57 protein-coding genes and 2 pseudogenes are annotated in these 50,257 nt (G+C 70.7%); 44 read left to right on the plus strand and 15 right to left on the minus strand.

Annotation, left to right across the window (positions count from 1 at the left end):
- The first annotated feature begins 269 nt into the window (after positions 1–269).
- Together ACFWR9_RS31970 and ACFWR9_RS31975 are read left to right on the plus strand one after the other, a co-directional pair.
- The gene (locus ACFWR9_RS31970) at positions 270–1,103 is read left to right on the plus strand and encodes a helix-turn-helix domain-containing protein (protein WP_383848131.1); all 834 of its coding nucleotides are present in this window, start codon (positions 270–272) and stop codon (positions 1,101–1,103) included.
- The gene (locus ACFWR9_RS31975; RefSeq protein ID WP_383848133.1) at positions 1,100–1,297 is read left to right on the plus strand and encodes a DUF397 domain-containing protein; all 198 of its coding nucleotides are present in this window, start codon (positions 1,100–1,102) and stop codon (positions 1,295–1,297) included. The genes ACFWR9_RS31970 and ACFWR9_RS31975 overlap by 4 nt, the downstream gene beginning before the upstream one ends.
- Before the next feature lie 85 nt (positions 1,298–1,382).
- Here the strand turns inward: ACFWR9_RS31975 and ACFWR9_RS31980 are convergent, their stop codons facing one another.
- From ACFWR9_RS31980 to ACFWR9_RS31990, 3 genes are all read right to left on the minus strand, one after another.
- On the minus strand, positions 1,383–1,667 hold the full coding sequence (locus tag ACFWR9_RS31980; RefSeq protein WP_383848135.1) for an MGMT family protein: 285 nt from the start codon (positions 1,665–1,667) through the stop codon (positions 1,383–1,385).
- Between the two features lie 10 nt (positions 1,668–1,677).
- The gene (locus ACFWR9_RS31985) at positions 1,678–2,205 is read right to left on the minus strand and encodes a DUF488 family protein (protein WP_383848137.1); all 528 of its coding nucleotides are present in this window, start codon (positions 2,203–2,205) and stop codon (positions 1,678–1,680) included.
- A 107-nt stretch (positions 2,206–2,312) separates the two neighbouring features.
- Positions 2,313–2,522, minus strand: coding sequence for a DUF2945 domain-containing protein (locus tag ACFWR9_RS31990; protein ID WP_383848139.1), 210 nt, complete (start codon positions 2,520–2,522; stop codon positions 2,313–2,315).
- Positions 2,523–2,834: 312 nt separating this feature from the next.
- Here ACFWR9_RS31990 and ACFWR9_RS31995 point away from each other — a divergent pair, with 312 nt between their 5' ends.
- From ACFWR9_RS31995 to ACFWR9_RS32065, 15 genes and pseudogenes are all read left to right on the plus strand, one after another.
- Positions 2,835–3,095, plus strand: a complete 261-nt coding sequence (locus ACFWR9_RS31995) for a hypothetical protein (RefSeq protein WP_383848141.1) — start codon at positions 2,835–2,837, stop codon at positions 3,093–3,095.
- Positions 3,096–3,218: 123 nt separating this feature from the next.
- A pseudogene (locus tag ACFWR9_RS32000) lies at positions 3,219–3,377 on the plus strand (DUF397 domain-containing protein); the annotation flags it as partial.
- 57 nt (positions 3,378–3,434) lie between these two features.
- The gene (locus ACFWR9_RS32005; protein ID WP_383848144.1) at positions 3,435–4,007 is read left to right on the plus strand and encodes an RDD family protein; all 573 of its coding nucleotides are present in this window, start codon (positions 3,435–3,437) and stop codon (positions 4,005–4,007) included.
- Between the two features lie 108 nt (positions 4,008–4,115).
- On the plus strand, positions 4,116–4,448 hold the full coding sequence (locus ACFWR9_RS32010; protein ID WP_376359871.1) for a hypothetical protein: 333 nt from the start codon (positions 4,116–4,118) through the stop codon (positions 4,446–4,448).
- Positions 4,449–4,505: 57 nt separating this feature from the next.
- A complete protein-coding gene (locus ACFWR9_RS32015; protein WP_383848147.1) occupies positions 4,506–4,817 on the plus strand; it encodes a pore-forming ESAT-6 family protein in 312 nt (103 codons plus the stop codon).
- Between the two features lie 77 nt (positions 4,818–4,894).
- Positions 4,895–5,287: a DUF6507 family protein gene (locus tag ACFWR9_RS32020; RefSeq protein WP_383848150.1), complete on the plus strand. Its 393-nt coding sequence runs from the start codon at positions 4,895–4,897 to the stop codon at positions 5,285–5,287.
- Positions 5,284–7,428 (plus strand): hypothetical protein, encoded by a 2,145-nt coding sequence (locus tag ACFWR9_RS32025; RefSeq protein WP_383848152.1) that lies wholly within the window; start codon positions 5,284–5,286, stop codon positions 7,426–7,428. Before ACFWR9_RS32020 ends, ACFWR9_RS32025 begins: the two co-directional genes overlap by 4 nt.
- Positions 7,409–8,053 carry a pentapeptide repeat-containing protein gene (locus ACFWR9_RS32030; RefSeq protein ID WP_383848155.1) on the plus strand — a complete coding sequence of 215 codons (645 nt, stop codon included), beginning with the start codon at positions 7,409–7,411 and terminating at the stop codon, positions 8,051–8,053. The genes ACFWR9_RS32025 and ACFWR9_RS32030 overlap by 20 nt, the downstream gene beginning before the upstream one ends.
- Before the next feature lie 34 nt (positions 8,054–8,087).
- Positions 8,088–8,375, plus strand: coding sequence for a hypothetical protein (locus tag ACFWR9_RS32035; RefSeq protein ID WP_383848157.1), 288 nt, complete (start codon positions 8,088–8,090; stop codon positions 8,373–8,375).
- A gap of 16 nt (positions 8,376–8,391) precedes the next feature.
- Positions 8,392–9,753 (plus strand): type VII secretion integral membrane protein EccD, encoded by a 1,362-nt coding sequence (eccD, locus tag ACFWR9_RS32040; protein ID WP_383848160.1) that lies wholly within the window; start codon positions 8,392–8,394, stop codon positions 9,751–9,753.
- 25 nt (positions 9,754–9,778) lie between these two features.
- A complete protein-coding gene (locus ACFWR9_RS32045) occupies positions 9,779–10,852 on the plus strand; it encodes a hypothetical protein (RefSeq protein ID WP_383848162.1) in 1,074 nt (357 codons plus the stop codon).
- Positions 10,849–14,850 carry a type VII secretion protein EccCb gene (gene eccCb, locus ACFWR9_RS32050; protein ID WP_383848165.1) on the plus strand — a complete coding sequence of 1,334 codons (4,002 nt, stop codon included), beginning with the start codon at positions 10,849–10,851 and terminating at the stop codon, positions 14,848–14,850. The genes ACFWR9_RS32045 and eccCb overlap by 4 nt, the downstream gene beginning before the upstream one ends.
- Positions 14,847–16,223 carry a DUF6177 family protein gene (locus ACFWR9_RS32055; RefSeq protein ID WP_383848168.1) on the plus strand — a complete coding sequence of 459 codons (1,377 nt, stop codon included), beginning with the start codon at positions 14,847–14,849 and terminating at the stop codon, positions 16,221–16,223. Before eccCb ends, ACFWR9_RS32055 begins: the two co-directional genes overlap by 4 nt.
- A gap of 65 nt (positions 16,224–16,288) precedes the next feature.
- Positions 16,289–16,576 carry a hypothetical protein gene (locus ACFWR9_RS32060; protein ID WP_383848171.1) on the plus strand — a complete coding sequence of 96 codons (288 nt, stop codon included), beginning with the start codon at positions 16,289–16,291 and terminating at the stop codon, positions 16,574–16,576.
- Positions 16,573–16,971: a hypothetical protein gene (locus tag ACFWR9_RS32065; RefSeq protein WP_383848172.1), complete on the plus strand. Its 399-nt coding sequence runs from the start codon at positions 16,573–16,575 to the stop codon at positions 16,969–16,971. Before ACFWR9_RS32060 ends, ACFWR9_RS32065 begins: the two co-directional genes overlap by 4 nt.
- Here ACFWR9_RS32065 and ACFWR9_RS32070 read toward each other — a convergent pair.
- The 5 genes from ACFWR9_RS32070 to ACFWR9_RS32090 all read right to left on the minus strand — a co-directional run bounded on the left by ACFWR9_RS32070 (position 16,962) and on the right by ACFWR9_RS32090 (position 22,239).
- Positions 16,962–18,410: a sensor histidine kinase gene (locus tag ACFWR9_RS32070; protein WP_383848175.1), complete on the minus strand. Its 1,449-nt coding sequence runs from the start codon at positions 18,408–18,410 to the stop codon at positions 16,962–16,964. The genes ACFWR9_RS32065 and ACFWR9_RS32070 overlap by 10 nt on opposite strands.
- The gene (locus ACFWR9_RS32075) at positions 18,407–19,147 is read right to left on the minus strand and encodes a response regulator transcription factor (RefSeq protein WP_383848178.1); all 741 of its coding nucleotides are present in this window, start codon (positions 19,145–19,147) and stop codon (positions 18,407–18,409) included. The genes ACFWR9_RS32070 and ACFWR9_RS32075 overlap by 4 nt, the downstream gene beginning before the upstream one ends.
- A gap of 41 nt (positions 19,148–19,188) precedes the next feature.
- Positions 19,189–20,268 (minus strand): S1C family serine protease, encoded by a 1,080-nt coding sequence (locus ACFWR9_RS32080; protein ID WP_383848181.1) that lies wholly within the window; start codon positions 20,266–20,268, stop codon positions 19,189–19,191.
- 105 nt (positions 20,269–20,373) lie between these two features.
- Complete coding sequence (locus ACFWR9_RS32085; protein WP_383848183.1) at positions 20,374–21,396, minus strand: LacI family DNA-binding transcriptional regulator; 1,023 nt, start codon at positions 21,394–21,396, stop codon at positions 20,374–20,376.
- A 42-nt stretch (positions 21,397–21,438) separates the two neighbouring features.
- On the minus strand, positions 21,439–22,239 hold the full coding sequence (locus ACFWR9_RS32090) for a response regulator transcription factor (RefSeq protein WP_383848186.1): 801 nt from the start codon (positions 22,237–22,239) through the stop codon (positions 21,439–21,441).
- A gap of 235 nt (positions 22,240–22,474) precedes the next feature.
- Here ACFWR9_RS32090 and ACFWR9_RS32095 point away from each other — a divergent pair, with 235 nt between their 5' ends.
- The 11 genes from ACFWR9_RS32095 (at position 22,475) to ACFWR9_RS32145 (ending at position 30,748) form a co-directional block, all read left to right on the plus strand.
- Positions 22,475–23,335 carry an alpha/beta hydrolase gene (locus ACFWR9_RS32095; protein ID WP_383848189.1) on the plus strand — a complete coding sequence of 287 codons (861 nt, stop codon included), beginning with the start codon at positions 22,475–22,477 and terminating at the stop codon, positions 23,333–23,335.
- 36 nt (positions 23,336–23,371) lie between these two features.
- Positions 23,372–23,626 (plus strand): MoaD/ThiS family protein, encoded by a 255-nt coding sequence (locus tag ACFWR9_RS32100; RefSeq protein ID WP_087808578.1) that lies wholly within the window; start codon positions 23,372–23,374, stop codon positions 23,624–23,626.
- A 3-nt stretch (positions 23,627–23,629) separates the two neighbouring features.
- Positions 23,630–24,859, plus strand: a complete 1,230-nt coding sequence (locus ACFWR9_RS32105) for a hypothetical protein (RefSeq protein ID WP_383848193.1) — start codon at positions 23,630–23,632, stop codon at positions 24,857–24,859.
- Positions 24,860–24,997: 138 nt separating this feature from the next.
- Positions 24,998–25,735 (plus strand): DUF2993 domain-containing protein, encoded by a 738-nt coding sequence (locus ACFWR9_RS32110; protein ID WP_383848194.1) that lies wholly within the window; start codon positions 24,998–25,000, stop codon positions 25,733–25,735.
- A 394-nt stretch (positions 25,736–26,129) separates the two neighbouring features.
- Positions 26,130–26,975 carry a sulfurtransferase gene (locus tag ACFWR9_RS32115; protein WP_383848197.1) on the plus strand — a complete coding sequence of 282 codons (846 nt, stop codon included), beginning with the start codon at positions 26,130–26,132 and terminating at the stop codon, positions 26,973–26,975.
- Between the two features lie 29 nt (positions 26,976–27,004).
- Complete coding sequence (locus ACFWR9_RS32120; RefSeq protein WP_031047895.1) at positions 27,005–27,292, plus strand: DUF1416 domain-containing protein; 288 nt, start codon at positions 27,005–27,007, stop codon at positions 27,290–27,292.
- A 103-nt stretch (positions 27,293–27,395) separates the two neighbouring features.
- Positions 27,396–27,656 (plus strand): DUF3099 domain-containing protein, encoded by a 261-nt coding sequence (locus ACFWR9_RS32125; RefSeq protein WP_161328495.1) that lies wholly within the window; start codon positions 27,396–27,398, stop codon positions 27,654–27,656.
- Between the two features lie 46 nt (positions 27,657–27,702).
- Positions 27,703–28,089 (plus strand): VOC family protein, encoded by a 387-nt coding sequence (locus ACFWR9_RS32130; protein WP_383848201.1) that lies wholly within the window; start codon positions 27,703–27,705, stop codon positions 28,087–28,089.
- A gap of 306 nt (positions 28,090–28,395) precedes the next feature.
- Complete coding sequence (locus ACFWR9_RS32135; RefSeq protein ID WP_383848204.1) at positions 28,396–29,061, plus strand: hypothetical protein; 666 nt, start codon at positions 28,396–28,398, stop codon at positions 29,059–29,061.
- The gene (locus ACFWR9_RS32140) at positions 29,058–29,876 is read left to right on the plus strand and encodes a hypothetical protein (protein ID WP_383848206.1); all 819 of its coding nucleotides are present in this window, start codon (positions 29,058–29,060) and stop codon (positions 29,874–29,876) included. The genes ACFWR9_RS32135 and ACFWR9_RS32140 overlap by 4 nt, the downstream gene beginning before the upstream one ends.
- A complete protein-coding gene (locus tag ACFWR9_RS32145; RefSeq protein ID WP_383848209.1) occupies positions 29,873–30,748 on the plus strand; it encodes a hypothetical protein in 876 nt (291 codons plus the stop codon). The genes ACFWR9_RS32140 and ACFWR9_RS32145 overlap by 4 nt, the downstream gene beginning before the upstream one ends.
- A gap of 37 nt (positions 30,749–30,785) precedes the next feature.
- Here ACFWR9_RS32145 and ACFWR9_RS32150 read toward each other — a convergent pair whose 3' ends face one another.
- The 3 genes from ACFWR9_RS32150 to ACFWR9_RS32160 are packed head-to-tail and all read right to left on the minus strand — an operon-like array spanning position 30,786 to position 31,820.
- On the minus strand, positions 30,786–31,148 hold the full coding sequence (locus ACFWR9_RS32150; protein WP_234961504.1) for a DsrE family protein: 363 nt from the start codon (positions 31,146–31,148) through the stop codon (positions 30,786–30,788).
- A gap of 28 nt (positions 31,149–31,176) precedes the next feature.
- Entirely contained in the window at positions 31,177–31,431 is a 255-nt protein-coding gene (locus tag ACFWR9_RS32155; RefSeq protein ID WP_383848212.1) for a hypothetical protein, read from the minus strand.
- Positions 31,428–31,820: a hypothetical protein gene (locus ACFWR9_RS32160; RefSeq protein WP_383848215.1), complete on the minus strand. Its 393-nt coding sequence runs from the start codon at positions 31,818–31,820 to the stop codon at positions 31,428–31,430. Before ACFWR9_RS32160 ends, ACFWR9_RS32155 begins: the two co-directional genes overlap by 4 nt.
- Before the next feature lie 171 nt (positions 31,821–31,991).
- Between ACFWR9_RS32160 and ACFWR9_RS32165 the strand changes: the two are divergent.
- The 3 genes and pseudogenes from ACFWR9_RS32165 (at position 31,992) to ACFWR9_RS32175 (ending at position 33,775) form a co-directional block, all read left to right on the plus strand.
- Positions 31,992–32,833, plus strand: a pseudogene (locus ACFWR9_RS32165) (helix-turn-helix domain-containing protein).
- Positions 32,815–33,030, plus strand: a complete 216-nt coding sequence (locus ACFWR9_RS32170) for a DUF397 domain-containing protein (protein WP_383848217.1) — start codon at positions 32,815–32,817, stop codon at positions 33,028–33,030. Before ACFWR9_RS32165 ends, ACFWR9_RS32170 begins: the two are co-directional and overlap by 19 nt.
- Before the next feature lie 169 nt (positions 33,031–33,199).
- Positions 33,200–33,775: an FABP family protein gene (locus tag ACFWR9_RS32175; protein ID WP_383848220.1), complete on the plus strand. Its 576-nt coding sequence runs from the start codon at positions 33,200–33,202 to the stop codon at positions 33,773–33,775.
- Positions 33,776–33,829: 54 nt separating this feature from the next.
- Here ACFWR9_RS32175 and ACFWR9_RS32180 read toward each other — a convergent pair whose 3' ends face one another.
- A complete protein-coding gene (locus ACFWR9_RS32180) occupies positions 33,830–34,198 on the minus strand; it encodes a DUF6247 family protein (protein ID WP_383848223.1) in 369 nt (122 codons plus the stop codon).
- Between the two features lie 120 nt (positions 34,199–34,318).
- On the opposite strand from ACFWR9_RS32180, the gene ACFWR9_RS32185 reads away from it, so the two are divergent.
- Together ACFWR9_RS32185 and ACFWR9_RS32190 are read left to right on the plus strand one after the other, a co-directional pair.
- On the plus strand, positions 34,319–34,756 hold the full coding sequence (locus tag ACFWR9_RS32185; protein WP_383848225.1) for a Fur family transcriptional regulator: 438 nt from the start codon (positions 34,319–34,321) through the stop codon (positions 34,754–34,756).
- 9 nt (positions 34,757–34,765) lie between these two features.
- Positions 34,766–35,731: a YgfZ/GcvT domain-containing protein gene (locus tag ACFWR9_RS32190; RefSeq protein WP_383848228.1), complete on the plus strand. Its 966-nt coding sequence runs from the start codon at positions 34,766–34,768 to the stop codon at positions 35,729–35,731.
- Between the two features lie 16 nt (positions 35,732–35,747).
- Here the strand turns inward: ACFWR9_RS32190 and dtd are convergent, their stop codons facing one another.
- On the minus strand, positions 35,748–36,173 hold the full coding sequence (gene dtd, locus ACFWR9_RS32195; protein WP_161328490.1) for a D-aminoacyl-tRNA deacylase: 426 nt from the start codon (positions 36,171–36,173) through the stop codon (positions 35,748–35,750).
- A 168-nt stretch (positions 36,174–36,341) separates the two neighbouring features.
- Here dtd and ACFWR9_RS32200 point away from each other — a divergent pair, with 168 nt between their 5' ends.
- From ACFWR9_RS32200 to ACFWR9_RS32210, 3 genes are all read left to right on the plus strand, one after another.
- A complete protein-coding gene (locus tag ACFWR9_RS32200; protein ID WP_383848230.1) occupies positions 36,342–36,962 on the plus strand; it encodes an aerial mycelium formation protein in 621 nt (206 codons plus the stop codon).
- Between the two features lie 88 nt (positions 36,963–37,050).
- Positions 37,051–38,070: an asparaginase gene (locus ACFWR9_RS32205; RefSeq protein WP_383848233.1), complete on the plus strand. Its 1,020-nt coding sequence runs from the start codon at positions 37,051–37,053 to the stop codon at positions 38,068–38,070.
- 61 nt (positions 38,071–38,131) lie between these two features.
- Entirely contained in the window at positions 38,132–39,388 is a 1,257-nt protein-coding gene (locus tag ACFWR9_RS32210; protein ID WP_383848236.1) for a GNAT family N-acetyltransferase, read from the plus strand.
- A 194-nt stretch (positions 39,389–39,582) separates the two neighbouring features.
- Here ACFWR9_RS32210 and ACFWR9_RS32215 read toward each other — a convergent pair whose 3' ends face one another.
- Positions 39,583–39,768: a hypothetical protein gene (locus ACFWR9_RS32215; protein ID WP_003974784.1), complete on the minus strand. Its 186-nt coding sequence runs from the start codon at positions 39,766–39,768 to the stop codon at positions 39,583–39,585.
- 154 nt (positions 39,769–39,922) lie between these two features.
- Between ACFWR9_RS32215 and ACFWR9_RS32220 the strand changes: the two genes are divergently transcribed.
- The gene (locus ACFWR9_RS32220; RefSeq protein ID WP_383848239.1) at positions 39,923–40,834 is read left to right on the plus strand and encodes a winged helix-turn-helix domain-containing protein; all 912 of its coding nucleotides are present in this window, start codon (positions 39,923–39,925) and stop codon (positions 40,832–40,834) included.
- An 11-nt stretch (positions 40,835–40,845) separates the two neighbouring features.
- Here the strand turns inward: ACFWR9_RS32220 and ACFWR9_RS32225 are convergent, their stop codons facing one another.
- Positions 40,846–41,034 carry a hypothetical protein gene (locus tag ACFWR9_RS32225; RefSeq protein ID WP_376359767.1) on the minus strand — a complete coding sequence of 63 codons (189 nt, stop codon included), beginning with the start codon at positions 41,032–41,034 and terminating at the stop codon, positions 40,846–40,848.
- 162 nt (positions 41,035–41,196) lie between these two features.
- Between ACFWR9_RS32225 and ACFWR9_RS32230 the strand changes: the two genes are divergently transcribed.
- From ACFWR9_RS32230 to ACFWR9_RS32260, 7 genes are all read left to right on the plus strand, one after another.
- Positions 41,197–42,072, plus strand: a complete 876-nt coding sequence (locus tag ACFWR9_RS32230; protein ID WP_383848243.1) for a winged helix-turn-helix domain-containing protein — start codon at positions 41,197–41,199, stop codon at positions 42,070–42,072.
- Between the two features lie 38 nt (positions 42,073–42,110).
- Positions 42,111–42,860 carry an HAD family hydrolase gene (locus ACFWR9_RS32235; RefSeq protein WP_383848245.1) on the plus strand — a complete coding sequence of 250 codons (750 nt, stop codon included), beginning with the start codon at positions 42,111–42,113 and terminating at the stop codon, positions 42,858–42,860.
- Positions 42,861–43,097: 237 nt separating this feature from the next.
- Positions 43,098–44,009, plus strand: a complete 912-nt coding sequence (locus ACFWR9_RS32240) for a GntR family transcriptional regulator (RefSeq protein ID WP_383848248.1) — start codon at positions 43,098–43,100, stop codon at positions 44,007–44,009.
- Between the two features lie 295 nt (positions 44,010–44,304).
- Entirely contained in the window at positions 44,305–46,407 is a 2,103-nt protein-coding gene (locus ACFWR9_RS32245) for a phosphotransferase family protein (protein ID WP_383848258.1), read from the plus strand.
- A 68-nt stretch (positions 46,408–46,475) separates the two neighbouring features.
- Entirely contained in the window at positions 46,476–47,333 is an 858-nt protein-coding gene (locus tag ACFWR9_RS32250) for a hypothetical protein (RefSeq protein WP_383848251.1), read from the plus strand.
- A gap of 35 nt (positions 47,334–47,368) precedes the next feature.
- Entirely contained in the window at positions 47,369–47,983 is a 615-nt protein-coding gene (locus ACFWR9_RS32255; RefSeq protein ID WP_383848254.1) for a TetR/AcrR family transcriptional regulator, read from the plus strand.
- 40 nt (positions 47,984–48,023) lie between these two features.
- Positions 48,024–50,123 carry a HelD family protein gene (locus ACFWR9_RS32260; RefSeq protein WP_383848256.1) on the plus strand — a complete coding sequence of 700 codons (2,100 nt, stop codon included), beginning with the start codon at positions 48,024–48,026 and terminating at the stop codon, positions 50,121–50,123.
- Positions 50,124–50,257 lie beyond the last annotated feature (134 nt).

Consider the following 50,257-nt stretch of genomic DNA (forward strand, 5'->3'; position numbering starts at 1 on the left):
CCTGACGATCAGAACGACAAGAGCCGTGTAACGGGAGACTGTTACGCACGGTTCCGTGAGAGCCGAGGGGTGCGATTCCCCTCGGCTACTCGACCCTTCGGGGGTGGTCCAGGGGAGGAGGCGGAGCGGGGATGGGTTCATGGTGGTGCTTGTCCCTTCGGGTGACTACCAGCGGCGATTACCTTTCGTGCATAGAGCGTCACTGCCCCGGCGTACCCTGCGGAAGGGGGCTGGCGTTGTCTGCGCGCCAGGCAACAGAAAGGGGTGACGTGGCCGAAGACCTTGGCGGTAAACGGGAATCGAGACGCACAGAGCTTGGGCAGACGCTCCGAATACTGCGGGAGAAGGCGGGCAAATCGCTCGGGCAGCTGGCCGAGGAGATCTCGTACGACAAGAGCTACCTGTTCCGCCTGGAGAAAGGAGAACGGCTCTCCAAGCGGACGGTCATGGAGGACCTGGACAGGTATCACGACACCGGGGATCTGCTGGTTCGTCTCTGGAGGGACGCGCGTCAGGAGGTCATCAAGGACAAGTACAAGGCGTTCATGGAACTCGAGAGGACGGCCCGGGTCATGTGGCTGTTCCAACTCCGAGTGCCAGGGCTGCTGCAGACCGAGGACTACGCTCGGACCGTGTTGTCGGGGTTGTCCGGGGCCCAGACAACGGCAGGCAACGGCGAGGCAGTCGAGGAACAGGTGACCCTGCGCCTGGGACGGCAGGAACTGCTGCACCGCCAACCGGCGCCCAGCATCCGGGTGATCCTTGACGAGGGGGCGCTGCGGCGGCCCGTTCCCGACCTCAAGGTGTGGGAGGACCAGCTGTCGCATCTGTTGGAGGCGGCAGAACTGCCATCGGTCGCGCTTCAAGTGCTGCCCTACGCGGCAGGCGTGCATGACCTCATGGACAGCCACCTGTGGCTCCTGTGGCAACGAGTCGGCGACCCTGTTGCCTACGTGGAAGGCAACGGCTTCGGTGAGCTGATCGACGATCCGGACAAGGTTCTGTCGTTTCGCTTGTCCTACGATCTGGTCAGGGACGCGGCTCTGACTCCGGTGGAGTCGATGGCGTTCGTCAAGGGCCTTCTGGAGGAGCGCAGATCATGAACCGAATCCCTGACCTCACCGCAGCGATGTGGCGCAAGTCTTCCTACAGCGACGGGGGCGGCACCAACTGCGTCGAGGTCGCCGACGGCTGCCCCGGCCTCGTGCCGGTGCGTGACAGCAAAGTGCCGGACGGTCGGGTGCTGGTCTTCGGGGTGGTCTCGTGGGGGGCGTTCGTGGCCGGGACGAAGGCATAGCCGCTCCGAGCCGACCAGGCCAAGCAGACCGCCACCGCTGAGGGAGACGGGGCAGCATCGGACGGCCGCGCCGGCTGACCCACAGCTACCCAACGCATCCGTGCCGCGCTCGTTTCATGTCCACCCGTGCACCCCGCATCCGTGTCCCCTCGGCTTGGAGGAGCTTCGGCGCTTGTCCGTCATGACATGAGGCAGGTGTCCCGTCGGCGTGGACGATTCGCCACCACGGCACACCGTCTCCGAGCAGGCTCATTGCCTGTCCCACCTGCCGTGGACCTGCGCCGACCCTCCGGCCTATATCGCCGTAGGAGGCGACGAATCCTGCGGGAATGGCGATGACCGCTTCCCGAATGTCCTCGATGATGCTCATTTCGTCCTCGTCACGACGGCTGCGGATAGGTCACATGGCCGCCTTGAACCGCCGCATTCTCGTTGAGGGCCGCCGGTTTGGTTGTTGTGAGCGACATGATGTGCGCCACTTCCACGCCCGCGACGATCAAGGCATCGGTGATCAGTCTGCGATGACAGCGCCACGGAACCGCCTCACTGCACATGATCGCCAACGATTCGTGCTCGGCCAGCCCAATCAGTTCGTTCAGCCCTTCCGTGAACTCCTCGCTGGCCATGTAGTCGGCGTAATCACGGAAGGCTTTGACCCGCCATGCGTCGTTTACGCTCGGTACTCCTTTCGGAGTGTGCCGCCGGCCGCCAAGCTGTGGGATCCACCGGTAGTCGAGATCATCAGGCAGCGCCTTGGTGATTGCCGACTGATTCCACTGCGGAAACTTCTTCGACGACGGGAACGAGCGAACGTCGACCAGACAGGTGATGTCGTTGCTCCGCAACATCTCCAGCACCTCATCGAAGTCGCGCGTCGAATGTCCCACGGTACAGATGCGGTTCGTCACTCTGCTGCCTCGCTCGCATCACCCTGAAATCGTCCGGGCCTCCATCGTGGCCGCTCTCCGGTAAGACCGGTGCAAACCGGCTGCGCGTGAACGAACACCGCACCCCTCTACACCTTGGTCAGTGCACTTCCCTTGTGCATGGCGATGTGATCGCTCTTGTCGCTCTTGATCTCATACTGGGGGTCGCCTTCCGTGGCATGACGAGTGTGCCCCTTGTACTCCGCATCGCGGGTGTGCTTCTTGACGATGACACCTTCGACGTGCCCAGCCTCGGAGTTCCATCGAACGTGATCTCCCACAGCGAATTGCTTCCTCATCCCCGCTCCATTCACTTCACTCTGTGTTCCTCAGCGCAAGGTTTTTCATCCGAGCGCTGATCACGCCCACCGTTTCCCTCCACATCGTTCCACCGCCGGCGGAGTCCCGCTTACTGGTACCCGCTCCCGTGTGTGGCAGCGCGATGGCGTTCATGGTCGCCGCCGGTTCGGCGGGCAGGGGCGGGCCCGGGCCCATCCAGATGCCGTTATGGACACCTCGGGGAGTCAAGCTGGGCGAGCGCCGTAGACACCTCCGGGTGAAGGGAGCGACCGACGGCAGTCCCCTCACCGTGATGCGGCTATGGTGAGCCCATGGCAGAGAGTGCGACCATTCAGGTGTCACGCCAGGCCCGCGACCACCTCGCCCAGGTGGCCAAGGAGCGGCGGTTGGCCTCGGAGCAGTCGACGGGGGAGCAGATCGCGGAGCGGGTGGCTGCCACGCGCACCGTGCTGCGTGAACGGCTGGGCTGCACACTCAGCGATGACGAGTTCGACAGCGGACCGAATGTGCTGGCCAACATCTACGCGATGGCGGCGGACCAGACCCGGGCCCTCCGGGAGAACGCCGCGTGATCATTCTCGACGCGGGTGCGGCTCTGGCGCTGTCGCCGTCGGACTCACTGACGTTCATCCGGGACGTAGTGGAGGAGCACCGATAGTGAAGCACCCCCCGACCTCAATGCTGCGACCTGGCGCAAGTCGAAGGACAGCGACGGGGGAAGACAGCAACTGTGTCGAGGTCGCCGACGGCAGCGCCAGCTCGTGTCAGTGCGTGACAGCAAGGTGCCGGACGGTCGGGTGCTGGTCTTCGGGGCCGAGCCGTGGGGGGCGTTCGTGGCCGGGATGAAGGCGTAGCCGCTCCGAGCCGACCAGAGGGTCGCTGTCAGAGCGTGCCTATATGATCAACGGATTGTGTCCGCAGTTGTCCGCATCGAGGAAGACATGGCCGACCTCCCCCACTATCCCGTCGGTTCCACCCCATCTGGACTTGGCGCGCAGCAGTACGCGCCGCAGCCGCCCTACGGCTACCCGGCGCCGTACGGGTCAGGCTTCGTGCCGCTCATGGGGCTCGCCGATCTCGGGTCCCGGCTCGGAGCGCGGGTGCTGGACGTCGGCCTCTGGTACATCGGGTACCTCGTCACGGGCGGTCTCCCGCTGAGTATGTGGATCGACGCCGGAGGCGGTGAGACGGCCCAGGCGGTGCTGGTCGGATGGCTGGCTCTCTCCTTCCTCATCTACTTTCCTGTCTGTATCGCCGAGTTCGGCTCGACCCTGGGCAAGCGCATCTGCAAGGTCCGGGTCGTGGAACGTGAGTCGGGGCTGAACATCGGTTTCTGGCGCGCTCTGCTACGGGAGGTCTGCTGGCCGGCCTTTTCCGTCATCCCTGTACTCGGGCTGCTCAACTCGCTGTGGTGCTGCTGGGACAGGCCGTATCAGCAGTGTCTGCACGACAAGCTCGCGGAGACGGTGGTCATCGAGCGCTGAGGGGTGAACGGTTTGCGCCAACTCGTTGCAATCGCGTTGTGTATGCCACCTGTTGCGCGTAAGGATGTTCGAGACTTTGTGGTTTGAGTGATGCACGGGGGTGGCGAGATGAAGTTCGACATGGGTTCGACGACCTTGTCGGATCTGGGGAAGAACACGGTCGGCTCGGTCGACGATCTGGGGACGTTGATCACGTGGCTGATCCAGGCGGCGGAGCCGCTGGAGGGCAAGTTCAACGGGGCGGGCAAGGCTGCGTTCGATACGTTCAAGCTGCATGCCGACGAGATCACGAACGATCTGAACGGCTCGCTCAACGCGATCCTGGGCGGGCAGTCCGGCATGGACACCGCGTTCGGAACGGGTGATCAGGAGCTGGAGGGCAACGCCCACCAGAACATGGGCTCCGCCAACTTCGATGCCGCTCGTTTCGGCGCCCGGTAGCTGCCGGGCACTCGTGGCCGGCACCGAACCGTCACTGTTTTCTGGGGGGATGTAGTCATGGGGCAGAACCTTGACCGTCGTTCGTACGACACCGGCGCCTCGTCCGAGGTGCAGATCAGTCTGCAAGGGGTCGTCGCTCAGCTTGAGCGCGTACTGACCGACCGCGACCGTGCGGTGAAGGCCGCGATGGCCGAGTTCCAGGCCGACGGTGTCTCGGACGAGTACCACGGCAAGGAGGTCCGCTGGAACCGGGCCGCGGCCGAGGTGCGCGAGATCATCCGGTTGGTCCGCACGACGATGGAGCAGAACGACGGGACCGCCCAGTCGACGCTGGCCAAGGCGCGGGCTGCCGTGGACAACATCGGCTGACGCGGGCACGCGGGGCCGGTGGGGGACGGGCGCGCGATGACGGGGACGAGGACAGCAAGAACGAGGGGGAGTGACGCGTGCCGGGGTGGGACATTTCTCCGACCGGGGTCGGAGTCGTCGTCTCGAACGTGGGGGACGTCATGAAGGTCCTGGACGAGATGGTTCAGGCGTACTCGGGTGATGTGCAGGGCGCCGCGACATCGGCGGGAACACTCGCGCCGGGTGGAGCGAGCGGGGAGCACAAGGGCCAGACCGGACTGGTGGGCGCCGCGCTGGCGGAGTTCATCGAGGGTACGGCTGAGGAGCTGCGGTTCATCGGCGTGCGCGTCGGCAGATCCGTGAACGGTGCGGTGGAGGCCACTACGGCGTACCAGGACGGCGATCTGGAGATGGCGGCCGAGCTTCAGCGGCGGTCCGCAGGTCTGGTGCGTCCCGACATGCCGGGCGGTTGGAAGGCTGGCCGGCTGTGATCGAGCCGGAAGCCATTCCGCTGTTCACCGGTGATCTGGCACAACTCGAGCAGCACACCGACGCGCTGCGGGACGAGTCGGACGGCATCCGCCAGGCGGGCGGGGAGGCGCATCGGCAGTTCCAGGGGCTCTCGGCGTTCTACCAGGCGCCGGAAGCCGAGGACCTTTTCGCGTCCACGGCACCGGCACGTGACGCCGCGGACCGTTTCGGGGACAAGCTCGCCACGGTGGCCGATGCCCTGCGCACGTATGCGGCAGAGGTGGCTCCCATCGCCAAGAGGTTGGAGCGGTTGCGGGGGCAGGCAGCCACGTTCGTCGCGGGGCTGAAGACCGGCACCGGGGAGTTCGACGAGAACTGGACGAAGGACGCCGACAAGGTCGACGAACATCGGGTGTTGCTGCACGACGTGAACGCCGCGCAGGCCGAGTTCGCGGCGGCCGAGATCGCCTGCAACAACAAGATCACCGCGTTGGTCGGCGGTACGCAGTACGTCTTGAACACCGGCGCCAAGCAGTTCGCGCCCCTGGGAGCGCGTCTCTACGGCTACAGCACCGAGGTGTTGGATCACGCGAAGGAGCTTCCCTGGGGTGCCCCCGAGACCGAGCGGCACGACTGGTGGGACCCGCGGGACTTCAACTACTACTTCAAGAGCCTGGTCTGGGACGGGCTGATCGTCGACAACATCTGGGGCACCCTCAACGGTCTGTACTCCATGGTCGGGATCAACGGACAGCAGGAGTTCGAGGACTCCTGGGAGGGCCTGACCAGGATGGTGGTCGGCGCGGAGACCTACCTCATGGAGGCGGGCAGCCAGGAACCCACCGGCATCTTCGCGACCGACTTCGCCCAGGACAGCAAGGTGTACGCCAAGGAGTTCGCCAAGTCCCTGGTGGCCTGGGACATGTGGGACGAGAACCCCGCGCGGGCGTCCGCCACGGTTCTCTTCAACCTCGTGACCCTCGGCGCCGGACCCCTCAAGGTGGCCTCCGCCGGCAAGGCCGGTACGACGGCCAAGGTGGCGGCGACGGTCGCCAAGGTCGGCGACGCCATCGACCCGATCAGCGCCGCGGTCAAGGTCACAGGTGAGGCCGCTCCCAGGATCGCCGCGGTCACAGAACGACTGCGCGGTACCAACCACATCCCAGAGGTGCGCACTTCGACGAGCGTCCTGGAGTTCTCCGACGCGACCGGCCGAACCGTCCTCGTCGTCGAAGACGGCCGCCTCATCATCAAGAAGAACGGCGAGATCGTTACCGGCGCTCCAATGCAGGAACCCTCCGTTACGGTTAAGACCGTGCCAGAGCGGCTGCACACGCGGGAACGTGAGCCTGCCGGGGTCACCGCTTCGGACACGGTACCTGCCGGGGGCCATGTCTCGCCCTGGGCCAGCCATGAGGCAACGCCAGACACCGCTGGTGGTAGTGACTCCGTTGAGTACGGAAACTCAGCACCACCAAGCGCTCATCAGGCTGAGCCAAAGCACGGGGGCCAGCCGATTGGCTCTAGCGGCGTGAGCGGTTCCGATACGGCAACAGGTCATAGTGAGGCGGGGGTCGGCCATGACAGCTCATACCGGGCCGACGGACTTGGTAGCTCGGGCGAGGGGATGTCCGGGACGCCGGGTGAACGGCCTAATGAGCCGCTACCGGCACTCACCCCCGAACAGAGAGCCGCACATTGGGGCCATCTGGAGGAAGCGGCGGAGCACAGCCCAGAGGATTTCGATCACTTGCAGCGCGACCCTGACAAGAACGGTGGAATTTCCGAACCGTCCAAGGATGAGGCGCGGGTGGGTCTGGATCTTCGCGATCAGGGGCGCTTGCCTGCGGATATCAGACGTCCGGACGGGGCAGACGGTGGGGAGTTCGTCTCCCCGAGCACTGGGCGATCTTACGACATCAAGGGTGTACATTCTGATTGGCCTCCTTTCAATAATGTTCGCGACAAGTCTCGGCCTTTCCAGGGTGCCTATAATCCGGCCACAAATGGTAAATGGGTGAGTAAGCTACAAGAACAAATTGTAGCAAAACGTCGCATCGTAATCATTGATGTCAGGAATGCTAATCAGGTGGCCATCGACGACGTTGTGGCCATAGTTAAGGCGAACGGCTGGGAAGACGATGTCATCTGGTACCCCTAGGGGTTGGGCTCCGGCGAGGTTTCCTCGAGACCCCGTCGCGGCGGAGCGACTGCGTGAATGGATTGCATGCGAGGGAAGCGGGCTTGATGCTGTAGGTCTCGATCTGACAGGGGCAGACCTTTCTCGAGCAGATTTTTCCGAGTCGTGGTTCACCGAAGCCAACCTGTCCGGCGTCGTTCTTGTCGGTTGCGATCTGTACCGTTCGGATGCTGAAGGGGCCGACCTTGATCATGCGAATCTGACCGACAGCTCACTTATTCGCGCGAACCTGGATGAAGCGACCCTGCGTGGCGCCATCCTTGATCGGGCGGACATGGTGAAGGCATCTTTGTACGGTGTCGATGCGTCAGGCGCGAGGTGCCGCAATACTCGTTTCGTGGGGTCCTCGCTACTGGATGTTGACTTTAGCGGCGCGGATCTCAGCGGTGCTTCTTTCGAAGAAAACTCCTTCAAGGTGAAGGTCGACGAGGAGACTCTCTTCCACGGCGCTTCTGGGTCTGTTTTTGGGCCAGTTGAAGTGGTCGGCAGGAGCGTGTCGCGTCAGCTGGCAGGGGCAGAGCTTCAGGGGTGGCTGCGAAATCGCGGGGCAGATATCAGAGTGATGGAGGAACGGCGGCGGGCATGACGGTATTATTCTGCGATACATATGACGGGACTTCATGACCGCCCACGACTACGACAACCAGCTTCTCGAATCCGTCTCCGTCCGTCGCCGCCGTCTCCGCGACGCGCTCCTCTTCGGCGCCCGGCGTCAGCGGCGGTCCGTTGATGAGCGGCTGGGGAAGGTGGTCGCCGGGATGGTGATCGCGGCTGTGGTGTGTGCCGGGTGTGTGGGGTGGTCGTTCGTGGCCAACCGGGTCATGGGGAAGGACCCGTACGGGGCTTCGCAGGGGCTGACTCACGAGGGCTCGGGGTCGTCACCCTCGGTAATGGCGTCTACACGATGATAGGTTCGAACGCGTGATGTCCACGGGGCCCCTGAGCCGTACCGCAACCGTCGGTCGCGCCGCGCTCAGCAGGGTCACCCTGGTCGGTGAGCGGCGTCGGGTCGATCTCGTGTTGCCGTCGCGGGAGCCCGTCGGGGTGCTGTTGCCCGAGGTGATGCGGCTGCTGGGCGACCGGGTGGGGGAGCGGCCGGAGTTGCGGCATCTGGTGCTGCCGGACGGGTCGGCCCTCGCGCATGACAGCACCCTGGAGTCGGCGGGAGTCGCCGACGGGGTCGTGCTACGGCTCGTGCGGGTCGAGGACGCCCCTTCCGCGCCCGTCGTCCACGACGTGACCGACGAGGTCGCCGACGACCTCGACGTACGGGCGTGGCGCTGGCGGTCCGAGGCGCGTCGTGTCGTCGCGGGGTGTGCGACTGTCCTCTTCGCCCTTGCCGCCGCCGGGTTGGCGCGCGGGGAGTTCGCCGACTCCGGTGTCGGTGCCGGGGTGCTCGTCGTCGCGGTGTTGTGCGCGGCGGCCGGGGTGTTGTGCGGGCGGGGGCGGTGGCAGGCGCCGGCTGTCACGTTGCTCGTGACCGCGGGTGCTCTGGCCTGCTTCGGTGTGTGGGCCTGCGCCGATGCCCACGGGTGGGATGGAGCCGCTCGGCTCGCGGGCCTGGCCGGCGCCGTGGTCGTCTTGCTTCTGCTCGCCGGGTGGGTCACGCCGCTCGGGCGTGGTGGCTTCGTCGGGGGTGGGGCCGTCGGCGGGTGCCTGGTGCTGTGGGAGGCCGTGCTCGGGGTGCAGGGTGATGTGGCTCGGGTCGGCGCCGTCGCGGCCGTTGTCTGCGTCGTCGTCCTCGGGGTGCTGCCACGGCTCGCGTTGATGTCGTCCGGACTCACGGCGCTCGACGATCGGCGGACCGGTGGCGCGTCCGTGAGTCGGTACGACGTCTCCACCGCGCTCGCCGCCACTCACCGCGGACTGGTGCTCGCCACTGTCGCCCTCGCCGTGTCCGCGGCGGCGGGCGGCCTGCTGGTGCTTCGTACGGTGTCGGTGTGGACGGTGCTGCTCGCCGTCGCCGTGACCGTCGCGCTCGCGTTGCGCGCCCGTGTGTATCCGCTCACCGCCGAGGTGGTGGTGCTGCTCCTCGCTGCCTCAGTCCTCGCCGTCCGGCTCGTCGTGCTGTGGAGTGAGTACGCCGGTGCTGCGGGGCCTCTGGCCGTGCTCGGCGTGCTGGCCCTGCTGCCGCTGGCGGTGCTTACCGTAGAACCCGCAGAGCACGTGCGAGTCCGCCTGCGGCGGACCGGTGACGTGCTCGAGTCCGTTGCCGTGATTGTCCTGCTGCCGCTGGTTCTCGGCGCGTTCGGCGTCTACGCGCGGCTCCTCGACACCTTCGCCTGAGACACGGATGCGGGGTGAGGGCGGAATGACAGGGAGCGCTCGAAGCGACTGGCAGCGTGATCTCGTGCGGGAGCTGACCGACAGCCCGCCGTCCGAAAACGGTGCGCCTCATACGCCAGAGCCCCAGCCCCAGCTCCCCGTGCCGCGGCAGCCCCGCGACCCCCGCACCCTGCCGGCCCCCACCCCCGAGTCCCGCCCCACCGTCGACCCCCGCCTCGCCGTCGCCCTCGGCCGCCCCCAGCACGGCGACTCCGCCGCGCGGCGGGCCGGGGCCGGAGTGCGACGGCTCACCGCCTCCGCCGGGCGGGAGGTGGCGGAACAGACGCGGTACGCGCAGGAGTTGCAGCGACCCGTCACCACCGGCCGGGTCGTCGCCGTGACCTCGATCCGCGGTGGGGTCGGCAAGTCCACGGTCTCGGCACTGCTCGGCCGTACGTTCAACCACTACCGGCAGGACCCCGTACTGACCCTGGAGGCCGACGCCGCGCTGGGCACGCTGCCGGTGCGCATGGGCGCGGAGTCGGTGCGCTGGTCGGCCGGTGATCTCGCCCGCATCCTCTCCCCCGCCATGCAGCTCACCGACGTCACCGGCTACCTGGTGCCCGTGGCCGACGGGGGCTGGCTGCTGCCCGCCGGGCAAGGACGGGTCGGCGCCCCCTTGAACGTGGCCACCTACCGCACCGTCACCCTCGCCCTGCGCCGGTATTTCGCGGTCACCGTCGTGGACTGCGAGACCCTGCCCGGTGAGGTGGCCCGTACGGCGATGGACACCGCTCATGCCCGGGTGGTCGTGGCGCCGATGACCGCGGAGGGCGTCCACGGCACACGGCAGGTGCTCGACTGGCTGGCCCGGTTGCCGCACTCGGCGCTCGACTCCACCGTCGTCGCGCTCAGCGCGGCCACCCCCGACGCCACCCTCGACACCAAGGCGGCTGCCGCCCACCTGCGCGAGCCCGGAGTGACCGTGGTCCACCTGCCCTACGACCGACACCTGGCCCAAGGAGGCCCCATCCACACCGCCAAGCTCGCCCGCGACACCCGGGACGCGGCCGTACGCCTGGCCGCCGAGGTGCTGGGGCGGGCGGTGAGGGTGCGATGACCCAACGGCTCGTCCACCGCCCGGCGCGCTCCACCCGTCCCCTCGCCCCCGGCGAGCCGCTCACGATCGAGCCGCCGCCGAACCTGCCCGAGGGAAAGGTCGGCAACGCGGCTACCGCCCTGCTGCCGATGGCCGGCGTGATCAGCTCGGTCGTGCTGATGACCGTCATCCGCAACAGCCGGTTCGCGGTGCTCGGCGCGGTCGTACTGGTCGCCGCACTGTTCGGCGCGGTCGCGTTGTTCCTCTCGCAGCGAGGGAAGGCGCAGCGCACCCGGCGCGTGCAGCGGGAGCGGTACCTGGAGTACCTGGAAGAGCTGCGGGAGGAAACGGGTGCCGCCGAGCGGGAGTTGCGAGGAATGGCGCGCCGGTTGAATCCGCCGCCCGAGGCCCTGTACGACCTCGTACGGGACCCGGCGCGGCTGTGGGAACGCCGTCGTGGGGACGTCGACTTCCTGCACCCTCGGCTCGGCACCGGCGAAGTGCCCGTCCAGGAGCTGGGCATCGGGCAGAACAGCGCGGGCGGGGTGCTCACTCCGCCGGACCCGTTCATGCTCAACGAGGCCCGTGCGCTGCGAGACCGCTTCGCCACCGCCGCCGACTTCCCGATCGCGGTGCCGCTGGACCGGGCCGGCAACGTCAGCGTCATCGGCGGGCGCGACGACGTACTGCGCGTCGCCCGCGCGCTGCTGGTCCAGACCGCCGTCACGCACGCGCCCGACGACGTCTCGTTCGCGCTGGCCTCCGCCGACGAGACCGCGTGGGCGTGGGTGAAGTGGCTGCCGCACGTGCTCGACGCGCAGACGTACGACGGTCCGGTCGCCGCCCGGCGGATCGCCCCGGATCTCGTGCGGCTCGCCCGGTTGTGCGGACCCGATCTGCGGCAGCGTGCCGCCTACGCGGCCGAGGTGCGGCGCGGTCTGTCCGGCCCGGACGCGCTCCGGCTCACCGGCCGGCTGCTCGTGGTCAGCGACTCCTACGGTGACACCGCCTCCGAGCTCCCCCTGCCGGACTCGGCGGTCGGCCCGGCGGTCATGGGCGTCACCGTGCTGCACCTGCTCGCACAGCAGGTGCACGAGCCCGACGAGGTGAGCGTGCGCATCACCGTGGACGGCGACCGGATCAGGGTCGACGACCTGCGAGGAGCCGCCGCCCGCGGAAAGGACGACGGTCAGGAGAGCACAGCCCGGGGCATCGTCGACCCCGTCACCCCCGCCGGAGCCGAGGGCATCGCCCGCATGCTGGCCCCCCTGCGGCTGTCGGCGGAGTCCGCGGCCGAGGGCACCCCGGTCTCCGGGCCGGTCGACTTCCCCGCGCTGCTCGGCATCGAGGATCCGGCCGCCCTCGACCTGGCGCGACTCTGGGCGCCACGGGGCGAGCGTGACTTCCTGCGCGTCCCTGTCGGGCTCACCGACCGGCACGAGCCCGTGCTGCTCGACCTGAAGGAATCCTCGCAGCTCGGCATGGGCCCGCACGGCCTGTGTGTCGGTGCCACCGGCTCGGGCAAGAGCGAACTGCTCCGCACCCTGGTCCTCGCCCTGGCCACCACCCACTCGCCGGACGACCTGGCGCTGGTCCTGGTCGACTACAAGGGCGGCGCCACCTTCGCCCCGTTCTCGCGGCTCCCGCACGTTGCCGGGGTGATCACCAACCTGGAGAACCAGGCCGGCCTCGTCGAACGCGTCCACACCAGCCTGGCCGGTGAGGTCAAGCGCCGTCAGCAGGTGCTGAAGGACGCCGGGGACGTCGCCGACATCGGTCACTACGCCACCCTGCGCGCCACGAGCCGACCGGACCTGGAGCCGCTCCCGCATCTTTTCGTCGTCATCGACGAGTTCGGCGAACTGATCACCGCCAAGCCCGACTTCATCGACCTGTTCCTGTCCATCGGCCGCATCGGCCGCTCCATCGGGGTGCACCTGCTGCTGTCCAGCCAGCGCATCGAGGGCGGCAGGCTGAAGGGCCTGGACACCTATCTGTCGTACCGGCTGGGGCTGCGGACGTTCTCCGCCGACGAGTCACGCACCGTACTGGACACCACCGACGCCTTTCACCTGCCGCCGCTTCCGGGCTTCGGGTATCTCAAGGTCGACACCTCCACCTACGAGCGGTTCAAGGCCGGGTACGTGTCCGGCCCGTACCGCGGTCCGGCCGTGCGTGAGGAACGCGCCGACGAGCCGCTCGCGCGGCTCTACCCGGCGTACAACACACCGCAAGAGCCGGAGACGGACAACGAACCGGTCGTGCCCCAACGGGAGACCGGGCCGACCGTCCTGTCCGTCATGGTCGGTCAGCTGGCCGCGGCGGCACCGCCCGTACGCCGTATCTGGCTGTCTCCGCTGCCCGACGCCACCACCCTCGACCGGGCCGCCGGCCCCCTCCGAGCGGGCGCGGAGGGCCTGCGCCTCGCCCGCGCGGACGGCGCTCCGCTGCGCGTTCCCCTCGGCACCCTCGACGACCCGGCCCGTCAGCGACAACGGCCCTGGCTGCTGGACCTCACCGTCGCCGGTGGCCACGCGGCGGTCATCGGCGGCCCGCAGTCCGGCAAGACCACCCTGCTGCGCACCCTCGTCCTCTCGCTGGCGCTCACCCACACCCCGTACGACGTCGCCGTGTACGGCCTCGACCTGGCCGGGGGCGGTCTGTCGGCACTGTCCGGGCTCCCGCACGTCGGTGGCATCGCGGGTCGCGCCGACCACGAGCGGGCGGCCCGCACGGTCGCCGAAGTGCGCGCGATGCTGGCCCGACGGGAGGAACTGTTCCGCGAGCACGGAATCGACTCCGTGGACCGGCTGCGGCAGTTGCGCGGCCAAGGGCGGCTCGCCGAGCTGGGCGCCACCGACGTCGTACTCCTCGTCGACGGATTCGGTGCCCTGCGCGACGAGTTCGCCGACCTCGAGGACGCGGTGACCGACCTGCTCAAGCGTGGTGGCGGCTACGGAGTCCACGTCGTCGCCGGCATGCTGCGCTGGAACGACGTCCGCATCGCCACCCAGTCGATGTTCGGCACCCGCGTCGAGCTGCGGCTGAACGATCCCGCCGACTCCTCCATCGACCGCAAGCTGTCCGAGACCCTCACCCCTGACGTGCCGGGGCGGGTACTGACCGACGGCAGGCTGTTCGCCCACACCGCGCTGCCCCGCGTCGACGACCGGCCCGTCGCCGACGACCTGGGCCCGGCCCTCGAACGGACCGCCCGCACCCTCCGCGCCTCCTGGCACGGTGACGTGGCCCCGCCCGTCCGGGTGCTGCCCACCCGGCTGCCGGCCGCCAAGCTGCCCTCCCCGGCCGCGGAACCGAACCGCTTGCCCCTCGGCGTCGACCAGGACGCCCTCGCCCCCGCCCTGCTCGACCTCTTCGGCCAGGACCAGCACCTGCTGATACTCGGCGACAACGAGTGCGGCAAGACGAACCTGCTGAAGCTGATCGCCGGACGGCTCGTCGAACGCCACTCGGAGAAGGACCTCGTCTTCGGCGTCTACGACCCACGGCGCGGCCTGCGCGGCGCGGTCCCGGAGCCCTACCGCGGCGGCTACGCCCACAACGCCAAACTCGCCGCGGCCCTGTCCACCGGCATCGCCGCCGAACTGGACAAACGCCTGCCGGAAACCGCGGACCCCGACGCCGTCCCCGAGACCGAACCGGCCTTCACGGGACCGCGGATCGTGATCCTCGTCGACGACTACGACATCCTCACCACCGCCGGCCAGCAGCCCCTGGCGCCCTTCCTGCCCTACGTCTCCTCATCCCAGGACATCGGCCTGCACTTCGTCATCGCCCGCCGCGCCGCCGGTTCCTCTCGTGCCCTGTACGAGCCACTGCTGACCACCCTGCGCGAGACCGGCAGCACCGCCCTGCTCATGACCGGTGACCGTACCGAGGGCCAGATCTTCCCCGGCCTGTATCTCTCACCGCAGCCGCCCGGGCGGGGCACGCTCGTCCGGCGCGGCCGTCCCCCTCAGCTGATCCAGACCGCCCTCACAGGTGGGGAGACGACGTGACCAAGGACGTCATCGCCCTCACCCCCGCCATGCCCGACCTGCGCACCTTCCTGGCGGGCCTCTACGCGGGCGGCCCCGACCTGGGCGTGAGCACCCTCGCCGAGGGGGCCGTCGTCCAGCTCTGCGCGCCCGACGGCCGCCCGCTGGTCTCGGTGGAGGCGCCCGTCCTGGTGCAGGTGCCCGGCGAGACCACCCGCCTGCTGGGCCGTACCGGGCGGGAGGCGCCGGTGTGGTGGACCGAGGCACGGGCCTCCACGTCGAGTGCCGAAGCCGGGCGGCTCGCGGGGTCCTTCGCGGGACGGCTGGCCACGGTGCTCGACGGCGCGGTCTGGCCGCCCGAAGCGGCCACCACGGATGTCGTGCCTCTGACCACCGACGTCTCCGCCGTCCCGGCACCCGCCACCGGCACACCGGCCGTGGACGTCCTCACCACGACCACCGCCGTGGTCATCCAGGACCGTCCGCTCGTCCCCTTCACCAGCTGGCTCTCCGACGCCCTGCGCGCCGCGGCCGAGAGTGAGCGCGCCCTGCAGATCGTCACCCCGCCCACCGCACGCCTCACCCTGCCCACCCGCACCGCACTGCAGGGCCTGCCCAACCGTTGGGTGGTCCAGGACCCCGAGCACGGCTACTACGACGGCCTGTCCGGCGCCGTACTCCACTGGAAGGGCGGCACCTTCACCCCCGTACGCGACGAGAACGGGAAAGCCTCGCCCGCGGGGGCCTTCACGGCCGCCACCGTCACAGGCGAACGTCAGCTGCTCCTCACCCTGCGTACCCGCCACGCACCCGATGCCGATCTCGTGCTGGGCCGGTCCCTGGAAGCGGCCTTTCGGTGTCTGGCCGGTGGCCCTCCCGCCGGCTGGAGCACGGCCGAGCCGGTCAACCTCCCCTGGTCCACCCGCGAGCTGACCGACCTGGCACGGGCGCGTGCGCCGCGGCCCACCTGGCTGGTCGCCGTCGGGTCGCCCGACCGTCCCGGGATCGCCACGGTCCGTGTGCTGCGGACATCGGCAGGAGTGGAGCAGGACATCAGCGTGGCATTCGGCTACGGCGAGGGAGAGGTCCCGCCGCTGGACGCGCTGCCAGGACTGGCCGCGGAGCTGGACGCCGGGCACGGCCTCGTCACCCTGTTCGCATCGCTCCGTGCCGCACGCCGGGATCTCACCGTCTCCGCTCGCCTCGAAGCCCCGCCGCTGCCCGTCACGTTCACCCTCGGCCGTGCGGAGGCCGAACGCCTCGGCCACCCCGCCCGGCACTACCGGCTGGGCGACGGAACGGACACCGCGGCCTGGGGGCGGTTCCGGGACCTTCTCGGGCGGCTGCGACCGCAGGGGGAGGCGTCGGGGAGTCAAGCTGGGCGAGCGCCGTAGACACCTTCGGGTGAAGGGAGCGGCGGACGGCCGTCTCCTCGCCGTGATGCGGCTATGGTGAGTCCATGGCAGAGAATACGACCATTCAGGTGTCACGCCAGGCCCGCGACCACCTCGCCCAGGTGGCCAAGGAGCGGGGCATGACCCTCGGCCAGCTGGTCGAGCTGCTGGCCTCGGAGCAGCCGACGGAGGAGCAGATCGCGGAGCGGGTGGCGGCCGATCGGCAGGTCGTCCGGGACGTCGTCGGGGTAGCCATCAGCGACGAGGAATTCGATGGGGGGCCCGACGTGCTCGGCAACATCTATCGGATCGCCGCCGAGAAGATCCGCATGGCTCGTGGCGCCGCCGCGTGATCATTCTGGACACCGGCGCGACCCGTGCCCTCGCGGACGGCCACAAGACGCTGAACCTGCTTGCCGGAAACATGGCTCGTACCCCAGGGGACCTGCTCCGTGTTCCCGCCCTCTGCCTCGTGCAGGCCGAGTCGGAGGCAGCGGGGGCGGGCGGACGGGTCCTGGGGTTCTCGTCGGTTGTTGTCGACGACCTGGACACGGCAGGGTCGGTCACCGTCGGGACCATGATCCGCGACGGGTACGGAGGCGCCGACACCTGTCACGCCCTGTACTGCGCGCTGCCACGCCCCGAGTTCACGGGCATGTCCATTCTCCTCACGGACCGGGAGGACGCCTACCCGCCCGGCGTCGTCACCGTCGACATCGACGCCCCCGGCATGCTCGGCTACCACTGACCCCCCTCTGCCGCGGCCGGCTCCGGCGGTGGCACCGGCGCCCCCGGCAGCCGTACGGTCGCTACTGTCCCGCCGCCACCGTCCTCGCCCGGGGTCAGGGTCACCTCGCCGCCCGCCTGCTGGACCGTGCGGGCCACGATCGACAGGCCCAGGCCCGAGCCGGGCAGCGCACGGGCCGACGGTGAGCGCCAGAAGCGGTCGAAGACGTGCGGGAGTTCGTCGGCGGGGATGCCGGGGCCGTGGTCGCGGACGGTGAGGACGCCGTCGGCGAGGCGTACGTCGACGGTGCCGGACTCCGGGCTGAACTTCACCGCGTTGTCGAGGATGTTGACGACCGCGCGTTCCAGGGCGGCCGGTTCCGCCCGTACGTACCAGGGCTGTACGTCCGCCGTGATGGTCAGCACCGGGCCGCGCAGGCGGGCGCGGCGCAGCGCGGACTCGACGACGTCGTGCCAGGGGAGGATCCGGGTGCGGCCCTCGTGCTGGCCGGTGTCCGGGCGGGACAGTTCCTGAAGGTCGCCGATCAGCGCGGCCAGTTCCGTCATCTGCGCCTTCACCGAGGCGAGCAGCGCCTTGCGGTCCGCCTCCGGGATGGGGCGGCCGGTCTCCTCGCTGCGGGTGAGGAGTTCGATGTTGGTACGGAGCGAGGTGAGGGGGGTGCGCAGTTCGTGGCCCGCGTCGGCGATGAGCTGCTGCTGGAGGTCACGGGAGCTGGCCAGGGATGCCGTCATGCTGTTGAAGGAGCGGGAGAGGCGGGCGATCTCGTCGTCGCTGTCGTCCTCGACGGGGATGCGGACGGTCAGGTCCTCGGTGCGGGCCACGTGTTCGACGGCGCGGGTCAGTTCGTCGACGGGGCGCAGACCGGTGCGGGCGACCCAGAGGCCGGCGGCACCGGCGCCGATCACTCCGGCGCCCGCGACGAAGACGAGCACCAGGGCGAGGTTGCTCAGGGAGCGGTTCACCTCGCCCAGCGGGCGCGCGGCGGAGACGGCCACGCCCAGCTCGGGCAGCACGCTGTAGGTGTAGACGCGGTAATCGGCGCCGCCGGCCCCCCTGGCGTCGTGCAGTGCGTTGGTGGACTCGCCCTCGGCCACGGCGCGGTCGGCGTCCGTGAGTGGGACCTCCTCCGTGCCGATGATCAGACAGCTGCCGCCCGCGCTGTCCACGACCTGGACGGACGAGCCGAAGGGGTTCTGCTCGTGCGTGACGGGGTCGTGGGCGCACAGCCCGCTACGCAGGTTGACGTACCGGCTCACCTGCTCCTTGCTCATACGGTTCGCCTTCAGAGCCTCGTCCAGCGAACTCACCAGCACGCTCTTCACCACGAACCAGCACGCCACCGCCCCCGCGGTCACGGCGAACGCCACCGCCCCGGCCACCAGCAGCGCCAGACGCGAACGCAACGGCAGCGCACGGTAACGACGGACCAGACCTGTCACTCCGCGCCGCCCTGCCGCAGCACATAGCCGACGCCCCGGACGGTGTGGACCAGGCGCGGCTCGCCGCCCGCCTCGGTCTTGCGGCGCAGGTACATCACGTACACGTCGAGGGAGTTGGACGACGGCTCGAAGTCGAAGCCCCAGACCGCCTTGAGGATCTGCTCCCGGGTGAGGACCTGGCGCGGGTGCGCCATGAACATCTCCAGCAGGGTGAACTCCGTGCGGGTCAGCTCCACCGGGCGCCCGGCCCGGGTGACCTCCCGCGTCGCCAGGTCCATCGTCAGGTCGGCGAAGGCGAGGGTGTCGTCGTCCTCGGCGGTGGCCTCCACCGCCGCCGCGTAGGAGCTGCGGCGCAGCAGCGCGCGGATGCGGGCGAACAGCTCGTCCAGCTCGAAGGGCTTGACCAGGTAGTCGTCCGCGCCGGCGTCCAGGCCGGTGACCCGGTCGCCCACGGTGTCACGGGCGGTCAGCATCAGGATGGGGGTCGTGTCGCCCGCGCCGCGGATGCGGCGGGCGGCGGTCAGGCCGTCCATGCGGGGCATCTGGATGTCGAGGACGACGAGGTCGGGCCGGTAAGCCGCCGCCTTCTCCAGGGCGTCGGCGCCGTCGACGGCGACCTCGGTGCCGTACCCCTCGAAGGCGAGGCTGCGCTGGAGGGCTTCGCGGACCGCCGGCTCGTCGTCGACGATCAGGATGCGCTGGACGTCACGGTCGCGGTCGCCGTCTGCGGGGCTCATGGGTTCAGCGTCGCACGTTCGTCGCAGGTACTCGTGACCGCTCAGTTGCTCGCACCCGCGCGCAGGTCGGGCAGGTCCGCCTTGACGGTGTTGATCGGGATGGCGAAGCCGAGGCCGACGCTGCCCGCGCTCGCGGACGACTCGGTCGCCGAGTACATCGCGGAGTTGATGCCGATGATGTTGCCGTTCATGTCGATCAGCGCGCCGCCGGAGTTGCCCGGGTTGAGGGACGCGTCGGTCTGGATCGCCTTGTACGTCGTCGTGGACGAGCCGGTGTCGCCGTTGAACTCCTGGCCGCCGAACTCGAACGGCCACTGGCCGCCGCCCTGCCCCTGCTGTTGCTGCTGCCGGCCCTCGTCGGTCGAGACGGTCACGTCGCGGTCGAGGGCGGAGACGATGCCGCTGGTCACGGTGCCGGTCAGGCCCTCGGGGGAGCCGATGGCGACGACCTGGTCGCCGACCCCGACGGCGTCCGAGTCGCCGAGGCTCGCGGCCTTGAGGCCGGAGGCGTTCTGCAGCTTGATCAGCGCGAGGTCCTTCCTGCTGTCCGTGCCGACGACCTCGGCGGTGTACTGCTTGCCGTCGCTGGTCTTCACCTTGATGGACGAGGCGCCGGAGACGACGTGGTTGTTGGTGATGATCTCGCCGTCGTCGGTGATGATCACGCCGGAACCGGTGGAGGAGCCGGCGTTCGAGGTGGCGCTGATCTCGACGATGCTGGGGCTGACCGCCTTCGCGACCCCGGAGACCGTGCCCTTCTGGCTGGAGGGCACCACGTTCGTGCTGGTGGAGGAGGCGACGGTCTCGCCGCCGGTCAGCTCCTGGATGCCGAACGCGGTGCCGCCCCCGATGGCCGCCGCGACGATTGCCACGGCCGCGAGCAGGGCGACGGGACCGCGGCGGGCCCGGTGCTTCTTCTGCGGCTGCTCGGGCTGCGGCTGCTCGGGCTGCGGGTCCGGGCCGAACCCGGCGTAGGGCTCCGCGGGCGGCTGGGCCGGCGGGGGCGGCCACTCGGGGTCGACGGGAGAGGAGGCGTGCTGCTGGGCGCCCTGGTATGGGTTCTCGTACGGGTTCTCGTGCGCGTGCTCGTACTCGCCGTTGCGGCGGAGGCTCTCGGTCATGTCCATGAGCCTCTCGCCCGCGAATGAGAGCGGCCTGAGTGCTGCCTGAGAAGCCCGGCAGAACCTCGTATGCCCGATATAAAGCCCGGTCCCGCCTGCCGGAGGCTACACGCAGCCGCAGGACTGCCGTACGACGAGCTGCGACGGGAACACCCTCAGCCGCTCGCGCCGGGAGCCCGCGACCCGCAGGCCGTCGTCCAGGACCAGGTCGACGGCGGCCCGCGCCATCGCCGGCCGGTCCGAGGCGACCGTCGTCAGCGGCGGGTCGGCGAGATCCGCCTCCTTGATGTCGTCGAAGCCCGCCACCGCCAGCTCGCCCGGCACGTCGATGCGCAGCTCGCGGGCGGCCCGCAGCAGGCCGATCGCCTGGTCGTCGGTGGAGCAGAAGATCGCGGGCGGACGGCGCGGCCCGGCCAGGATCTCCAGGCCCACCTTGTACGCGTCGTAGCGGTTGTACGGCGCCTCGAAGAGCCGGCCCTCGGTGGGCAGCCCGGCCTCCTTCATCGCGCGCTGCCAGCCCTCGACGTGGTCGGAGACGGGGTCGCCGACGGACGGGGTCTCGGCGGTGCCGCCCATACAGGCGACGTACTCGTAGCCGTGCTCCAGCAGGTGGCGTACGGCGAACTGGGCGCCGCCCAGGTCGTCGGTGACCACGGCGACGTCGTCGATGGCCTCGGGCCGCTCGTGCAGCAGGACGACCCGGGCGTCCCAGGCGTCGATCTCGGCGGCGGCCAGGTCGTTCAGGGCGTGGCTGACCAGGATCAGACCGGAGACGCGCATCCCGAGGAAGGCCCGCAGGTAGTGGACCTCGCGCTCGCCGACGTAGTCCGTGTTGCCGACCAGGACCATCTTTCCGCGCTCGGAGGCGGCCTGCTCGACGGCGTGCGCCATCTCCCCGAAGAAGGGCTGGCGGGCGTCCGGGATGATCAGACCTATGAGGTCCGTGCGCCGCGACGCCATCGCCTGGGCGACGCGGTCCGGCCGGTACCCCAGTTCCTTGATCGCGGCGAGGACACGCTCGCGCGTGGCCGGGGCGACCGGCCGGGGTCCGTTGTTGATGACATAACTGACGACGGCGGTGGAAGTTCCCGCCAGCCGCGCCACATCATCCCGAGTCACCTTGGCCACGCGCGGAGTCTACGCGGATGGACCCGCTCCGGGCAGGGCGTATCACACCTTGGATGACCTTGTCGCCGCCGTGTCGGGAGCCTTCGCCCCGGCGCGCTCCGCCTTCTCGCGCTCCGTCTTATCGCGCTCGGCCTTCTCGCGCTCCGCCTTCTCGGACTTCGCCTTCTCGGGCTTCTCCGGCGTGACGAAGCGGTAGCCGACGTTGCGGACGGTGCCGATCAGCGACTCGTGCTCGGGGCCGAGCTTGGCGCGCAGCCGCCGTACGTGCACGTCGACCGTGCGGGTGCCGCCGAAGTAGTCGTAGCCCCACACCTCCTGGAGCAGCTGGGCGCGGGTGAAGACCCGGCCCGGGTGCTGGGCGAGGTACTTGAGCAGCTCGAACTCCTTGAAGGTGAGGTCCAGGATCCGGCCCTTGAGCTTCGCGGAGTACGTCGCCTCGTCCACCGAGAGGTCGCCGTTGCGGATCTCCATCGGGGAGTCGTCGCCGACGATCTGCTGCCGGCCCATGGCCAGCCGCAGGCGCGCCTCGACCTCCGCCGGTCCCGCGGTGTCCAGCAGTACGTCGTCGATGCCCCAGTCGGCGGTGACGGCGGCGAGGCCGCCCTCGGTGACCACGAGGACCAGCGGACAGCTGAGGCCCGTGGAGCGCAGCAGCTGGCACAGGCTGCGGATCTGGGGAAGGTCACGGCGCCCGTCGACGAGGATCACGTCGGCGCCCGGGGTGTCGACGAGGGCCGGGCCCTCCGCCGGAGCCACGCGGACGTTGTGCAGCAGCAGGCCGAGGGCGGGGAGCACCTCCGTCGACGGCTGAAGGGCGTTGGTCAGGAGCAGCAGAGAACTCATCGCGCCCCACCTGCCTGGGTGGTCCTACGGTCGTGCACGTTTCGCTCGCCCATAACGTCTGGTTCCTCCTCGGTCCCTGCGAGGACGTTTACGGCACTGCTTCGTACGGCTGCGGATCCCGTGCCCGTGGGGCCCGCCGCGCGTCCGGGAGGTGAACGATCGGCCACGCTCCTGGAAGCACAAAAGGACCCGGGGGCTACGTTGCCCGAGTCCTCTACGCAGCAGAATAGCCGACATGAGCTACCGACCGTCAGGTCATGTGGCGCGTTCCACCCCTGGTCCAGGGAATCGTCCGCATTCCGAGACGCCCGGGGGAGCGCCGCGCCGCATGCCCGCACGCACCTTTCTGCGCAGCGCCGACGGGGTCCGCATCGACGCCGTGTACAAGCCCGCGGCGACCGCCGGTGACCCCTCCGACCTGGTGTTCGTCGTCGCGCACGGCTTCACCGCCGGCGCGGACGAGCCGCACGTGCGGCGCATCGCGAGGACGTTCGCCCGGTACGGGGCCGTGGTCAGCTTCTCCTTCCGGGGCCACGGCGCCTCCGGCGGACGGTCGACGGTCGGCGACCGCGAGGTCCTGGATCTGGCGGCGGCCGTCGCGTGGGCCCGCGGCTTCGGGCACGCGCGCGTGGTGACCGTCGGTTTCTCCATGGGCGGCTCGGTGGTGCTGCGGCACGCGGCGCTGTACGGCCCGGACAGCGCGGCCCGGACGGACGCCGTGGTGTCGGTGAGCGCGCCCGCCCGCTGGTACTACCGGGGCACGGCGCCGATGCGCCGGCTGCACTGGATGGTGACGCGCCCCGAGGGCCGGTTCGTCGGCCGGTACGGCTTCCGTACCCGCATCCATCACCTGGCCTGGGACCCGGAGCCGCTGTCGCCGGTGGACGCGGTGCCGCGGATCGCCCCGACGCCGCTCCTCCTCGTGCACGGCGACCGGGACGGCTACTTCCCCCTCGACCACCCCCGGATGCTGGCCCGGGCCGCCGGTGACCACGGCGAACTCTGGCTGGAGCCCGGCATGGGCCACGCGGAGCACGCCTCGGACGAGGCCCTGCTGGACCGGATCGGCGACTGGGCGGTCTCCCAAGCGGGCTAGCCTGAGGTGTTCACCGTCAACCGATTGAGGAACCAGATGGCAAAGGTCACGGTGCGCTACTGGGCCGCCGCGAAGGCCGCCGCGGGAGTGGCCGAGGAGCCGTACGACGCGGCCACGCTCGCCGACGCGCTCGGCGCGGTGCGCGAGCGGCACCCCGGCGAACTCACGCGCGTGCTGCTGCGCTGCTCGTTCCTCGTCGACGGCGACCCGGTGGGCACCCGCGGGCATGAGACGGTACGGCTGGCCGACGGCGGCACGGTCGAGGTGCTCCCGCCGTTCGCAGGAGGGTGAGCGATGACCGACCAGCCGTATCAAGCGCATCAGCAGTACGAGGGGTACGACGAGCACGGAAGGTGGGTCGGGCGGGGCGGGTACGACGCCCAGTGGCCCGATCAGCAGACCCACCAGGCTCACCAGGCCCCTCAGGGGTACGAGGACCCGAACGCCGGCCAGTACACGCAGCAGTGGCAGGGGCAGACCTGGGAGACGCAGGTGCACCAGGCCCAGCCGCCGGTCCCGGCGGAGGAGACGGCGTACCTGCCGCCGTACGGGTCGGAGCCGCAGCAGCAGTACCAGCAGCAGCCTCCGGCGCAGACGTACGCCCCTCAGTATCAGCCGCAGCCGCAGCCGCAGCCGCAGCCGCAGCCGCAGCCCCAGCCCCAGCCGCAGCCCCAGCCGAACGCGCCCGCTCCCGCGGCCCCGGCGCCCTCCGCCGCCCCCGCCGCCCCCGGTGACGCCGGCTACGGTCCCGCCACCCTCGCCGGGAACACGCGGGTGACCGACGCGCAGCGGGCCCGTGCCGAAGGGCGTTCGCCGATCATCGACCCGGGGATGCAGCCGGCCGGGCTCACCGCGCTGCTCGGGCTGCTCCTGGCCGGCGCGGCGGCGCTCGGCACGTACGCCCTCCTCGTCCCGCTCGTCGCCCTCCAGGCCCTCACCGCGGCGGGCTGGTTCCGCCTGAACGGCATGTGGCCGGCCCGGCAGGGCATCGCGCTGGGCTTCGCGGGCGCGCTGGCCGCCGACGCGGCGATGCTGGTGTCGGACCGCTCCCCGGCAGCGATCCTCGGCACGCTCGGGGTGTGGGTACTGCTCGCCCTCGTCCTGCAACTGCGCTCGCACGCCGACCCCGACGAGCGGATGCACGGCCTCATGGCGACCGTCGCCGCGGCGGCCCTGGCCGTGATCGCGGGCGGCTACCTCGCCGCCGACGCGGACGCGGTGACGGTCGGCGCGGTCGCGGTGGCCGTGGCCGTTGTGGCCCGCGCCCTGCCGCTGCCCACGGCGGCGTCGGTGGTCGTCGCGCTGCTCGCGGCGGCCGGGGCGGGGATCGCGGCCGGCTCGGCGACGGACTTCGGGGCGTCGGGAGCGCTGCTCGGCGCGGGCGCGGCGGTGTGCGCGCTGGTCGGCCTCCGGGTGGCGGCGTACGACTACCCGTCCCGTTTCGTCCACTTCACGGCGGGCGTGTCCCTGCCGCTGGCCGCCGCGGCGCCGGCCGTGTACGTGCTGGGCCGGGCGCTGGCCTGACCGCCCGGCGCCCGGCACGGGTGTCACAGGTCCTCGACAGAACCCGGGTGGCGCCGCCCGCCCGCGTTACGCTCGCGCTGGGACGGCCGCCGGCCGTCGGGGCCGCCGTCGTTGACCGTCCAGGGTTGGGAACACCGCATGCGCGCACTGCGAATACTGTTGGTCGTCGTCGTGATCCTCGGCGGCCTCTTCGTGATCGCCGACCGTGTGGCCGTCAACTTCGCCGAGGACGAGGCCGCGGACAAGCTGCGCAGCACCGAGAACCTGGCGTCGACGCCGGATGTCTCGATCAACGGGTTCCCGTTCCTCACCCAGGTCGCCGGCGGTGAGCTGGACGACGTCGAGGTGGGCATCGACGGCTACGAGGCGGCCACCGGCAACGGCGGCGAGAAGATCCGTATCGCCGAGCTGCGCGCGGACATGAAGGGCGTCGAGTTCTCCGGCGACTACAGCTCCGCCACCGCGGCCACCGCCACCGGCACCGCGACCGTCGCCTACGACGAGCTGATGAAGGCCGCCAAGTCCGAGCCCACGGACATCTCGCCCGGCGTCACCGCCAAGGTCATCGGCCTCTCCGACGGCGGCAACGGCAAGATCAAGGTGTCGCTCCAGGCCACGGTCCTGGGCGTCGACCTGCCCAAGCCGGTCGAGGTGCTCAGCTCGGTCAAGGTCAAGAACAACGACGTCGAGGTCGTCGCCGACGGCCTGCCGGAGATCGGCGGTCAGCAGCTCGCCGAGTCCCGGATCCGGGCCATCACCGACTTCCAGCAGACCATCGACGAACTGCCGGGCGGCATCGAGCTGGACAAGGTCGAGGCGGCGAAGGACGGCGTCGAGATCACGGTGAAGGGTTCGAACGTCAAGCTGGCCGGGTAGAGGACCAGTCGTCCGACAGGCGAGACGACGCCGTCCGTAGCGTAGATGCGACGGCGGGCGCCCGGCCCGCCCGGCGTCGCGCACCGCCCCGGACCCTCCACCGATCCCACATTGCGGACGATCCCGTCTCAGGATGCGACACGCCGGTGACATGGCCCGGTATCCGTCCCTACGATCGGTACTCATGAAGCGACAGGCGGATCTGACGAAGCGGCGGGCAGTGGACCTGTGCCGCGTTGCCGCCATGCTCTGTCGCACCTTCTGACCGGACGGCGACGCCGCCGTCCGTCCCCCTCACCAGCCCTGCCCTGGGCATCCGCGCGCCGCCGCACGGCCCGAGCGCGCGCACCCCTCTCATCGCACGCCCCGCCGCAACTGCCCCGGAGGAGAAAACATGAGCCGCAGCGACGTCCTGGTCGACGCCGACTGGGTGCAGGACCACCTGGACGACTCCAGCATCGCGATCGTCGAGGTGGACGAGGACACGTCCGCCTACGAGAAGAACCACATCAAGAACGCGATCCGGATCGACTGGACCCAGGACCTCCAGGACCCGGTCCGCCGCGACTTCGTCGACCAGGAGGGCTTCGAGAAGCTGCTCTCCGGGAAGGGCATCGCCAACGACACGCTGGTGGTCCTCTACGGCGGCAACAACAACTGGTTCGCCTCGTACGCGTACTGGTACTTCAAGCTCTACGGCCACGACAACGTCAAGCTCCTCGACGGCGGCCGCAAGAAGTGGGAGCTGGACGCCCGCGAGCTGGTCGCCGGTGACGAGGTCCCGCAGCGCCCGGCCACCGACTACAAGGCCAAGCCGCAGAACACCGCGATCCGCGCCTTCCGCGACGACGTGGTCGCCTCCATCGGCGCGCAGAACCTGGTCGACGTCCGCTCGCCCGACGAGTTCTCCGGCAAGCTGCTCGCCCCGGCCCACCTCCCGCAGGAGCAGTCGCAGCGTCCGGGTCACGTCCCGTCCGCCCGCAACATCCCGTGGTCGAAGAACGCCAACGACGACGGCACCTTCAAGTCGGACGACGAGCTGAAGCAGCTCTACACCGACGAGCAGGTCGACCTGGCGAAGGACACCATCGCCTACTGCCGCATCGGTGAGCGTTCGGCCCTGACCTGGTTCGTCCTGCACGAGCTGCTCGGCGTGGAGAACGTCAAGAACTACGACGGCTCCTGGACCGAGTACGGCTCCCTCGTCGGCGTGCCGATCGAGCTCGGCGCCAACAAGTAAGTCCGCCCCCAACCCCTCAGGAGTACGACATGTGCGGAGCGAAGGCCGGCGGCCCCGACGCCTCGACGATCAAGCCCGGTGAGACCACCATCCAGGGTCACGTGACCCGTGACGGCGAGCCGGTGACGGGCTACGTCCGTCTGCTGGACGCCACCGGCGAGTTCACGGCGGAGGTCCCGACGTCCGCGACGGGCCAGTTCCGCTTCTACGCGGCCGAGGGCACCTGGACCGTACGGGCGCTCGTCCCCGGCGGCACCGCCGACCGCACGGTCGTCGCCCAGCAGGGCGGGCTGGCGGAGGTCGCGATCGCCGTCTGACGGCGCCCCGCGCCACGTGCCACGCGACGGCCGAGGGGCCGCACCCACCGGGTTGGACGCCTGGGGTGCGGCCCCTCCGGCATGACGGGCCTACGCTGGAGGCATGTACGCGCGGCGGCGGCACGTCTACTTCGCCCTGATGGGGACCTGCATCGCGCTCTTCGTCCTTGCCTGGGGAGTCGTGCGCCTCTGGTCCGTCCCGGTGGCGGTGGGCATGTGCGTGGTCGCCATGGTCATCCCGCCGCTGGCCGCGATGGTCGCCAACCGCCGCGGCCCGGACGACCGCTGGTGGGACGACCCCTCCGGGGACGCCAAGTCCGACGAGTGGTGGGACGAGCTGGACGGGAAGAAGCGGCCGCGCTAGATCCGTGGGCTCGTGAGTGATGGCGGGCCCGGGAATGATGGCGGGCATGTCTCCGACGAAGCTGTCCACCGTCGTGCTGGACGCGCACGATGCCAACGAACTCGCCGATTTCTACCTGCGGTTGCTCGGCTACGAGGTACGCGCCCAGGAACCGCACTGGGTGCTCACCGGCCCGCCGCCCGGCACCGAGGGCACGTCCCTGGCCTTCGAGACGGAGCCCGCGTACGTGCCTCCCGTCTGGCCGTCGCGCCATCCGGGCGAGCAGCAGATGATGCTGCACCTCGACATCGAGGTCGACGACCTGGCGGCGGAGACCGCGCGGGCCGTGGCCGAGGGCGCCCGGCTCGCCGAGTACCAGCCCCAGGACGACGTACGGGTGCTGCTCGACCCGTCGGGGCACCCCTTCTGCCTGTGGACGCGGGCCGCCCCGTAGCTCGGGAGGCGGTGGCTCAGGCGCCCGGTGGACGAGCGCCACCGGTGCCCCGAGCTTCTCGCCATGGCCGAATCGTGATCAAGGCCGCCACAACCCCCGAGCCGCGTTGCAGGTCTCCTGTGCGCACGCTTGATCGAATTTCTGCGCAACGTTCTGTGGGGGGACGAGTTGGCATCAGAAGCGGAAGCTGAGGAAGCGACGGCACCCGAGGGAGGCGCCGGGGCGTCACCCGACGTGAGGACTGAGCAGGCCGCACCGCGTCGGTCGCGACGCGGACGCACCACACTGCTCATTTCCACCGCCGCCGTGCTGGGGCTGGTAGCCGGCACGTGCGGCGGTTACCTCGTACAGGCGGACCGCCGGCCGACGAAGCTGCCCTCACTGACCCAGCCGCTGTCACCACCGGCCGTCGGCAAGACACCGAAGCCGCTTCCGGCCGCTCAGGACCGTCGCGTACGCACGGACGGCGACCTGCGCAAACTTCTCCTGAAGAAGCCACGGGGGGCGAGGGAGGCCGAGTGGGTCGAGGGCGCCGACGGTTGGATGGACCTCGCGAGCTACGCCGAGAAGTACCAGAAGACGGGCAAGAAGTTCTCGCAGTACATCCACGACGAGTTCCGTCGTGCGGCGGTCGCGAGCTGGTCCGTCGACGACTCCTACAACGTCGAGATCTATCTGGTCCAGTTCCATCAGGAGGAGGTCCTGGCAGCAGTCGAGGCCAGCGACACCGGCCGCCACTGGGCGGGGTGGGTGTGGGACACCAACAGATGGGCGATTCCCGGAACCGGCGACGGCCAGGTGTTCGTCCACAACCAGCCGGAGCCCGAAAGGAACTACGGGCGGCAGGCGTATGTCGCCGAGGCCTACGCCTGGCGGGGCGACATCCAGATGGAAATCCTGATCACCGGCTCCAAGCGGGTCAGCAAGAAGCTGATCGCGGATCTGGCGAAGCGACAGATGGAGCGGCTGTGACCGAGAACGAACAGGCCGCGCCCGATACCGACGCGGATGCCGCCGAGTCCCGGGAATCGGCGCCGGGCGAGCGGGTGGCGCGCCGGAGGTGGGTCGCTCCCGTCGCGGTCGGGGTGGTGCTGGTCGCCGCGGTCGGCGGGGCCACCGGGTATACGGCCCACACCGTCAAGGGCGCCGATCGGACCGCCGGCGCACCGGTCTGGACACCGCCCCGTGTCGCGACGGACGGCGAGAAGACGTCGGCGACCGGATTGTCCGGAGCCCTGGTGCCGTACCGGCCGGATGGGTGGACGCGGGGTCCCGACCTCGGAGAATTCGGGGCCGACGTCGAACTGAGCGGCGCTCACGCCGCTGCCCTGACCAAGGAGTCGCTGAACGACCTGCCCCGTTCCCAGCGCAGAGAGCTGGAGAAAGAGATCGACCGTCGGCACATCTCGGGCGTGGCCATGCGCAGCTACGCCACGACAGGGGGCTTCCACAACGGTGAGCAGACCGGTGCGGCCACGGTGGCCGTCGTGCTGACCCGGATGAACCAGGGCGCGGCTCGTTCCGGCGCGATCGGCCGGAACGAGTTCTTCGAGGCCCTGGACGGTCTCGAGGCGGGACCGACTGTCAAGGGCCACAAGAGCGCCCGTTGCTATCGCCTGCCGGGCGAATCGGACGAGGAACTCGACATCATGTTCTGCAGCGCCCACCAGACAGACGTCCTGGTATCCGCCGTCGCCGAAGGAGTGCGGCCCTTTGGTGCCAAGGGCGTCGCCGCGCTGCTGGCCGAGCAGCTCGACCGCATCGGCGGGATTGGGGAGACGGTGTGACCGAGCAGACCGAGCAGCCTGCCATGCCGCCCATGCCGCCCATGCCGCCCGACGATGTGCCGCCGGCCGGGGAGCCCACGGCCGTCGAGGTACCTCCCGAGGTGCGTAAGGACCGTCGGGTCCTGCGTGGCGTGCTGCGCTGGACCGCGGCCGTCGCCGTCTTCGCCGCGGTCGGATCGGTCGCGGCGTACGGCGTCACGCGCATGGAGCGGACGGACGTACCAGGCTTGGCGACCCGGACGGACGGGCGCTGGACGTACCCCGAGCTGACGATGCCGGCGCTGCCGTCGGGCAGCCCCCGGCCGTTCGCACAGGCCAATCCGGCCGGCGCCCACTACGCGGATCTGCGGGAACTCGTGCTGCCCGCGCCCGAGGGCGCCGAGCCGGACGAGTCCCTGCAGGGCAAGGACGGCTGGCTGGCGACGGATGAGTTCCTCAAGGAGTACCGGGACGCGTCGGAACACGGCGAGCTGCGGCAACTCTTCGTCGACTTCGGGCTGCGGCACATCGCCGCTCGCGGCTGGACCACGTCCGACGGCACGCACACGCGGATCTACCTGCTGCAATTCGACACCGCGGCGGTTGCGGACGACCTGCGCAACCGCCACCTCGTGTCGTACAGCGAGCCCGCCTACGCTGTGCGCGGTACGGACCAGAGCGTCCCCGACGAGGAGTTCCCGATGGAGGCCGTGAGCGACGACCTGGTCCCCTCGGTCTACGTCGAGCCCGAACCCTACGGTGCCGAGCAGGTGCGGCAGGCGTACCTCGGTGCCGGGGACGTGCTGGCCGTCGTCCTGCAGAGCCGCAAGGGCGAGGCCGCGGGCGTGCCCTTCCAACAGACGGTCTCCCTGCAGGGCGGGCTCCTCTGCTGATCCGCAGCGGGCAGGGGGCCTCGGCGACGCGAACCGCTCAGTAGACGAGCGCCTGCGTGTCGTCGGCGAGGGCCTCCTGCACGAAGACCTGCGCGCCCGCGATCCGCACGCCGTCGATGACGTCCTTCTCGGTGAGGTCGCGGCGGGCCGCGCACTGGGTGCACAGCGTCACCCGGCCGCCCGCCAGGAGCGAGTCGAGCAGGTCCGGCAGCGGCGCGGCATGCGGCAGCTCGAACTCCGCCGCCCGGCCCGGCACCGCGAACCACGCGGACTCGCCGGTCAGCCACAGCGAGACGTCGACCCCGCTGGCCACGGCCACCGCCGCCACCGTGAACGCCTGAGAACACCGCTCGGGCGCATCCGCCCCCGCCGTCACCTTGATCACGAGCTTCTTCGCCATGCCGGAAGGGTAGCCCTCGCGGGCGGCGTCAGACGGCGAGGGTGATCGTCACCAGCAGCGTCGCGATGCTGAGAGCGGTGAGCAGGCCGCTGACGGTGGGACCGTCCAGCCTGACGTACCGCCGGGGCGGCCGGGACCTGGGCCTGGGCATGGGCTTCGGCGGGTGGGCCGGGTGGAACGGTGGCATCGCGAAGCCGGGTGAAAGGGGAGTCCGGTCGCGTCGGGGTGAGAGTCGCTGCGCGCGCTTGCACTCCTCGTAGGGCAGTCCGCCGTCGTACGTCATGCCTCGTGCTCCTTGCGCTGGTGCTGGCGCAGCAGGACGTTCGCGTCCGTCACCGCGCTGTGGTCGAACGCCGTGCCCGCGGCCTCCCGCCGGCCGGCCAGCCAGGCGCAGGCGTCGCAGTCGGGGACCGGCGTGGGCGGCCTCCCCGGGTCGCCGGGGGCCGGGGGCGTGGCGAGCGTGCGCTCGTTCGCGGCGCGGAGGCTCGCGCCGAGGCGTTCGCGGTCGGTCGCCGGGCGCAGTTCCGCCGGCTCCGCCTCCCACTCCCGGCCGCCGCCGAGGGGGCGGAGCATCGCGCGGGGCCCGGTCAGCCCCTGGTACGCGCCGACCTTGGCGGTGGCGGGGTCGTAGAGCACGGTGCCTGGTTCGAAGGTGGCCGGTTCTGATCTCACGGGTCCGCTCCCTTACGTCAACATCTATACGGAATGCGACAGTTGCCCTACTCTGCGTAGTGCTGGGCATTACGAGCATGACCCATGGCGGGGGGTGCCAAGCCCGGAAAGGCCCCAAGTTCCACAGCGGGCGGCTCAAATTCCACAAATTCCACAGCCGGGAGGGGTGCGGTGCCGCAGAGGATCGCGATCACGGGTCGGAGTCAGGAACCGAGGCAGCGGTTCGCCGAGGAACTGCGGATACTGCGCGCGGAGAGAGGCGTGAGCCTGCGGGCGCTGGCCGAAGTGGTGGGCTGGGACGCGTCCCAGTTCGGCAAGCTGGAGAACGGCCACACGCTGGGCGGCCCGGAGGTGGTCCAGGCGCTCGACCAGTACTACGGCACGCAGCGGCTGCTGCTGACCCTGTGGGAGCTGGCGATGGCCGACCCGACGCAGTTCAAGGAGCGGTACCGGCGGTACATGGTGCTGGAGGCCGAGGCGGTGAGTATGTGGCAGTACTCGTTGAGCAGGCCGCCGGGGTTGCTCCAGGTGGAGGGGTACGCCCGTGAAGCGCTGGCGGCGGGTGGGCTCAGTGGGGAAGCGCTGGACCAGCAGGTCGGCGCTCGCGTTGGGCGACGTCACGTCCTTGCAGGGGATGGGGCGCCGCCATTTCGCGCCATCCTCTCCGAGACGGTGCTGCGCAACTCGCTACGAGACCCCCGAGAGTGGCGTGCGCAGCTTGAGTACCTGCTGGGGGCGTCGGAACGCCCGAACATCACCATCCACGTACTGCCTTTCGGCTCTGGCCTGCACGGGATGGACGCACCGATCTCATGTTTCTCCGCCTGGCGGATGGCCGTACCGTGGCCTACGCGGAGAACGACGTCCAGGGCGAACTCATCGAGGAAGTTTGCAAAGTTGAGCAGTTGCAGCGCACTTATGATGACCTCCGCGACCTGGCGTTGAACTCCGCCGAGTCACGGTCGTTCATTTTGCGAGTGTTGGAGGAAGCGCCATGCGAGCCATCGACCTGAGCACCGTCACCTGGCGCAAGAGCAGCTACAGCAACTCCGACGGCGGCAACTGCGTCGAGGTCGCCCACAACCTCCCCTCCCTCGTCCCAGTCCGGGACAGCAAGGACCCGGCCCGCGGAGCGCTCCTGTTCGCCGCGCCCGCGTGGGCCGCCTTCGTGGACGGAGTCCGGCGAGAAGAGCCAGGGTGGGCCGCGTAAGCTGAGGGCGGCCCTGTCGTATGCCCCCCGCTCAAGGAGCACCCCGTGGAGATCTTCTTCGAAGCCCTGCTGGTCCTGGTCTGCGTCGGCGTTCTCGCCTTCGCCGGTCTGACCGTGAAGAAGCTGTACCAGGGCCAGCGCTGATCACCGACGCCAGGAAGTACCGCTCATGATCGAGATCCCGTCCGACCTCCACAAGGACCTCGTCCCGCTCGTCTTCCTGCTCGGCGACTGGGCCGGCGCGGGCGTGCACGACTTCCCGGGCGACGAGAAGTGCAACTTCGGGCAGGAGGTCTCCTTCACCCACGACGGCCGGGACTTCCTGGAGTACCGCTCCCACTCCTGGGTCCTCGACCAGGACGGCAACAAGGTCCGCCCGCTGGAGTCCGAGTCCGGCTTCTGGCGCATCGACGCGAACCGCAGGGTCGAGGCCACGATGACCCGCGACGACGGCGTCATCGAGATCTGGTACGGCGAGCTGGCCGACCAGAAGCCGCAGATCGACCTGGTCACGGACGCGGTGGCCCGCACCGCCGCCTCGCGGCCCTACACCGGCGGCAAGCGGCTGTACGGCTACGTCAAGAGCGACCTGATGTGGGTCGGCGAGAAGCAGACCCCCGAGGTCGAGCTGCGCCCCTACATGTCGGCGCACCTCAAGAAGGTCGTCACCCCGGAGGACGTCGAGCGCTGGGCCAAGGCCCTGCCGGACGACATGCCGGACGACGGGATCGCTTTCTTCAAGTAGTCACCCGGACGCACTCGTGCCGGGGGACCGCGTGTTCCACCTGCGCCACGACACCTACGGGCAGCCCCGCCGTGAGGTACCGGCCTCCGCCTCCCCCTCGGCGTGGATCTTCCGGATCTCGGCGATGGCGTCCGACGGGTCCTCCGTGCCCGCGCTCACGACCTCTTCCAAGTGACGAAGGCGCGTCGCGCGGGAGGGTCGGCGCTGGATCGCCACGAACACCCCCCAGGTGTGGACGAAGGTGCGCAGAGGCGCGAGGGACTGTGTCTGCTGCGCGTTGGTCGTCGCCTCGGCGAGGTCCTGAACGAACGCGGGCACCCGGCTCGGCGTCAGCCTCTCCACCGCGGTACGGAGTGCCTCGGGAGTGAGGGCGGGCATGGGGATGAGGGGCTCGGTGAGTGGTTCCGGGCGGTGAGCGGTCACGGGAGAGTCCTCCGGATCAAGGGCCGGTGCTGGTGTCGACGGTACCGACCGCGGCGAGACGCTGGGTCGCTTCCTGGGCGTCACACCATGAGGCGGGCCGCCGGGCCTAGACTCTGGGGTGTGGTGAGCACCGACTGGAAGAGCGACCTCAGGCAGCGCGGCTACCGGCTGACCCCGCAGCGGCAGCTGGTGCTCGAAGCCGTGGACACCCTCGAACACGCGACACCCGACGACATCCTCGGCCAGGTGCGGAAGACGGCGTCGGGTATCAACATCTCCACCGTCTACCGCACGCTGGAGCTCCTGGAGGAGCTGGGGCTGGTCAGCCACGCCCACCTCGGGCACGGCGCGCCCACCTACCACCTGGCCGACCGGCACCACCACCTCCACCTGGTCTGCCGGGACTGCACCGAGGTGATCGAGGCCGACGTCTCGGTGGCCGCCGACTTCACCGCGAAGCTCCGCGAGGAGTTCGGCTTCGACACCGACATGAAGCACTTCGCGATCTTCGGCCGGTGCCGCGACTGCTCCCTGAACGGTTCAACTACCGAGTCGTAGGCTAGGCGTATGAAGAGCCCCCTGCTGTCCCTGCCCGGCGCGGTCCCCGCCGAGGGCGTGGACGAAGGCGTCGCCGCCCACTACGGCGACCTGTTCCGCGAGCAGCGTGCCCTCGCCGACGGCACCGGCTTCGTCGACCTGTCCCACCGCGGTGTCATCACCGTCACGGGCGACGACCGGCTGGCCTGGCTGCACCTGCTGCTCACCCAGCACGTCAGCGACCTGCCGGCCGGCGAGGCCACCGAGGCGCTGATCCTCTCCGCGAACGGCCACATCGAGCACGCCCTGTACCTCGTCGACGATGGCACCACCACCTGGGCCCACGTGGAGCCCGGCAGCGAGGAGGCACTGATCGCCTACCTGGAGTCGATGAAGTTCTTCTACCGGGTCGAGGTCGCCGACCGCACCGCCGACACCGCGGTCGTGTACCTGCCCGCCGGGTCCATCGCCGAGGTCCCCGAGGGCGTCGCCGTCCGGGAGACGCCGTACGGCCGTGATCTCTTCCTGCCCAGGGAGCGGCTGGAGGCGTTCGCCGACGGGGCCGGTCCCGCCGCCGGGATCCTCGCCCACGAGGCGCTGCGGGTCGAGCAGCACCGGCCGCGGCTGGGTTTCGAGACCGACCACCGGACCATCCCGCACGAGCTGGGCTGGATCGGCACGGCCGTGCATCTCCAGAAGGGCTGCTACCGGGGCCAGGAGACCGTCGCCCGGGTGCAGAACCTCGGCAAACCGCCGCGCCGCCTGGTCTTCCTGCACCTGGACGGCAGCGAGGTGCACCTGCCCCCGGCCGGGGCGGAGATCCGGCTCGCGGACGACGGGCCCGAGGGCCGCAAGATCGGCTTCGTCACCACGTCCGTACGCCACCACGAGCTGGGCCCGGTCGCCCTCGCCCTGGTGAAGCGGAACGTGCCGGTGGACGCCCGGCTGACGGCCGAGGGCACGGCCGCCGCCCAGGAGACGGTCGTGGAGCCCTGAGACCGCCGGTGAGGGGTCAGACCTCCACCAGGACCGTGAACGGGCCGTCGTTCGTCAGCGACACCCGCATCTGCGCGCCGAACCGGCCCGTCGCCACGGTCGCGCCCAGCGAGCGCAGCTGTGCGACGACCTCGTCGACGAGCGGTTCGGCGACGTCGCCGGGCGCGGCCGCGTTCCAGGTGGGGCGGCGGCCCTTGCGGGCGTCGCCGTAAAGGGTGAACTGGCTGATCACCAGGAGCGGTGCGCCGAGGTCGCTGCACGACTTCTCGTCGTGCAGGATCCGCACCGACCAGAGCTTGCGGGCCAGCTGCGCCGCCTTCTCCTTGGTGTCCTCGTGGGTGACGCCGACCAGCACGCACAGCCCCGCGCCGTCGATCGCCCCCACGGTCTCGCCGTCCACGACGACACTCGCGCCGTCCACCCTCTGCACCACTGCACGCATCCCGCCATGATGCCGTGCGCCCCCGGGGTGGGGGCGGGCGGGCCCGTACGGGGCTTTTTCTGCCACCTAACCCCCCATCTGGGGCCGATCGTGGGCACTCGGTCACATAGCGGCCACCAGGGGTGACACGATGCTTGCCAGACGCCGGGCGAGGGGACGGTAGAGCACATGAGTACACCGAGTAGGGGACAGTCCCTCGGGACAGTCGCGTTCACATGTCCGGGTGGCCTGGAGGCGCCCCGGCCGCCCGTGCAGCGCACGGACAGTCCGGAGCTGCCGGCGGAGTCCCCGGAGCACGACCTGACCGCACTGAGCCTGCCGGAGCTGCGCACCCTGCGCCGGGACGCGCAGCGCGAGGAGACCGACCTCAGTTATGTACGACGGCTGCTGCAGGGGCGTATCGACATCCTGCGCGCGGCGCTGGCGGGGAGGGGACCGGCGGCCGTGGTGACCACCGCGGCGTCCGGGTCCGTGGTGGAGCGGCTGTCGGAGATCCTGGCCGACGCCCCGGCGCGGCAGCGTTCCTCCGCCCGGCACGTGACGCTGGGCACCCCGCGGAGCGAGGAGTGCAGGCGGCTGGCGGCGGAGATGCTCGGCGAGGTGGAGCTGTCGGACCTGCCGGCCCGCACCGACACCGAGCTGACCAACGGGATGGGCCGGCTCGTGCGCTACGAGCAGCAGGTGTCCCGGGACCGGCAGCGGCTGCAGCGCACGGCGGACGGCTGCAGCGCGGAGATCGCACGCCGGTACCGTGAGGGGGAAGCACAAGTCGACGACCTGCTCGTGTGACACGGGGGGCGGCCATCCGCGCCGCCCGCCGGTCCGGTGATCCCGGGCCGTCGCCGCGGCGGGTCACCCGTCCGGAAGGCCACCGCCGATGCCCGCGCCCCAGCCGTCGCAACCGTCCCAGCCGTCGCAGACGGAGCAGTCCGCGCCCACGTCCGCCCTCACGCCCGTCGTGCCGCCCGTCCTCGCCGAGGTCGTCCGGTCCGGCTTCGTCGAGGGGCGGCACCGGGGGAGTCTGGTCGTCCTGGGCGCCGACGGGGCCGTGGAGCTGGCCCTCGGCGAGGTGACGGCGCCGGTCTTCCCGCGCTCCGCCAACAAGCCGATGCAGGCGGCGGGCGTGCTGCGGGCCGGTCTCGACCTCGCGGAGGAGCGGCTGGCGCTGGCCTCCGCGAGCCACTCCGGAGAACCGTTTCACCGCGACCTGGTCCGCAAGATGCTGGCCGAGTACGGCCTCGACCCGGCCCTGCTCCAGTGCCCGCCCGACCTGCCGCTGGACGCCGAGGAGCGGGACACGTACCTCGCGTCGGGCGCGGCGCCCGACCGGGTCACCATGAACTGCTCCGGCAAGCACACCGCGATGCTCGCGGTCTGCGCGCAGCGGGGCTGGCCGCTGGAGACGTACCTCGACCCCGGGCACCCGCTCCAGCGGACCATCCACAGGGTGGTGGAGGACGCGGCGGGCGAGCCGGTCACCGCCGTCGGCACGGACGGGTGCGGGGCGCCGCTGATGGCGATCAGCCTGGTCGGTCTGGCCCGCGCCTTCCGCTCCTTCGTGGGCGCCGAGCCCGGCACGGCGGAGCGCCGGGTCGCCGACGCGATGCGCGCCCACCCCGAGTACGTCGCCGGCACCCGCCGCGCCGACACCTGGCTGATGCGGGAGGTGCCCGGCAGCCTCTCCAAGATGGGCGCCGAGGCCGTCCAGGCGGTGGCCCTGCCGGACGGCCGTGCCCTCGCCTTCAAGGTCGAGGACGGCGCGACGCGGGCCTTGGGCCCGGTCCTGGCCCGCGCGCTGACGCTGCTGGGCGTCGAGGGGTCCGTGGTCGACCGCATCGGCCGTACGCCGCTGCTGGGCGGCGGGAGCGAGGTGGGGGAGATCCGGGCGGCCTTCTGAGAGCCCGGACCGGCCGCAAATCCGCGCGACGCGGGTGCGGTGGCCGACCTACGGTGAGCGCATGACCCGCCGTGCCGAGATCGACGTACGTCCCATCACCGAGGCCGACTTCCCCGACTGGAACCGCGCCCTGAACACCGGATTCCTCATGCCGCCCGCGGTGGCGGAGTCGCAGCTGGCGGCCCGTCGCGAGCTGTTCGTGCCGGGCCGGTCGCTCGGCGCCTTCGACGGGGAGCGCTGTGTGGCGACCTTCCGGTCCTTCGACCAAGAGGTCACCGCCGTCGGGGGCGCCCTCGTCCCGGCCGACGCCGTCTCCAACGTGACGGTCACCGCGACCCACCGGCGCCGCGGCCTGCTGACCCGCATGATGGCGCAGGATCTGGCGGCGGCGAAGGAGCGCGGGGACGTCGTGGCGACGCTGATCGCGGCCGAGTACCCGATCTACGGCCGGTTCGGCTTCGGTCCCGCCACCACCTTGACCGAGTGGACGGTCGACGTGCCCCGCGCGGGACTCGACCCGCGCCGGCCGGTCCCGGCGGACGGCGGGCGGATCGACCTGGTGGACGGCGAGGACGTGCGCAAGCTCGGTCCCGGGCTGCATGAGCGGGTGCGCCGGTCCCAGCCGGGCGCGGTCAGCCGGCCCGAGCTGTGGTGGCGGACGCGGACCGGCGTCGTCAGCACGTACGGCGCCCCGTGGACCGAGCCCTTCTACGCCGTGTACCGCGCGGCGGACGGCGAGGTCGAGGGCATGGTCTCGTACCGGGCCGACGACCACTGGGGCGACGCCAAGCAGCCGATGGAGACGGCGACCGTGGACTGGCTGCTGGCCGCGACGCCCGCCGCCGAGCGCGCCCTGTGGCACTACCTGTGCTCGATCGACTGGATCACGACGGTGAAGAGCGGCTGGCGGTCCCCCGACGACCTGCTCCCGCACCTCCTGCCGGACCCGCGCGCGGCGAGGATAGTCACGCAGGCGGACTGGCTGTGGGTGCGGATCCTGGACGTCGTACGGGCGCTGGAGGCGCGGACGTACGAGGGGCGGGGGTCGCTGGTGCTGGAGGTCGTGGACCGGGGAGGGCTGGCCGGCGGGCGGTGGCGGCTGGAGGCCGGGCCGGCCGGGGCGTCCTGCGCGCCGACGACCGAGAGCGCCCATCTCGTGCTCGACGTGGGCGAGCTGGGGGCGCTGTGGCTGGGCGACGAGTCGGCGGTGCGGCTGGCGGCACTCGGCCGGGTGCGGGAAGAACGAGCGGGCGCCGCCCGTGTGGTCGACGCCCTGCTGCGTACCTCCAGGCGGCCTTGGTGCCCGGACGTGTTCTGAGGCGGCTCCCTTCTGCCGGTGACGGTGGACGTGCGCATCCGTAGCGCGTGCTTTTCAGTTGTGGTTGTTGTGCCGCTGTTCGGTTGTGGTTGTTGTGGTTGTTGTGCGGTGGTGCGGTGGTGCCGTGGTGCTGACTGACTGTCCGGGCTCCCGGCTCCCCTCCGGAAGGGGGCCCGGACAGCAGTACGTCGGTATCAGCCGGACTGGGCGAGCAGCATCACGAGGATCACCGCGCCCACACCGCCGATCATGGTGTTCTTCGCCTTGATGCCGATGGACAGCGCGACGAACGCGATGATGCCCATCGGCCCGTACTTCCATTGCACGAGCTGCTCGAAGCCGATGGCCAGAGCGGCGACGACGATCGCGATGAGCGGCATGGTGGACCCCCTGTTCACCGTGGTGGCCAACCCCCGTAAGGTCCGACCACGTTGCTCAAGTTGGCTGCCAACTTCACTGTACTTATCTCCGCTTGGACGCGTCTCATAACCACCTTTCCGCGAACTGCCTAAAGATGGCGAGAAGTTGTAGTGTTTGGTCGTGGAGCGGGAACATGCCTCCGTCAATGGGCGGAAGAGACCGCAGCGGCCACAGACAACACATCGCGAGGTGGCCGACGAGCTGCGCGCCCGGATCAGGTCCGGTCGGCTGCGGCCGGGCCAGCGCATGCCCACCCAGGCCCAGTTGGCCGACGAGTTCGGCGTGGAGCGCGGCGCCGTACGCCAGGCCCTGCGCATCCTCCAGTCGGAGCGTCTGCTCACCAACGTGTCCAAGGGGAGCCCCGCGACCGTCGCGCCCGACCTCCACGGCGCCCCGACCGGCCCTCCGGCGCCGCCGATGCCCACCACCGTCGCCCTCGCGCCCCGGATCGCGGAAGCCTTCGCCGCGCCGCACGTGGAGATCGACGCCCTGTGCCTGACCTCCGTCTCCCTGACCCTCGCCATCGGCGAATCGCTGCGCCAGATCCACGCGGGGCGACTGAAACCGGCCAAGGTCGACGTCCGCGTCCTGCTGCCGAGCCGCGACATCGACCTGGCCTTCCCGGTGCCGGTGGGCGGCGGCGGTGCCGGTGACCCGGTGCACGAGCGGTGGCTGGCCATGCGCAACGCCCAGGGCCAGGTGCTCCGGCACAACCTGCTGAGCCTCAGGGCCACGCACGGCATCGACGTGCGGGTCTCCTTCCGCGCGCTGCCCTTCACCCCGCCGGTGAAGCTCTACCTGCTCAACGGGGCGGAGGCCCTTTTCGCGTACTACACCCTCAGCCGGCGCGAGCAGCAGATCGGTCACGAGCAGCTGGAGATGTACGACGCGGAGGGCGTCCGCTCGACGCTGTTCGCCTTCGACCAGCGTGGTGGCCTGCGCGACGGCGTGTTCGTGAAGCAGTCCCGGCTGTGGTTCGACGCGCTGTGGGGGACGATCAGCTCGGAGCTGCTGCTCACGGGCTGACCGCCCCCCGGTCACAGCGCGGGCCCCGCGACCAGGAGGGCCAGCAGGACCGCGCCGGCGGAGCTGACGGACGGGCTCTTGGCCTTGATGCCTATGGTGAGCAGGAGCAGGCCGATGATCCCGGTGGCGCCGTACTTCCACTGGACGATCTGCTCGAAGGCGATGACGAAGACCGTGGAGACCAGGGCGAGGACGGGCATGGTCTTTCCCCCCTTCGGGAAGTGGTTCGGGAAGTTCGGGAAGGTAAACTTCCACCAACTGGGCTAAGTTGGCTGCCAACTCTGTCTATGTTGTCCCCACTTGGCTGCTACCTATAAACAAGTTTCAAACAACTCCCCGTAGGTAGGTCGAAGTTGTAGCGTTTGGTCGTGACTCAGGAGAACGTGTCCGTGAACGGCAGCAGAAGGCTCTCGGCCCAGGAGATCGCCGACGTCCTGCGGGAGCGGATCCGCGGGGGAGACCTCAAGGCGGGCGACCGCCTGCCCACCCAGGCCGAGCTGGCCGACGAGTTCGGTGTGGAGCGCGGCACGGTGCGCCAGGCCCTGCGCGCCCTCCAGGAGGACGGTCTCCTCACCAACGTCAGCAAGGGCAGCCCGCCGCGCATCGCCGAGCCCGCCACCTCCCGGGGCGAGCCGCAGCCGACGATGGTCTCGCTCGGGCCGCGGCTGGCGGCGGCGTTCGCGGCACCGCGCGTGCGCGTCGACGTCGTGTGCCACACCTCGGAGACGCTGATGCTGGCCCTCAGCGAGCCGCTCCGCCTGATCCACGAGGGCCGCATCCGACCCGAGGCCATCGACTTCCGCGTCCTGATGCCCTCGCGCGACATCGAGCTGGCCTTCCCCGTCCTGGTGGAGGACGAGGAGGACGACCCGGTCCACCAGCGCTGGCTCCAGATGCGCAACGCCCAGGCCCGGGTGCTCCAGCACAACCTGCACGCCGTGCGCTCCACCCACCGCGTCGACGTGCACATCGCCTTCCGCGCCCTGCCGTTCACCCCGCCGATGAAGCTCTACCTTCTGGGCGGCGAGGAGGCGCTCCTCGGCTACTACATGCTGACCCGGCGCGAGGAGGAGTACGAGAGCCGGACGCTGGAGATGTACGACGCCCTCGGCTCCCAGTCGCTGCTCTTCTCCTTCCTGAAGCGGGCGGGTCATCGGGACGCCGTGTTCGTGGAGGAATCACAGAAGTGGTTCGACGCCCTCTGGGAAACCATCACCACTGACATGACACTCTCCTAGTGACTCCTGATACGGATCAGACGGATCAGACGGACCAGATGGACCAGATGGAACCGGTGACCGAGCGGACCGGTGGCCTGGGGGGCCTGGGAGACCTGGTCGAGGGCGCCCGCGTCGTCCTGTGGGACTTCGACGGCCCCATCTGCAGACTGTTCGCGGGCTACTCCGCCGACCGGGTGGCGGGCGAACTGGTGGACTGGCTGGAACGGCTGGGCCTCAAGGGACTGCTGACCCAGGAGGAGCAGGTCCACCCCGACCCGCACGTCCTGCTGGGCGCGGTCAACCGCCGGCGCCAGGACAGTGACCTGGTCGCCGACTTCGAGGAGCGGCTGACCCGGGAGGAGCTGCGGGCCGTACCCACCGCGTGGCCGACCGCGTACGCGGACCCGCTGATCCGCACCTGGTCGGCGCTCGGGGTCGGACTGGCGGTGACGACCAACAACTCGCCCCGCGTGGTCGGCGAGTACCTCGCCACGCGCGGTCTGCTGGACTGCTTCGCCCCGCACATCTACGGCCGCACCCAGGACCTGCACCTGCTCAAGCCCGATCCGTACTGCCTCAACCGGGCCCTCAGCGCGATGGGGGTGGCCCCCGCGCAGGCGCTGATGGTCGGAGACACGACGTCCGACCTCACCGCCGCCCGGCGGGCCGGGGTGCCGTTCCTGGGCTACGCGCGCAACGAGGAGAAGGCGAAGGTCCTCAGGCAGGCGGGCGCGGAGACGGTCGTCGACTCCCTGGAGCCGGTGCTGCGGCTGCTGTGGAAGGACGCGGGCCGGGTTCACGCGTGAGGCTCGGGTGCGGTGGTCGCTGATCACGGACACGACACCTCCTGTGTCAACTTGGCTGCTCAGCCCGCTAATTGGACGGTTCCTCTCTCCGGGTTGTCCCCTTGTTGGCTGATCGACTAACGAGAACCGGCAAACAATCAGTCCAACTGGCCGGAGGTTGACTGCCTGTTGTCTCCTTCACGGACCGATGGGACGGAAAGCGGTTTGCGTGTCGGTGCCCGGCGGTACGGTCGCTGCATGAGCGGAGAACGCGGTGAGGGAGGCGGCAAGGAGTTCGAGCGGGTCCTGGAGGCGCTGCGCGAGCAACTGGCCGACGGCACCTACGGACTGCACGCGACACTCCCCGCCCAGCGGGAGCTGGCCGGCGAGTTCGGCGTCTCCCGCGACACCGTGCAGCGGGTGCTCGGCGAGCTGAAGTCGGAGGGCTGGGTCGAGTCCCGGCAGGGCAGCGGGACCCGGGTGACCAAGCTCCCCATCCACGCGGCGGTCCGGCCGAAGGCGGAGCCGGCACCGGTACGGGTCTCGCTGGGCCCCTTCGTCACCCGCGCCTTCGACCGGCCGGACGTGCGGCTCGACGTGTTCACCCTGACCTCGGAGAGCCTGGACGCGCACATCCGGCTCCAGGCGGAACGGATCCGGGCGGGGGAGATCGGGCCCACCAGCATCACCCTGCGCATGCTGCTGCCTTCGGAGGGGCTGGCGCTGCCGTATCCGCGCCCGAAGGAGGCCACGGGCGCGGCGGACGGCGAGGAGTCGGCGGAGCACCTGCGGGAGCGCTTGCTGCACCGGCTCCACGGCATCACGCACCGGCACACGACCTCGCTGCGGGCCGCCCTGAGTGATCTGCGGACCGAAGGGCTGGTGCCGTCCGTGAGCGTGGAGGTCCGGCACGTGCCGCTGGTGCCCACCTTCAAGCTCTACCTGCGCCCGGAGGCCGAGGCCCTCTACGGCCCGTACGAAGTGGTCGAGCGCACCCTCCTGCTGGACGACGGCACCGAGGTCGAGGCACTGGACGTCCTGGGTCTCGGCTCGGTGCTGACCCGGCACGTCCACGACGAGGGGGACGCCGGTTCGGCCGGCTCGCTGTTCGTACAGAGCATGCAGGCCTGGTTCGAATCGTGCTGGAAGCTGCTGGCCGACCCGGTCTGACCGGCGCGGTCCATCGGGAGTAGCGGTTCGCCCGTTCCGGTCACCCGAGTTGCCCCTGGGGGTTCCGAATACTGGAGTACTCGCAGCGGACCGTGGGACGTGGCTGTACTGTGTGGCCACTTTCTTCGTCGCAGCGAAGATCTGGCGCGTGGCAAAGTCCCTCCTGGAGCACTCCGTGAGTCGTCCCTCCCCGCTTGGCAATCCGGCGCTGGAGCGGGACGACGCGTTCGACCGGTTCCTGGCCTCGGCGACGGCGCTCGGGAAGTTCGGCCGGGGGCACCACAACCTGAACTACATGGTGCGGCCCCTGACCGCCGGGGACTCCAGGCTGGTCGCCGCCGAGCGCGGCGCGCGGGTCACCGTCCGCAAGCGCATCCCCTCGGCGCTGCCGGTCGTGATCCGCACCTGGCAGGACGAGGCCGACCTGCTCAACCGGATCTGGGGGGTGCTGCACAACGTCCCGCGCTGTCTGGCCAAGCACCGCGACGTCGTCGTCCTCAGCTATGTCGAGGGCGTGCCCCTGTCGACCATCTGCCCCAACGACACGCCGGTCGACTACGACCTGATCGTCGCGCTGGCCGGGCTGCTGGCGGACATGACGCAGGTACGCAGGCAGCATCTGCCGCCGCTGCCGGCGTACTGGCCGCGGTCGAGCCGGGACGGCGGGGCGTTCCTGAGGGCGCTGGCGTTCGCGGCGGACGAGCAGATCAGGCGGCGCAACCGGGCCGACTTCGGGGGCCTGTTCGCCATGCTGGGTATTCCCGAAGACGCCCTGGTCCGGTTCGCCGAGCGGGTGCCCACGCTGGTCAGCCGGCCGTTCAGCCTGGTCCACACGGACCTGCACCGCGACAACGTGATCGTCTCCTACGCCGGGGATCCCCCGCTGATCTGCGTCGACTGGGAGCTGGCCGGCTACGGCGACCCCCTGCACGACCTCGCCACCCACCTGGTGCGGATGCGCTACCCCGACCACCAGTGGCCGGAGGTCATCGAGGCCTGGCGCAAGGTGATGGGGGAGCGGCGCGGCAAGGCGGTCAACGGCCTGGACCGGGACCTCAGGCACTACGTCGCCTTCGAGCGGGCCCAGTCGGTCTATCCGGACGTCATGCGGGCGGCGAAGTCCCTCGGGGACTCCTTCGACCAGCGGGACCTGGACGCCGCGACGCGGGCGGTGCGGCGGGCGCTGGTGGCGGCCGAAGAACCGTTGCGTCTGAAGAGCGTGGCGGAGGAACCGGCCATCGAGCGCATCCTCTTCCGGTGGCACGAGTCCCGGGGGGTGCGGTCCAGCCGCGAGCGGAAGCTGTCCCAGATCGTGTGGCAGCGCGATCCGAGGCTTCCGGTCCGCAGCGACTTCCCGCTGTGGGCCGTCAACCGGGCCCTGCTGGAGGAGGGCGCCGCCTCCGCCGACCGGGTCCTCAAGGGCACGGCCCATCTGAACACGGCCGTGGACGTCGAGGGCATCGACTTCCCCGTCGTGGTGCGCCGCAAGGTGGGCGCCGCGGACTCCCGGGAACGCAGATTCCTCAGCGAACACGCCGTCCTGAGGGAGATCGAGAATTCCGGGGCCCGCGTCAAGGCTCCGCGCGTACTGGCCCTGGGCAGGAGCGGGCTGCGTGAACCGTTCACCATCCACTCCTACGAGGGACCGGCGAACGGCTTCGCCCCGCCCGAGCATCCCGCGCACGGGCTGCGGCCGTACGAGGCGGACGATCTCGTGGAACAGCTGGGCGAGCTGACCCGGGTCGGATGCGGGGGGCTGGACCCCCTCAAGGGAGCCGCCTTCTACCCGTGGCTGCGCGGCGAGCTGGTCCGCCTGGTGAGCGAGCTGCCCAAGGCCACGATGGAACTCGCCCGCGAACTGGGCCTGCCGGACAACGTCCGGCTCGCCGAGATCCTCGCCCGCCACACCCTGAGCCGACGGCGACCCGTGCTGCTGCACGGCGATCTCAACCCGTGGAACCTGGTGCGCCGCCCGGACGGTGGCGGACTGACGCTCATCGACTGGGAAATGGCGATGGTGGGCGATCCCCTGTACGACCTCGTCCGCCACATGCACCTCACACCCACCCGGCCGGAGATCCGCGACCGGATGTTCCGCCGCTGGGAGCGCCTCCTCCCGCCCGACTGCACCCACCACTGGCGGGACGACTGGCGGGTGTACCGGTGGATCGAGACCGTCAGGTCCGCCTACGTCGACCTCGATCGTCTGGTGACCGGCGTGAGTCTGGGCGCCCCCAACGTCAAACGGGCCGTCCAGACCTACGCCATGACCCTCGCCGAGGCCACCGCGGCCCTGGGCCTGCCGGACAAGTCCATGGCCAATCCCTATCTTGCCCGCGCGCTCCCCCACGGCGACCATGGGGGGCCACGAGCGGCCAGGTTCCCGGCGGACGTCTGAGCCGCTCCCGACGCGACAGCGGGGGGCCGCGTATGTCCGGCAGGTCGGGCAGGACGGATTCCGAGGGAATGGCGCAGCGGTTCCGGCGGCTGCAGGCCCGCTATGAGCCGACGGTGACACGAACCCTGCTCCTCGGGCTCTTCGTCGTCGGTGTGAGCGCCCAGTTGGTCAAGCCGATCGGTGACGCCCTGCAGGACAAGGCCTTCCTGGGAGGCGCGCTGCTCAGCCTGGTGGGCTACGTGCTGTACGAGTCGGTGAAGGACCTGGCGTCGTCGCTGCGGCTGCCCGCGCGTTCGCAGGTCGAGTCCCGGGAGCTCGGCACGTTCGTGAGCGAGGCATTCCGCGCGCGTACCGTGGAGATCGGCTTTCTCGGGTACACCGGGGAGACCCTGTACAACGAGCTGTACCACCGCCTGGAAGGGCTGTTGGAGGACCCCGGCAGCCCGATCCGGCACGTGAACGTGCGGTTCCTCATCCCCGACTTCGGCCGGCCCATGACCGTTCCGTCGAGGGTCGGCGAGGGCGGCAGGCCGGTGGACGACCCGGACTTCCGCAAGCGGCTCGAGGAGAAGTGCCGCGAGTACGACGAGACGCTCTCGGTCCTGGCGGAGCGACTGACCCTGCTCGGCACGGTGACGGCTCACTGCGAGTACCGCCTGCACCCCGGCATACCCACGGACAAGGTCTGCGTCTTCAACCGGGAGCTGGTCCTGCACGGGCTCTACGACGTGACCGCGCGGACCGTCCTGCGCAGCACCACCGATCCGGAGTACTACGACCCCAAGGGCTACCGCACCGACCTCACGGTCTGGTCCCAGGAGGGCGGCGACGACGCCAAGGCCGTCCTGGCCACCTGGAACCGGCACTTCGACAGCCTGTGGGGCCTGGCGGCGGCGCCTCCCTGGCGTGCGGCGCCCGCCGCGTGAGCGGCCCGCCGGCGCCCCCGGCGTAGGGTCGTCGCATGGTGGAGAGCGGGCTGCGGGAGCGGAAGAAGCAGCGGACGTTGCAGGTGTTGTCGGACGTCGCCGTCGGGCTCTTCCTGGAGAAGGGGTTCGACGCGGTGTCCGTCGCGGAGGTGGCCGCCGCGGCCGAGGTGTCCAAGCCGACGCTCTTCCGGTACTTCCCCGCGAAGGAGGACCTCGTCCTGCACCGGATCGCCGATCACGAGGACGAGTCGGCGCGGGTGGCGGGGCAGGGGCCGGATCCGCTCGACGCGCTGCGGCGGCACTTCCTGGCGGGTCTCGAGCGGTGCGACCCGGTGACCGGGCTCAACGACCATCCGGCCGTACTGGACTTTCACCGGCTGCTGTACGGCACGCCCGCCCTCGTCGCCCGGATGCACACGCAGCTCGAACGGTCCGAGGCCGCGCTCGCGCGGGTGCTCGGCGGTGGTCTGGAGGCCCGGCTGGCCGCCGGTCAGATCATCGCCGTACAGCGGATCCTCGCGCTGGAGAACTGGCGGCGGATCGCGGCCGGGGAGCGGGTGGCGGACGTGCGGCCGGACGCGGTGGCGGCGGCGGAGCGGGCGTTCGGGGGGCTGGCGGCCGGGCTGCCGGGGCTGACTATTACTAGGTAAAAGATTTAACTCGGTTACGTTATCCGGTACGGTTGCTGGAATGACGTCGACCGAACCCGCCCTCCAGCACGCCCTCGCCCTCGAACGCGCCCACCACGAGCACTGCCGGGACGTCCTCGCCGCCATGATCGACGGGGCCCGGGGGCACGTCGTCACCGGCGAGGACGTCTCCGCCTCCGGCGCCGACGCCGAGGTGCTGGGGTACCGGCTGCGCAGCCGGGCCAAGGAGCTGCGCGAGCTGCCCGAGGGGCCGCTGTTCTTCGGGCGGCTGGACTTCGCCGAGGCGGAGGCGGAGGCGGAGACAGGGACAGGGGCAGAGGCAGAGGCAGAGGCAGAGGCAGCGGAGGCTGAGGCGCGGGTGTTGCATCTCGGGCGGCTGCGGATCAGTGAGCATCCCGCCGCCCCGCCCCTCGTCGTCGACTGGCGCGCCCCCGTCTCCCGCGCCTTCTACCAGGCCACCGCCGGCGACCCCCGCGCCGTTGCCGTCCGCCGCCGTTTCGGCTGGGCGCCCGGCAGCCGCGGGGACTCCGCCGACCTCACCGGGCTGGAGGACGAGCACCTCGGCCGGGGCGAGTCCCGGGCCAGTGCCATCGTCGCCCGGGAGATCGAGCGGCCCCGCGTCGGACCCATGCGGGACATCGCCGCCACCATCCAGCCCGAGCAGGACGACCTCGTCCGGGCCGGCCTCACCGCCACCGTCTGCGTCCAGGGCGCCCCGGGCACCGGCAAGACCGCCGTCGGCCTGCACCGGGCCGCGTACCTGCTCTACACCCACCCGCAGCGCATCCGGCGCGGCGGCATGCTGATCCTCGGCCCCAACCCCACCTTCCTCTCCTACATCGCCGAGGTGCTCCCCGCCCTCGGCGAGACCGGTGTACGGCAGTCCACGCTCCCGGCGGAGATCGCCCGGCACCCGGTCACCGGTACCGACGGCGGGCGGACCGCCGCCGTCAAGCACGACGCCCGGACGGCCGAGGTGCTGCGCCGCGCCCTGTACGCGCGCGTGGCGCCCGAGGCGGCCGGCGACCTCGTCGTACCGGACGGGTCCTACCGCTGGCGCGTCCCGGCCGACGCGCTGGCCCGGATCGTCGCGGTCGTGCGGGAGGAGGAGCCGCCGTACACCGTGGGGCGCGAGCGGGTGCGGGCCCGGATCGTGCGGTACGTCCAGGACCAGGCCGAACGGCGTGCCGGGCCCCGGCCGCACGCCTGGGTGCGCCGCGTCGAACGGGCTCGGCCGGTCGGCGCCCACCTCGACGCGGTGTGGCCCCGGGTGCGTCCGGAGGAGGTCGTCGCGCGGCTGCTCGTCGACCCCGGCGCGCTGGCGCGGGCCGCCGAAGGGCTGCTGGACGACGACGAGCAGCGGGCGCTGCTGTGGCCCGCGGGGGCGCCGCGGTCGTGGAGGTCGGCGCGCTGGTCCGCCGCCGACCTGGTCCTCCTCGACGAGGTCGCCGGGCTCCTCGAACATCCCGAGGGCTACGGCCACATCGTCGTCGACGAGGCGCAGGACCTCTCCCCGATGGAGTGCCGGGCCATCGCCCGCCGCTGCGCCTTCGGCTCGCTCACGGTCCTCGGCGACCTCGCCCAGGGGACCACGCCGTGGGCCGCGCGGTCCTGGGCCGCGACCCTCGCCCACCTGGGCCGGCCGGACGCGGCCGTGACGCCGCTGACCACCGGGTTCCGGGTGCCCCGGGAGGTCGTGGGCCTCGCCAACCGGCTGCTGGCGCGGCTGGACGTGGACGTACCGCCGGCCCGTTCGCTGCGCGGCGACGGCGAGCTGGCCCTGCGCGAGGTGGCCCCCGGCGCGGTGCCGGACGCGGTCGCCGACGCCGTACGGCACGCGCTCACCCGGGAGGGCTCGGTGGGTGTCGTCGCCGCCGACGCGGACCTGCCCCCGGTGCGGGAGGCCCTCGACGCGGCCGGGATCGCGGCGGCCGGTCCGGAGGTGCCGGGCGCCCGGGTGGCCCTGCTGCCCGCGAGTGTCGTCAAGGGCCTGGAGTACGACCACGTCGTCGCCGTCGAACCGGCGGCGATCGCGGAGGCGGAGGGCCCCGGGGGGCGGGGCCTGCACCGCCTCTACGTGGTGCTCACCCGCGCGGTGTCCCGCCTGGACGTGGTGCACGCGCGGCCCCTGCCGTTCTGACCCAGGGCACGGCAGTCGGTGCCGGCCGATCACCTGGGCGACCCGCGGGTTGTTCTCCGGCTGCCGGTTGCGTGTGGCTGGTCGCGCAGTTCCCCGCGCCCCTTAAAGGCATGCACTCGCCGTCCCGACCCAGG

The sequence above is a fragment of the Streptomyces sp. NPDC058534 genome (assembly GCF_042717365.1).
Classification (GTDB): domain Bacteria; phylum Actinomycetota; class Actinomycetes; order Streptomycetales; family Streptomycetaceae; genus Streptomyces.

Bases quoted from the DNA above. Each gene is read 5' to 3' on its own strand.
- ACFWR9_RS31975 (WP_383848133.1), top strand. From the start codon at position 1,100: ATGAACCGAATCCCTGACCTCACCGCAGCGATGTGGCGCAAGTCTTCC.
- ACFWR9_RS31980 (WP_383848135.1), bottom strand. From the start codon at position 1,667: ATGAGCATCATCGAGGACATTCGGGAAGCGGTCATCGCCATTCCCGCA.
- ACFWR9_RS31990 (WP_383848139.1), bottom strand. From the start codon at position 2,522: ATGAGGAAGCAATTCGCTGTGGGAGATCACGTTCGATGGAACTCCGAG.
- ACFWR9_RS31995 (WP_383848141.1), top strand. From the start codon at position 2,835: ATGGCAGAGAGTGCGACCATTCAGGTGTCACGCCAGGCCCGCGACCAC.
- ACFWR9_RS32010 (WP_376359871.1), top strand. From the start codon at position 4,116: ATGAAGTTCGACATGGGTTCGACGACCTTGTCGGATCTGGGGAAGAAC.
- ACFWR9_RS32015 (WP_383848147.1), top strand. From the start codon at position 4,506: ATGGGGCAGAACCTTGACCGTCGTTCGTACGACACCGGCGCCTCGTCC.
- ACFWR9_RS32030 (WP_383848155.1), top strand. From the start codon at position 7,409: ATGTCATCTGGTACCCCTAGGGGTTGGGCTCCGGCGAGGTTTCCTCGA.
- ACFWR9_RS32035 (WP_383848157.1), top strand. From the start codon at position 8,088: ATGACCGCCCACGACTACGACAACCAGCTTCTCGAATCCGTCTCCGTC.
- eccD (WP_383848160.1), top strand. From the start codon at position 8,392: ATGTCCACGGGGCCCCTGAGCCGTACCGCAACCGTCGGTCGCGCCGCG.
- ACFWR9_RS32045 (WP_383848162.1), top strand. From the start codon at position 9,779: ATGACAGGGAGCGCTCGAAGCGACTGGCAGCGTGATCTCGTGCGGGAG.
- eccCb (WP_383848165.1), top strand. From the start codon at position 10,849: ATGACCCAACGGCTCGTCCACCGCCCGGCGCGCTCCACCCGTCCCCTC.
- ACFWR9_RS32060 (WP_383848171.1), top strand. From the start codon at position 16,289: ATGGCAGAGAATACGACCATTCAGGTGTCACGCCAGGCCCGCGACCAC.
- ACFWR9_RS32075 (WP_383848178.1), bottom strand. From the start codon at position 19,147: ATGAGCCCCGCAGACGGCGACCGCGACCGTGACGTCCAGCGCATCCTG.
- ACFWR9_RS32080 (WP_383848181.1), bottom strand. From the start codon at position 20,268: ATGACCGAGAGCCTCCGCCGCAACGGCGAGTACGAGCACGCGCACGAG.
- ACFWR9_RS32090 (WP_383848186.1), bottom strand. From the start codon at position 22,239: ATGAGTTCTCTGCTGCTCCTGACCAACGCCCTTCAGCCGTCGACGGAG.
- ACFWR9_RS32095 (WP_383848189.1), top strand. From the start codon at position 22,475: ATGAGCTACCGACCGTCAGGTCATGTGGCGCGTTCCACCCCTGGTCCA.
- ACFWR9_RS32100 (WP_087808578.1), top strand. From the start codon at position 23,372: ATGGCAAAGGTCACGGTGCGCTACTGGGCCGCCGCGAAGGCCGCCGCG.
- ACFWR9_RS32105 (WP_383848193.1), top strand. From the start codon at position 23,630: ATGACCGACCAGCCGTATCAAGCGCATCAGCAGTACGAGGGGTACGAC.
- ACFWR9_RS32110 (WP_383848194.1), top strand. From the start codon at position 24,998: ATGCGCGCACTGCGAATACTGTTGGTCGTCGTCGTGATCCTCGGCGGC.
- ACFWR9_RS32115 (WP_383848197.1), top strand. From the start codon at position 26,130: ATGAGCCGCAGCGACGTCCTGGTCGACGCCGACTGGGTGCAGGACCAC.
- ACFWR9_RS32120 (WP_031047895.1), top strand. From the start codon at position 27,005: ATGTGCGGAGCGAAGGCCGGCGGCCCCGACGCCTCGACGATCAAGCCC.
- ACFWR9_RS32125 (WP_161328495.1), top strand. From the start codon at position 27,396: ATGTACGCGCGGCGGCGGCACGTCTACTTCGCCCTGATGGGGACCTGC.
- ACFWR9_RS32130 (WP_383848201.1), top strand. From the start codon at position 27,703: ATGTCTCCGACGAAGCTGTCCACCGTCGTGCTGGACGCGCACGATGCC.
- ACFWR9_RS32150 (WP_234961504.1), bottom strand. From the start codon at position 31,148: ATGGCGAAGAAGCTCGTGATCAAGGTGACGGCGGGGGCGGATGCGCCC.
- ACFWR9_RS32155 (WP_383848212.1), bottom strand. From the start codon at position 31,431: ATGACGTACGACGGCGGACTGCCCTACGAGGAGTGCAAGCGCGCGCAG.
- ACFWR9_RS32170 (WP_383848217.1), top strand. From the start codon at position 32,815: ATGCGAGCCATCGACCTGAGCACCGTCACCTGGCGCAAGAGCAGCTAC.
- ACFWR9_RS32175 (WP_383848220.1), top strand. From the start codon at position 33,200: ATGATCGAGATCCCGTCCGACCTCCACAAGGACCTCGTCCCGCTCGTC.
- ACFWR9_RS32190 (WP_383848228.1), top strand. From the start codon at position 34,766: ATGAAGAGCCCCCTGCTGTCCCTGCCCGGCGCGGTCCCCGCCGAGGGC.
- dtd (WP_161328490.1), bottom strand. From the start codon at position 36,173: ATGCGTGCAGTGGTGCAGAGGGTGGACGGCGCGAGTGTCGTCGTGGAC.
- ACFWR9_RS32200 (WP_383848230.1), top strand. From the start codon at position 36,342: ATGAGTACACCGAGTAGGGGACAGTCCCTCGGGACAGTCGCGTTCACA.
- ACFWR9_RS32205 (WP_383848233.1), top strand. From the start codon at position 37,051: ATGCCCGCGCCCCAGCCGTCGCAACCGTCCCAGCCGTCGCAGACGGAG.
- ACFWR9_RS32210 (WP_383848236.1), top strand. From the start codon at position 38,132: ATGACCCGCCGTGCCGAGATCGACGTACGTCCCATCACCGAGGCCGAC.
- ACFWR9_RS32215 (WP_003974784.1), bottom strand. From the start codon at position 39,768: ATGCCGCTCATCGCGATCGTCGTCGCCGCTCTGGCCATCGGCTTCGAG.
- ACFWR9_RS32225 (WP_376359767.1), bottom strand. From the start codon at position 41,034: ATGCCCGTCCTCGCCCTGGTCTCCACGGTCTTCGTCATCGCCTTCGAG.
- ACFWR9_RS32235 (WP_383848245.1), top strand. From the start codon at position 42,111: ATGGACCAGATGGAACCGGTGACCGAGCGGACCGGTGGCCTGGGGGGC.
- ACFWR9_RS32240 (WP_383848248.1), top strand. From the start codon at position 43,098: ATGAGCGGAGAACGCGGTGAGGGAGGCGGCAAGGAGTTCGAGCGGGTC.
- ACFWR9_RS32245 (WP_383848258.1), top strand. From the start codon at position 44,305: ATGGTGCGGCCCCTGACCGCCGGGGACTCCAGGCTGGTCGCCGCCGAG.
- ACFWR9_RS32250 (WP_383848251.1), top strand. From the start codon at position 46,476: ATGGCGCAGCGGTTCCGGCGGCTGCAGGCCCGCTATGAGCCGACGGTG.
- ACFWR9_RS32255 (WP_383848254.1), top strand. From the start codon at position 47,369: ATGGTGGAGAGCGGGCTGCGGGAGCGGAAGAAGCAGCGGACGTTGCAG.
- ACFWR9_RS32260 (WP_383848256.1), top strand. From the start codon at position 48,024: ATGACGTCGACCGAACCCGCCCTCCAGCACGCCCTCGCCCTCGAACGC.